This is a genomic window from Streptomyces sp. NPDC005728 (genome assembly GCF_040630895.1).
Lineage (GTDB): Bacteria > Actinomycetota > Actinomycetes > Streptomycetales > Streptomycetaceae > Streptomyces.
Window position 1 is genome coordinate 57,672 of sequence record NZ_JBEXYL010000030.1, and the last position, 42,911, is coordinate 100,582.

Annotated in this window: 39 protein-coding genes and 1 pseudogene (1 of these 40 only partly in view); 25 read left to right on the forward strand and 15 right to left on the reverse strand. The window is 71.6% G+C overall.

The window, feature by feature from the left end; genetic code table 11:
* The 3 genes from ABZ471_RS21445 to ABZ471_RS21455 form a co-directional block, all read right to left on the reverse strand.
* On the reverse strand, positions 1-105 hold the 5' portion of the coding sequence (locus tag ABZ471_RS21445; protein WP_359068364.1) for an SGNH/GDSL hydrolase family protein. Its footprint begins 573 nt before the window's first position; 105 of the gene's 678 nt are visible here — the first part of the coding sequence; the start codon lies at positions 103-105; the stop codon falls past the left edge of the window.
* 124 nt (positions 106-229) lie between these two features.
* Positions 230-424, reverse strand: coding sequence for a hypothetical protein (locus ABZ471_RS21450; RefSeq protein WP_359068365.1), 195 nt, complete (start codon positions 422-424; stop codon positions 230-232).
* A 115-nt stretch (positions 425-539) separates the two neighbouring features.
* Positions 540-1,616 carry a LacI family DNA-binding transcriptional regulator gene (locus ABZ471_RS21455; RefSeq protein ID WP_359068366.1) on the reverse strand — a complete coding sequence of 359 codons (1,077 nt, stop codon included), beginning with the start codon at positions 1,614-1,616 and terminating at the stop codon, positions 540-542.
* Between the two features lie 237 nt (positions 1,617-1,853).
* Between ABZ471_RS21455 and ABZ471_RS21460 the strand changes: the two genes are divergently transcribed.
* From ABZ471_RS21460 to ABZ471_RS21485, 6 genes are read left to right on the forward strand one after another with little or no spacing between them, the layout of a single operon-like run.
* The gene (locus ABZ471_RS21460) at positions 1,854-3,143 is read left to right on the forward strand and encodes a sugar ABC transporter substrate-binding protein (protein ID WP_359068367.1); all 1,290 of its coding nucleotides are present in this window, start codon (positions 1,854-1,856) and stop codon (positions 3,141-3,143) included.
* Between the two features lie 6 nt (positions 3,144-3,149).
* Positions 3,150-4,046 (forward strand): sugar ABC transporter permease, encoded by an 897-nt coding sequence (locus ABZ471_RS21465; RefSeq protein ID WP_359068368.1) that lies wholly within the window; start codon positions 3,150-3,152, stop codon positions 4,044-4,046.
* A complete protein-coding gene (locus ABZ471_RS21470) occupies positions 4,043-4,945 on the forward strand; it encodes a carbohydrate ABC transporter permease (RefSeq protein ID WP_359068369.1) in 903 nt (300 codons plus the stop codon). The genes ABZ471_RS21465 and ABZ471_RS21470 overlap by 4 nt, the downstream gene beginning before the upstream one ends.
* A gap of 56 nt (positions 4,946-5,001) precedes the next feature.
* The gene (locus ABZ471_RS21475; protein WP_359068370.1) at positions 5,002-6,258 is read left to right on the forward strand and encodes a glycosyl hydrolase; all 1,257 of its coding nucleotides are present in this window, start codon (positions 5,002-5,004) and stop codon (positions 6,256-6,258) included.
* A complete protein-coding gene (locus tag ABZ471_RS21480) occupies positions 6,255-8,291 on the forward strand; it encodes an endo-beta-N-acetylglucosaminidase (protein ID WP_359068371.1) in 2,037 nt (678 codons plus the stop codon). The genes ABZ471_RS21475 and ABZ471_RS21480 overlap by 4 nt, the downstream gene beginning before the upstream one ends.
* A 32-nt stretch (positions 8,292-8,323) precedes the next feature.
* The gene (locus tag ABZ471_RS21485; RefSeq protein ID WP_359068372.1) at positions 8,324-11,344 is read left to right on the forward strand and encodes a glycoside hydrolase family 38 C-terminal domain-containing protein; all 3,021 of its coding nucleotides are present in this window, start codon (positions 8,324-8,326) and stop codon (positions 11,342-11,344) included.
* Here ABZ471_RS21485 and ABZ471_RS21490 read toward each other — a convergent pair.
* Positions 11,289-11,744 carry a LysR substrate-binding domain-containing protein gene (locus tag ABZ471_RS21490; protein WP_359068404.1) on the reverse strand — a complete coding sequence of 152 codons (456 nt, stop codon included), beginning with the start codon at positions 11,742-11,744 and terminating at the stop codon, positions 11,289-11,291. The genes ABZ471_RS21485 and ABZ471_RS21490 overlap by 56 nt on opposite strands.
* Here ABZ471_RS21490 and ABZ471_RS21495 point away from each other — a divergent pair.
* Together ABZ471_RS21495 and ABZ471_RS21500 are read left to right on the forward strand one after the other, a co-directional pair.
* Complete coding sequence (locus tag ABZ471_RS21495) at positions 11,674-12,333, forward strand: DMT family transporter (RefSeq protein WP_359068373.1); 660 nt, start codon at positions 11,674-11,676, stop codon at positions 12,331-12,333. The genes ABZ471_RS21490 and ABZ471_RS21495 overlap by 71 nt on opposite strands.
* Positions 12,272-12,706, forward strand: coding sequence for an ankyrin repeat domain-containing protein (locus tag ABZ471_RS21500; RefSeq protein WP_359068374.1), 435 nt, complete (start codon positions 12,272-12,274; stop codon positions 12,704-12,706). Before ABZ471_RS21495 ends, ABZ471_RS21500 begins: the two co-directional genes overlap by 62 nt.
* A 15-nt stretch (positions 12,707-12,721) precedes the next feature.
* Here ABZ471_RS21500 and ABZ471_RS21505 read toward each other — a convergent pair whose 3' ends face one another.
* Entirely contained in the window at positions 12,722-13,183 is a 462-nt protein-coding gene (locus ABZ471_RS21505; protein WP_359068375.1) for a MarR family winged helix-turn-helix transcriptional regulator, read from the reverse strand.
* A gap of 101 nt (positions 13,184-13,284) precedes the next feature.
* Between ABZ471_RS21505 and ABZ471_RS21510 the strand changes: the two genes are divergently transcribed.
* Complete coding sequence (locus tag ABZ471_RS21510; protein WP_359068376.1) at positions 13,285-14,133, forward strand: SDR family oxidoreductase; 849 nt, start codon at positions 13,285-13,287, stop codon at positions 14,131-14,133.
* Between the two features lie 138 nt (positions 14,134-14,271).
* Here the strand turns inward: ABZ471_RS21510 and ABZ471_RS21515 are convergent, their stop codons facing one another.
* Entirely contained in the window at positions 14,272-14,973 is a 702-nt protein-coding gene (locus ABZ471_RS21515; RefSeq protein ID WP_359068377.1) for a FadR/GntR family transcriptional regulator, read from the reverse strand.
* A 164-nt stretch (positions 14,974-15,137) separates the two neighbouring features.
* On the opposite strand from ABZ471_RS21515, the gene ABZ471_RS21520 reads away from it, so the two are divergent.
* From ABZ471_RS21520 to ABZ471_RS21555, 8 genes are read left to right on the forward strand one after another with little or no spacing between them, the layout of a single operon-like run.
* A complete protein-coding gene (locus tag ABZ471_RS21520) occupies positions 15,138-16,211 on the forward strand; it encodes a sugar ABC transporter substrate-binding protein (protein ID WP_359068378.1) in 1,074 nt (357 codons plus the stop codon).
* Positions 16,208-17,701, forward strand: a complete 1,494-nt coding sequence (locus tag ABZ471_RS21525; protein WP_359068379.1) for a sugar ABC transporter ATP-binding protein — start codon at positions 16,208-16,210, stop codon at positions 17,699-17,701. Before ABZ471_RS21520 ends, ABZ471_RS21525 begins: the two co-directional genes overlap by 4 nt.
* A complete protein-coding gene (locus ABZ471_RS21530) occupies positions 17,694-18,719 on the forward strand; it encodes an ABC transporter permease (RefSeq protein ID WP_359068380.1) in 1,026 nt (341 codons plus the stop codon). Before ABZ471_RS21525 ends, ABZ471_RS21530 begins: the two co-directional genes overlap by 8 nt.
* A 39-nt stretch (positions 18,720-18,758) precedes the next feature.
* The gene (locus tag ABZ471_RS21535) at positions 18,759-20,099 is read left to right on the forward strand and encodes an L-fuconate dehydratase (RefSeq protein ID WP_359068381.1); all 1,341 of its coding nucleotides are present in this window, start codon (positions 18,759-18,761) and stop codon (positions 20,097-20,099) included.
* The gene (locus ABZ471_RS21540) at positions 20,096-20,851 is read left to right on the forward strand and encodes an SDR family oxidoreductase (protein ID WP_359068382.1); all 756 of its coding nucleotides are present in this window, start codon (positions 20,096-20,098) and stop codon (positions 20,849-20,851) included. The genes ABZ471_RS21535 and ABZ471_RS21540 overlap by 4 nt, the downstream gene beginning before the upstream one ends.
* Positions 20,848-21,816, forward strand: coding sequence for an aldo/keto reductase (locus ABZ471_RS21545; RefSeq protein WP_359068383.1), 969 nt, complete (start codon positions 20,848-20,850; stop codon positions 21,814-21,816). Before ABZ471_RS21540 ends, ABZ471_RS21545 begins: the two co-directional genes overlap by 4 nt.
* A complete protein-coding gene (locus ABZ471_RS21550; RefSeq protein WP_359068384.1) occupies positions 21,813-22,127 on the forward strand; it encodes an L-rhamnose mutarotase in 315 nt (104 codons plus the stop codon). The genes ABZ471_RS21545 and ABZ471_RS21550 overlap by 4 nt, the downstream gene beginning before the upstream one ends.
* Positions 22,124-22,963 (forward strand): amidohydrolase family protein, encoded by an 840-nt coding sequence (locus tag ABZ471_RS21555; protein ID WP_359068385.1) that lies wholly within the window; start codon positions 22,124-22,126, stop codon positions 22,961-22,963. Before ABZ471_RS21550 ends, ABZ471_RS21555 begins: the two co-directional genes overlap by 4 nt.
* Here the strand turns inward: ABZ471_RS21555 and ABZ471_RS21560 are convergent.
* Positions 22,951-24,372 (reverse strand): lipase maturation factor family protein, encoded by a 1,422-nt coding sequence (locus ABZ471_RS21560; RefSeq protein ID WP_359068386.1) that lies wholly within the window; start codon positions 24,370-24,372, stop codon positions 22,951-22,953. The two genes, ABZ471_RS21555 and ABZ471_RS21560, sit on opposite strands and share 13 nt — an antisense overlap.
* Positions 24,373-24,537: 165 nt before the next feature.
* On the opposite strand from ABZ471_RS21560, the gene ABZ471_RS21565 reads away from it, so the two are divergent.
* Genes ABZ471_RS21565 through ABZ471_RS21575 form a run of 3 tightly spaced genes read left to right on the forward strand, consistent with a single transcriptional unit; the run spans position 24,538 to position 29,075 of the window.
* A complete protein-coding gene (locus ABZ471_RS21565; protein ID WP_359068387.1) occupies positions 24,538-26,034 on the forward strand; it encodes a DUF6777 domain-containing protein in 1,497 nt (498 codons plus the stop codon).
* Between the two features lie 58 nt (positions 26,035-26,092).
* Complete coding sequence (locus ABZ471_RS21570) at positions 26,093-28,180, forward strand: SpoIIE family protein phosphatase (RefSeq protein ID WP_359068388.1); 2,088 nt, start codon at positions 26,093-26,095, stop codon at positions 28,178-28,180.
* Between the two features lie 31 nt (positions 28,181-28,211).
* A complete protein-coding gene (locus tag ABZ471_RS21575; RefSeq protein ID WP_359068389.1) occupies positions 28,212-29,075 on the forward strand; it encodes a DNA-formamidopyrimidine glycosylase family protein in 864 nt (287 codons plus the stop codon).
* A gap of 15 nt (positions 29,076-29,090) precedes the next feature.
* Here ABZ471_RS21575 and ABZ471_RS21580 read toward each other — a convergent pair whose 3' ends face one another.
* The 3 genes from ABZ471_RS21580 to ABZ471_RS21590 form a co-directional block, all read right to left on the reverse strand.
* Positions 29,091-29,744 carry a zf-HC2 domain-containing protein gene (locus ABZ471_RS21580; RefSeq protein WP_359068390.1) on the reverse strand — a complete coding sequence of 218 codons (654 nt, stop codon included), beginning with the start codon at positions 29,742-29,744 and terminating at the stop codon, positions 29,091-29,093.
* A 151-nt stretch (positions 29,745-29,895) separates the two neighbouring features.
* Entirely contained in the window at positions 29,896-30,405 is a 510-nt protein-coding gene (locus ABZ471_RS21585) for a hypothetical protein (protein ID WP_359068391.1), read from the reverse strand.
* A gap of 143 nt (positions 30,406-30,548) precedes the next feature.
* Positions 30,549-31,097 carry a sigma-70 family RNA polymerase sigma factor gene (locus ABZ471_RS21590; RefSeq protein WP_359068392.1) on the reverse strand — a complete coding sequence of 183 codons (549 nt, stop codon included), beginning with the start codon at positions 31,095-31,097 and terminating at the stop codon, positions 30,549-30,551.
* 253 nt (positions 31,098-31,350) lie between these two features.
* Here ABZ471_RS21590 and ABZ471_RS21595 point away from each other — a divergent pair, with 253 nt between their 5' ends.
* Positions 31,351-32,502 carry a CapA family protein gene (locus ABZ471_RS21595; protein ID WP_359068393.1) on the forward strand — a complete coding sequence of 384 codons (1,152 nt, stop codon included), beginning with the start codon at positions 31,351-31,353 and terminating at the stop codon, positions 32,500-32,502.
* Here ABZ471_RS21595 and ABZ471_RS21600 read toward each other — a convergent pair whose 3' ends face one another.
* Positions 32,503-33,927 (reverse strand): amino acid permease, encoded by a 1,425-nt coding sequence (locus ABZ471_RS21600; RefSeq protein ID WP_359068394.1) that lies wholly within the window; start codon positions 33,925-33,927, stop codon positions 32,503-32,505.
* 261 nt (positions 33,928-34,188) lie between these two features.
* Between ABZ471_RS21600 and ABZ471_RS21605 the strand changes: the two are divergent.
* Positions 34,189-34,431, forward strand: a pseudogene (locus ABZ471_RS21605) (hypothetical protein); the annotation flags it as partial.
* Here ABZ471_RS21605 and ABZ471_RS21610 read toward each other — a convergent pair.
* The gene (locus ABZ471_RS21610; protein WP_359068395.1) at positions 34,367-34,837 is read right to left on the reverse strand and encodes a universal stress protein; all 471 of its coding nucleotides are present in this window, start codon (positions 34,835-34,837) and stop codon (positions 34,367-34,369) included. The pseudogene ABZ471_RS21605 and the gene ABZ471_RS21610 overlap by 65 nt on opposite strands.
* Positions 34,838-34,926: 89 nt before the next feature.
* On the opposite strand from ABZ471_RS21610, the gene lysX reads away from it, so the two are divergent.
* Both lysX and ABZ471_RS21620 read left to right on the forward strand, forming a co-directional pair.
* Positions 34,927-38,205 (forward strand): bifunctional lysylphosphatidylglycerol synthetase/lysine--tRNA ligase LysX, encoded by a 3,279-nt coding sequence (lysX, locus tag ABZ471_RS21615; RefSeq protein WP_359068396.1) that lies wholly within the window; start codon positions 34,927-34,929, stop codon positions 38,203-38,205.
* Between the two features lie 169 nt (positions 38,206-38,374).
* Positions 38,375-39,208 carry a polysaccharide deacetylase family protein gene (locus tag ABZ471_RS21620; protein WP_359068397.1) on the forward strand — a complete coding sequence of 278 codons (834 nt, stop codon included), beginning with the start codon at positions 38,375-38,377 and terminating at the stop codon, positions 39,206-39,208.
* 30 nt (positions 39,209-39,238) lie between these two features.
* Here ABZ471_RS21620 and ABZ471_RS21625 read toward each other — a convergent pair whose 3' ends face one another.
* Positions 39,239-39,916: a class F sortase gene (locus tag ABZ471_RS21625; protein WP_359068398.1), complete on the reverse strand. Its 678-nt coding sequence runs from the start codon at positions 39,914-39,916 to the stop codon at positions 39,239-39,241.
* 288 nt (positions 39,917-40,204) lie between these two features.
* On the opposite strand from ABZ471_RS21625, the gene ABZ471_RS21630 reads away from it, so the two are divergent.
* Positions 40,205-40,984, forward strand: coding sequence for a hypothetical protein (locus tag ABZ471_RS21630; RefSeq protein ID WP_359068399.1), 780 nt, complete (start codon positions 40,205-40,207; stop codon positions 40,982-40,984).
* A gap of 146 nt (positions 40,985-41,130) precedes the next feature.
* On the opposite strand, the gene ABZ471_RS21635 is transcribed toward ABZ471_RS21630, so the two are convergent.
* Together ABZ471_RS21635 and ABZ471_RS21640 are read right to left on the reverse strand one after the other, a co-directional pair.
* The gene (locus ABZ471_RS21635; protein WP_359068400.1) at positions 41,131-41,895 is read right to left on the reverse strand and encodes a DUF4239 domain-containing protein; all 765 of its coding nucleotides are present in this window, start codon (positions 41,893-41,895) and stop codon (positions 41,131-41,133) included.
* Between the two features lie 31 nt (positions 41,896-41,926).
* On the reverse strand, positions 41,927-42,055 hold the full coding sequence (locus ABZ471_RS21640) for a hypothetical protein (RefSeq protein WP_359068401.1): 129 nt from the start codon (positions 42,053-42,055) through the stop codon (positions 41,927-41,929).
* Positions 42,056-42,911: the final 856 nt, after the last annotated feature.

Sequence of the window (42,911 nt, forward strand, 5' to 3'; positions counted from 1 at the left end):
CACGGCGTAGCGCTGCCAGGGGGCATCGAACAGCAGCGCCGCAGCATCGACCGGGGCCAGGCAGAACGGGTCGGTCTCCTCGGTGAAGGATGTCGAAGTCACCATTAAAGCATGCGGTCGACCGTATGTAATGTCAACAAGGTCCGGTCGACCGGGTTGGCTCAGGCAGGCATCGCCCTGTCCGTGGGGGAGTTCACGAGCTCCCCCACGGGGATCTGGGCTGTGGCTTTCAGTAGCCGATGGTGAAGCGACGCTGGACGAAGCGAGGCAGCTCCGCTTCGTCGATCAAGGCCATGGCCGCATCCTCCACCGAGATGCGGCTGTGGCCGTCAGCGTCCACAACAGGCTGGTCACGGCCGACCCCGAAACGCCCGGTGTGCTCGCCGGGGGCGATCCACGGATCCCGCCGTCCGGATCGAGACATGGGCCAACGCCTTCCGGGCCTGGGCCCTGGTGAACCCGCAGGGCTTCCGGCTCATCTACGGCGACCCTGTCCCCGGCTACCAGGTTCCCGAACACGTCACGTTCACTCGGCCGGCCTAAGTCGGCTGTCGTCCGGGCGAGTCGGTGCGCGGGAGAGCCGCCGCCCCCGTGCTGCCCCGCCCGGTGAGCCGCGGTACCGGCACCCCCACCGCGCGGGCCGCGGACCCGTCCAGCAGGGACATCAGTTCGCGGGCCGCCGTCCGGCCGAACTCGGCGCTGTCACGGGAGAGCGCGGACAGCCGGGGTGTGACCATGCGGCACAGCGCCGAGTCCTCCCAGGACACGACCGACACGTCCTGTGGGACGCGGAACCCGAGTTCGGCCGCCGCCGCGAGCCCCGCCACGGCCATCACGTCGTTGTCGTAGATCAGCGCGGTCGGGGGAGGGGCGCCGTCGAGCACGCGGCGGGTGACCGCGGCACCCTCCGTGTCGGAGTAGTCGGTGGTCACCGAGCGGACCTCCGTGAGGCCGCGACGCTCCGCCTCCGCGCGCAGCGTGGCGATACGGCGCTGGGTGTGCGCCAGGCCGGGCAGCCCCGCGATGTGCACGATCCGGCGATGGCCGAGGGCCGTCAGCTCGTCCACCACGGACGCCATCGCGCCCGCGTCGTCCGCCCAGACCGTGGACAGACCGGGGTGGCGCACATCGGGTGCGCCGCCGATGACCACGGCCGGCAGGCCGAGTTCGTCCAGCAGGTCGGGGCGCGGGTCCTCGGCGCGCGGGTCGACCACCAGCACGCCGTCCACTCGGTGCTCCGCCCACCAGCGCCGGTAGACCGCGCATTCGTCGGCCACGTCCTCCGCCACCTGGAAGAGGAGGCCCAAGTGGCGTTCGGCGAGCACTTCCTGGATGCCGGAGACGAGTTGCAGGAAGAAGGAGTCGACGCCCAGCGTCTCCGCCGGGCGGGCCAGCACGAAGCCGACCGTGGCCACCCCCTCGCCGGAGAGGGCGCGGGCCGCCGTGCTGGGGCGCCAGCCGAGCTGCTCGGCGACCCGGCGGACCCGGGCGCGGGTCGCCTCGGAGACGCCGGGGCGGCCGTTGAGGGCGAAGGAGACCGCACTCTCGGAGACCCCGGCGCGCCGTGCGATGTCCTTCATCGTCGGTCGGCGCGCGGGTGATCGCTTCTCCGGCAACGCTGGGCTCCCATTCCGTACGGTCCCGTCCCGGCCAACTGCTAATGCGCTTGAGTGTACTTACCCTAAAGCGCATTAGTGATCCATGGCAATAGGGCGCATGTACCGCTGTGAGCAGGGGTTTTGAGTCACTAATGACTTTAGCTGGGTCGAATCCATTGACGCGTCCCGGAAACGGTGTGCACAGTCTGGCCCGGCAGCTTCTGCCACATCCCCCTGCAAAGGAGCCCAGCCGCCGTGCGCATCTCCCGCAGAACCTTCGCCGCCGCTGCCGTCGCCCTCCTCCTGCCGCTGAGCGCCTGCGGCTCGGGCGGGGACGACGGCGGCTCGACCGACGCCTCGGGCAAGGTCGAGGGCGACATCACCTTCCAGACCTGGAACCTGCGCGCCAACTTCAAGCCGTACTTCGAGGGCCTGATCGCGGACTTCGAGAAGAAGTACCCCGGCACCCATGTGAAGTGGCTCGACCAGCCCGCCGAGGGCTACGCCGACAAGATCAGCGCGGACGCGGCCGGCGGCACCCTGCCCGACGTCGTCAACGTCTCCCCTGACCTCGTCGCCCCGCTCGCCAAGGCCGGCCTCGCCCTGGACCTCGACAAGGCCGCGAGCACCTACAAGTCCGAGTATCTGGATGGTGCCTGGGCCAGCCATGAGGTGCCGGGTCTGAGCGGCACGTACGCCTTCCCGTGGTACCTGAACACCGGGCCGCTGTTCTACAACAAGGCCCTGTTCAAAGAAGCCGGACTCGATCCGAGCACCCCGCCGAAGACGTACGACGAGCTCTTCGCCGACGCCGTGCAGCTGGCGAAGAAGAGCGACGGCAGAGTCGCCACGCTCGCCAACGTGCCCACCGTCGAGGACTTCGGACGGTACGGCGTCCAGCTGATGAACAAGGAGGGGACCGGGTTCGCCTTCAACGACGCCAAGGGAGTACAACTCCTCACCAAATACAAGGAGTTGTATGACGCGAAGGCGCTCGACCCGCAGGCGCTGACCGCCACTCCGGAGTCCTCCGGGAAGAAGTTCCTCACCGGGGCCGTCGCCATGAACCCCGGCAGCGCACTCGACCTCGGCAACTTCAAGAAGCAGGCGCCCAACCTGTACCGGAACATCGGGATCACCGACCAGATCACCAGCACCGGGCACGTCAACATGTACGTGATGGGCGTGATGGTCAACTCCCGTACCAGGCACACCCCGGCCGCGGTCGCCTTCGCCCACTTCGTCACCGACGCGCGGAACCAGATGTCCTTCGCCAAGAAGGTCGCCATCTTCCCGAGCACCGCCGGCTCACTCGACGACCCGTACTTCACCAAGGAGGACGGCACCGACGAGACGCGCGTGCGCATCGCCGCCGCCAAGTCCCTGAAGAACGCCGTCAACTACACGCCGGTGCTGTTCAGCGAGCAGATGAAGACCGCGCTGCGCAACGAGGTCGCCAAGGCCCTGCAGGGCAAGGAGAGCCCCGAGGCGGCGCTCGACAACGCTGTCAAGGCCTGCGACCAGCTCCTGAAGCAGCAGGGCTGACCGGTCATGGCCACTCCCACCGCTCCGTCCCGGGTGCGGCGGCAACTGCCCACCAGTCCCTGGCTGTTCGCCGCCCCCGGGCTGCTGATCACCGGCGCCTTCGTGCTGTACCCGTTCGTGTCGACCGTGGTGAACTCCTTCACCGACCGCCGCACCCTGATCCCGGGCCGTTTCGTCGGGCTCGCCAACTTCCGCGAGCTGCTCCACGACGACATGTTCTGGACCGGCCTGCGCAACAGCACGCTGTACATCGCCGGTGTCGTCCCGGCCCTGGTGATCCTGCCGCTGCTGCTCGCACTGCTGGTGCAGAAGAACATCCCCGGCATCACCTTCTTCCGGTCCGCCTTCTACACCCCGGTCGTCGCCTCCATCGTGGTCGTCGGGCTGATCTGGGTGTGGCTGCTGGACGAACGCGGCCTGGTCAACTCCCTGCTGGAGACGGTCGGGATCGGACGCGTCGGGTTCCTCAGCGACCAGTGGCTGCTCCTGCTGAGCGCCATGGCCGTGACGGTGTGGAAGGGTCTCGGCTACTACATGATCATCTATCTGGCCGCGCTGGCGAACGTACCGCGCGAGCTGCACGAGGCCGCGGCCGTGGACGGCGCCGGACCGGTCCGCCGCTTCCTGACGGTCACCGTGCCCGCCGTGCGCTCCACCATGGTGCTCGTCGCCGCGCTGTCCTCGGTCGCCGCCTTCAAGGTGTTCTCCGAGGTGTACCTGATGGCGGGCCCGAACGGCGGCCCGGCCGGCGAGGACACCACGCTCGTCATGCTCGTCCAGCGCACCGGCACCGGCCTGACCGGCCGCGTCGGCTATGCCTCCGCCCTCTCCGTCGTCGTGTTCGTCGTCACCGTCGCGCTGATGCTGCTCGTCCTGCGCGCCGACCGGAGGGAGGAGTCATGAGCGTCCTGGAGAAGGTGCGGCCCCGCCAGGAGCCGGTGGTCCGCCAGCGCCGTGTCACCGACGAGCACGGCCGCCGGATCCGGGCGGGGGAGCTGGTCCTGCGCTATGCGCTGTTGCTCACCGTACTGGCGCTCACCGTCGGCCCGTTCCTGTGGCAGCTGTCCACCTCGCTCAAGGGCCCGACCGAGGACATCTTCAGCTCGCCGCCGGCCTTCCTGCCCAGCCGTCCCACCCTGCACAACTACGAGCGGGTCTCCCGCACCATCCCCGTGTGGGACTACGCCCTGAACTCGCTGAAGGTCGCGAGCGCCAGCGTCGTGACCAACTGCGTGGGGTCGGCACTCGCCGGGTACGCCCTGGCCCGGCTGCGCTACCGCGGCCGGGGTGTGGCCACGCTGGTCTTCGTGCTGGCGATGCTGGTGCCCGTGGAGGGCATCATCATCGCCCAGTTCACGACCATGCGGGAACTCGGCCTGAACAACACCCTCATCGGGGTCGTGCTGCCCGGTTCCATCGGTGCCATGAACGTGCTGCTGATGCGCAACGCCTTCCGGAACCTGCCGTACGAGATCGAGGAGGCCGCCTACGTCGACGGCGCCGACGTCTGGCAGCGGTTCTGGCGCATCGCGCTGCCGTCGGTGAAGGGCACCCTCGCCGTCGTCGCGATCTTCGCCTTCATGGGTGCCTGGGACGACTTCCTGTGGCCACTGATCGTGCTCAGCGACCCCGACAAGTTCACTCTGACCATCGGCCTCAACTATCTGCACGGCACCTTCGCCAACGACGAACGCCTGGTCGCCGCCGGCACCGTCATCGCCGTGGCCCCGCTCATCGCCCTCTTCGCCTGCCTCCAGCGGTACTTCTTCCGCGGGGTCGGCGAGGGCGCCGTCAAGGGCTGAGTCCCCGGTTCCGTACCCCGGCCGAGTCCCGGTCCCCCCGCGCAAGGACACCCCGTATGCCTCCTGCCGTGCGCTTCGGCGTCAACTACACGCCCAGCGAAGGGTGGTTCCACCACTGGCTCGACTTCGACCTCGACTCCGTACGCGCCGACCTCGACGCACTCGCCGCCCTCGGCCTGGACCACATCAGGGTCTTCCCGCTGTGGCCCTACTTCCAGCCGAACCGCACCCTGATCCGCCCGCGCGCCGTCGACCAGCTCGTGGCCCTGGCGGACGCGGCCGCCGAACGCGGTCTGGACGTCAACGTCGACGGCCTGCAAGGTCACTTGAGCAGCTTCGACTTCCTGCCCGCCTGGACCCGCACCTGGCACCGGCGCAACCTCTTCACCGACCCGGACGTGATCGACGGACAGGCCGCCTACCTGCGCACCCTCGCCGCCGCCCTCGCCGACCGGCCGAACTTCATCGGCATGACCATCGGCAACGAGGTCAACCAGTTCGCCGCCGGACCTCACCCCGACCCCGACCGGATCACGGCCGGGGACGCCGAGCGCTGGCTGACTCGGCTGCTCGCGGCCTGCGCCGAGGGCGCCCCGGACCGGCTGCACCTGCACGCCTCGTACGACGCCGCCTGGTACCAGGACGACCAGCCCTTCACCCCCGGCCACTCGGCCCGCCTGGGTGCCGTCACCGCCGTGCACTCCTGGGTGTTCAACGGCACCGCCCAGCGCCACGGCCGCACCTCCGTGCCGGCCGAGCACCACGCCGCCTACCTGGTCGAGCTGAGCAAGGCCTGGGCCGAGGAGCCGCACCGGCCCGTGTGGCTCCAGGAGGTCGGCGCGCCCGCGCCCCTCGTGCCCGCCGAGCACGCGGCGGCCTTCGCCGAGGCGACCGTGGCGAACGTCCGGGACTGCCCCGACCTGTGGGGCATCACGTGGTGGTGCTCGTACGACGTGTCCCGCGAACTGGCCGACTTTCCCGAACTCGAATACGGACTCGGCCTGTTGACCGACGACCGTCGGCCCAAGGACATCGCCCGCGTCCTGGCCGAGGCGGCCCGTACCCGCCAGGAGACCCCCGCCGTACGCGGTACCGCCCTCGTCGTGCCTGCCGATCCCGGCCGCCGCTCCCGCTGTGCCCCCGGCGGGCCCGTCTTCGACGCCTTCTTCCGGCTCGTCGCCGACGGGGCCCGCCCCACCACCGTCCTGGACACCCGCGCGGACGACAAGGATCACCTCGCCGCGCGGGGCATCACCGAGGTCGTCACTTCCGACCAGGTTCTCCCCACCCCACAAGGAGGCACTTGCTCGTGAACCCCACCAGACGCACCGTCCTCGTCGCCGGCGCCGCGGCCGCCCTGTTGCCCACGCCTGCCCTCGCGGTCCCTCGTCCCAAGGCCGCCGCCGCCCCGCCGTACGCCTCGTACTGGTACCCGGACTCCTTCCCCTCCGGCAGCCCGGGCGCCGGCATCACCTGGCGCAGTCTGAAGGCCTGGCGCGCGGCCGACGACGCCGACCTCGCCTTCAACGCCGCATCCGTCCCGCTCGCCGCCCGCTTCACCCCGACCCCGGCCAACACCACCGCCCGCTCGGGCCAGGCCCGCATCCAGTCCCTGGTCTCCTTCGGGCCGACCTCCGCCAACCCCTCCCAGGGATCCGCCACGGCCGACTACTACGCCCTCACCCACTGGGCCTACCTGGACGAGCTGGTGTTCTGGGGCGGCTCGGCGGGCGAGGGGCTGATCCTGGCGCCGAACGCGCCGATCGTGGACGCGGCCCACCGGCACGGCGTCCCCGTCCTCGGCAACATCTTCCTGCCACCCACCGCCTACGGCGGTCAGCTGCAGTGGACCCGTGACCTCGTCCAGAAGGACTCCTCCGGGCACTACCCGCTCGCCGCGCAACTCGTCGCGGTCGCGGCGGCCTACGGCTTCGACGGCTGGTTCGTGAACGCCGAGACGGGCGGCGGGAACACCGCGCTCGGCACCGCCATGCTCGGGTTCATGAAGGAGCTGAAGACGCTCGCCGCGGCCAAGGGGCAGCGGGTGACCTGGTACGACGCGATGACCGTGAACGGCACGGTCAGCTGGCAGGGCGCGCTGAACAGCCAGAACCAGGCCTTCTTCCAGAGTGCCGACGCCATGTTCGTCGACTTCCGCTGGAGTGCGGCCACGCTTGCGTCCTCGGGCACGAGGGCCGGGCAACTGGGGCGCAGCCGCTACGAGTTGTGGGCCGGCGTCGACGTCGAGTCGAACGGGTCCGACTCGTCGGTGAACTGGGACGCGATGGTGCCGACCGGGAAGGCGCACATCACCTCGATCGGCTTCTACCGGCCCGAGTGGACCCGCAACCACCTGCCCTCCGGCGGGCGCACCCCGGGGGACTTCCACGCGGCCGACGATCGGTTCTGGACCGGGCGGTCGCTCGATCCTGCGCGGCCGGACGGGAGTGATCCGTGGCGGGCGCCGGCGGTGTCGGTGGCGGACCGCTCGACGGTTTCCTCGGTGCCGTTCGCGAGCGTGTTCAACACCGGGCACGGACTGCGGTGGTACGAGGACGGGGCCGTCACCTCGGACGCGGCGTGGAACCACCTCGGGCTGCAGGACCGGCTGCCGTCCCGGCGGTGGGTCGTCCGGACGGAGGGGCGGCGGCCGACCGTCTCCTTCGACTTCGCGGACGCGTGGCGGGGCGGCAGCAGCGTGCTGGTCGCCGGTGAACCGGATCAACCCGTGGTGGTGGATCTGTACGCGACCAGGCTGCCGATCACTGTGAACACGGTTGTCGAGCTGACGCACCGGACCGACGCCGGCCCTGTGAACATCGAGCTGGCCGTCGCCACCGCCGAGCCGGGCAGTGCCGGTGCGACACCGCCGTACACCTATCTGCCTGTGAACTCGGTCAACACCGAGGCAGGCCGGGCTGTGAACTCGGTCAACACCTGGCAGATCTCGACGGTTCGACTCACCGGGCTGCCGGGTACGGTCCACGCCCTCGGCGTCCGCCTCACCGCACCCGGCGGCGGACCGGTGCGCTGGCGGCTGGGCGGCCTCGCCGTACGCGACACCGCCACGGCCCCCGCCGTCCCCACCGGCCTGCGGATCACCGCCGCTTCCGGGGGCGACCTGCGCTTCGCCTGGGGCGCCGCTCCCGGCCCCGTGCGCCACTACGAGCTGCACCGCCTCCTGCCCGACGGCACCCGCCGCTTCCTCGGCGGCACCTGCCAGCGCGCGTTCTACGTGGCCGGCCTGCAACCCGCACAGGGAGAGACGGCCGCACGATTCGAACTGCGCTCGGTGGGGGAGCTGTACAACGCCTCGACTCCCGTGACCGTCGCCCACACCTGGTAACCACCCGGAACCCCCAGCAGGGAGCACCCCGCATGCATGACGACCGCAAGCTGGTCGAAGCCCGCCTCAGGCGCGTCCTCGACGAACGCATCCGTCCCGCCGTGTACCCCGAGTCCGTGCCGCTGCGGGTCGCGGTCTGGCACGCGCCGGGGGAGCCGGTGCCGGTCGCGGAGGGACTGGCGGCCGAGCCCGCGCCGATCGAGGTGGGCGCCCGGTGGGGTGCCCCCTGGGGCACCAGCTGGTTCCGCGTGACCGGGACCGTGCCCCGGGCCTGGGCGGGCCGGACCGTGGAGGCCCTGCTCGACCTGGGCTTCGACGAGAACATGCCCGGTTTCCAGTGCGAGGGCCTGGTGTACCGGCCCGACGGCACCCCGGTGAAGGGGCTCAACCCGCGCAACCAGTGGGTGCGCATCGGCGCGCCCGTCGAGGGAGGGGAGGAGGTGCGCCTGCACATCGAGGCCGCCTCCAACCCCGTCATCCTCGACTACCACCCCTTCCGGCCCACCCTGCTCGGCGACAAGGACACCGCCGGGCACGAGCCGCAGTACACGCTCACCCGCATGGACCTGGCCGTGTTCGACGAGTCGGTGTGGCAACTGGTGCTGGACCTGGAGGTGCTGGGCGAGCTGATGGCCGAGCTGCCGGTGGACTCCGCGCGCCGCTGGGACATCGTGCGCGCCGTCGACCGGGCCCTCGACCTGGTCGACCTCCAGGACGTGGGCGGCACGGCGGACCGGGCCCGTGCACAGCTCACCGGCGTGCTGGCTGCCCCGGCCGTGCCGTCCGCGCACCGGATCAGCGCCGTCGGGCACGCGCACATCGACTCGGCCTGGCTCTGGCCGCTGCGCGAGACCGTGCGCAAGGTGGCCCGTACGACGTCCAACATGACCGCGCTCGTCGAGGACGAACCGGAGTTCGTCTTCGCCATGTCGCAGGCGCAGCAGTGGGCCTGGGTGAAGGAGCACCGGCCCGAGGTGTGGGCGCGGGTGAAGAAGGCGGTGGCCGAGGGGCGGTTCGTGCCGGCCGGCGGGATGTGGGTGGAGTCGGACACCAACATGCCGGGGTCGGAGGCGATGGCCCGTCAGTTCGTCCATGGTAAACGGTTCTTCCTGGACGAGTTCGGCATCGAGAACGAGGAGGCGTGGCTGCCCGACACCTTCGGCTTCGCCGCCGGGCTGCCGCAGATCATCAGGGCGGCCGGCTCCAAGTGGCTGCTGACGCAGAAGATCTCGTGGTCGCAGACGAACAGCTTCCCGCACCACACCTTCCGGTGGGAGGGCATCGACGGCACCCGGATCTTCACGCACTTCCCGCCCGTCGACACCTACAACTGCTCGATGAAGGGCAGCGAGATCGCCCACGCGGCCCGGAACTTCAAGGACAAGGGCAGGGCCCGGCACTCCCTCGCGCCCAGCGGCTGGGGCGACGGAGGTGGCGGCACGACCCGGGAGATGGTCGCCAGGGCGGCCCGGCTGCGCGACCTCGAAGGCTCGGCGACGGTCGTCTGGGAGACACCCCGGGCGTTCTTCGAGAAGGCCGAGGCCGACTACCCCGAACCGCCGGTCTGGGTCGGCGAGCTGTACCTGGAGCTGCACCGCGCCACCCTCACCAGCCAGGCCAAGACCAAGCAGGGCAACCGCCGCAGCGAACACCTGCTGCACGAGGCCGAACTGTGGGCGGCCACCGCGGCCGTACGCACCGGATTCCCCTATCCTCACGAAGAGTTGGACCGGATCTGGAAGACGGTCCTGCTGCACCAGTTCCACGACATCCTGCCCGGCTCGTCCATCGCCTGGGTGCACCGGGAGGCGCGGGCGACGTACGAACGGATCGCCGCGGAGCTGACCGGGATCATCGAGGCCGCCCAGCGGGCCCTGGCCGGTGAAGGGGAGACACCCCTCGCCTTCAACGCCGCCCCGCACCCCCGTGCCGGCGTCCCGGCGGGAGGGGCGGCGACGCCGCGGACGGAGGGCGCGACCACGCTCACCGCACGCCCGGACGGCGCGCACGTCCTGGACAACGGTCTGCTGCGGATCGAGATCGACGCCCGGGGCCTGGTCGTCTCCGCCCACGACCTCCGGGCCGACCGCGAGACGATCGCCCCGGGCGCCGCCGCGAACCTCCTCCAGCTCCACCCCGACTTCCCGAACATGTGGGACGCCTGGGACGTGGACGAGTTCTACCGGAACACGGTCACCGACCTCACGGACGCCGACGCGGTGACGGCCGGTGAGGACGGTGCCTCGGTGCGGATCGTACGGTCCTTCGGTGCCTCCCGGGTCACCCAGGTGCTGACGCTGCCGCCGGGGGAGCGGCGCCTGGTGCTCGACACCGAGGTGGACTGGCACGAGACGGAGAAGTTCCTGAAGCTGGCCTTCCCGCTGGACCTGCACGCCGAACGGTACGCCTCGGAAACCCAGTTCGGGCACTTCCACCGGCCCACGCACACCAACACCTCCTGGGAGGCCGCCAAGTTCGAGGCCTGCAACCACCGCTTCGTGCACCTGGCGGAACCCGGCTGGGGCGTCGCCGTCGTCAACGACTCCACCTACGGCCACGACGTGACCCGCACGGTCCGCACCGACGGCGATCGCGGTACGACCACCACGGTCCGGGTGTCCCTGCTGCGCGCCCCGCGCTTCCCCGACCCCGAGACCGACCAGGGCGTCCACCGCTTCCGGCACGCGCTGGTCCCCGGCGCCCGGATCGCCGACGCGGTCCGCGAGGGCTGGCGGATCAACCTGCCCGAGCGCAGCACGACCGGTGCCGGTGAGGTCGCCCCGCTGGTGACGGTCGACAACGAGGCGGTCGTCGTCACGGCCGTGAAGCTCGCCGACGACGGCAGCGGTGACGTGGTGGTCCGCTTCCACGAGGCCCACGGCGGCCGGACCCGGGCGACCCTCACGGCAGGCTTCGCCGTCGGCGACGTCACCGTGACGGACCTGCTGGAGCGGCCGGGCGGCGACGGCGAGCCGCCGGTGCGGGACGGCGAGCGGATCACCGTACGGCTGCGGCCGTTCGAGCTGATGACGCTGCGGTTGCGGCGGGCCTGAGCCCGTCACCCGCTGTCAGGTGCCAGTGCGGCGAGGCGGTCGAGGAAGTGGCGGGTGCCCGGGTGCCCGGGTGCCCGCCCGTCCCGGTCCGGTGGACGGCGTGCACGCTGCGCCGTACCGGCACCGGCAGGGGATGCACGCTCAGGCCCGGCGTGCCGGGGTCGGGCAGGGCGAGCCGGGGGACCAGCGCGACACCGGCGCGGCGGGCCGCCAGCGCGCACAGCACGGCGAAGTCGCCGGCGACCGCGACCGGACGGGGCACGAACCCGGCGGCCCCGCAGGCCCGTTGGGCCGTCTCGTGGCAGGCGGTGCGGAGCAGAGTCGAAGGCGTGAAGCCCGACAGGACACTCCTCGCCCTGGCCGCCGCCGTGCTGCCGTGGGCGTCCGCGTTCCCCGCGATCCGCGTGGCCCTGCGCGGTTACGGCGCCGCCGAGCTGTCCTTCCTGCGCCTCGCTGTCGCTTCGGTCGCCCCGGCGGTCGTGGCCGCCGCCTGCGCCCAGGCCGCCTACCACCTGGGCATCAAGCCGCTGCTGCGCACGTACACCGGCCTGGAGGTCGCCGCCTACGCGATGTGGGCCGGCACGGTACTGCTGCTCCCGCTCGCCCCCACCGCACTCCGGGCAGCCCTGCACGCCCCGACCGGCCCCCTCCTGGCCGCCGTCCACCTGGGCGCCCTGCCCTCCGCCGCCGGCTTCGTCGTCCGGGGCTACGCCGTGGCCCGCCGCACGGTCACGGCTGCCACCGCGGCCCTCAACCTGGTCCCCGCCGCCACGCCGGCCGTCGCCTACGTCTGGCTCGGCGAACGCCCACGGCCGGTGGAGGTGTTGGGGGGCCTGCTGACGATCGCCGGGGTGGCGGTGGCCGGCCGGGGGACGGTGCGGCTACGTCCTGGTCACCCGGCTGAGCCGATCGCTAACCTCTCCCCACATGAACCAGCGGCGACGCAAGAAGCTCTCCCGGCACCTGTTCGCAGCAGCCCTGGTGGGTGACACCGCCCGCGTGAAGACGCTCTTGCGGTCGGGGGTCGACCCGGAGCAAGGTGACAGCGAGGGCACCACCCCCCTCTACCTGGCATCCGTGAACGGAGAAGCCGAGATCGTCCGCCTGCTCCTGGCGGCCGGAGCCTCCCCCGACACCGAGAGCAGTGGAGTCGGCTCCGAGGGGACGCCGTTGTGCGCGGCCGCATGCTGGGGGCACACCGAAACGGTGCGCGAACTGTTGGTGCACGGTGCCGATCCGAACCTCCGGGAAGACCGGGGGACCGGCCGCTCCCCGCTGGACTGGGCACTCGCCGGCCCTCATCCCGAGACCGTCGAACTCCTCACCCGGGCGGGAGTGGTCCTGGGCGGGCGAACCGCGTAGTGCCGTCCGTCGGCCCTACGCGTCCTTGTCGGCCTTCAGCTTCTGCCACACCGTGCTGAGCGCTTGCAGGTCGTCCTGGTCGAGCAGGTCGGTGAAGACGGGGGCGAGGCAGTCGCGGCGGGTGGCGTCGGCCGCCTCGAAGAGCTGGTGGCCCTCGGGGGTGAGCGAGACCTCGACGGAGCGGGCGTCGTGGGGCGAGGGGGTGCGGGTGACCAGGCCGCGACTCTGGAGGGAGTCGACGACGCGTGAGACCTGGCTGCGGCTGAGCATGGTGCTGTTGCCCAGGACCGAGGCCGGAACGGGGTCGGGACTGGAAGCCAGCCAGAGCAGCACCTCGAACCAGGAGACCGGAAGGTCGTGCGCCTTGCTCAGGGCACGGTCCAGGCGGTCCGTCAGGACGGTCCCGGCCCAGACCAGCCCGTAGAAGGCGTGGTCGGCCACCGGCATCTCCGTCTGTGTGAGCTTCTTCTTCGGCATGTCCCCAGTTTAGCGGTTGCGTGTACACACACGCAGATGCAGTATGGTGTGTGTACACGCACCAAAATGTGTGACATCCCCGTGCCACGAAAGGCCCCCTCATGTCTTCCCGGTCCCCCAAGGTCGTCCTCATCACCGGCACCTCCTCCGGCATCGGCCTCGCCGCAGCCGTCTCCGCCGCCCGTGCCGGCTGGACGACGGTCGCCACACTGCGTGACCCCAGTCGCTCCGACGCCCTGCGCCAGGCCGCCGCCGAGGCGGGCGTGGAGCTCGACATCCGCCGGCTCGACGTCACCGACGAGGCCTCGATCACGTCTGCGATCGACGGCGTGCTCGCCGACCACGGACGCCTGGACGCCGTCGTCAACAACGCGGGCGCCGGACATCTCGGCACCCTGGAGAACGAGTCCGTGGCCGAGGTCCGCAAGGTCATGGAGGTCAACTTCTTCGGCGTGCTCAACGTCTCGAAGGCGGCCCTGCCCCACCTGCGTGCCTCCGGAGGCCGTCTGATCACCGTGACCAGCGTCGGCGGGGTCATCGGACAGCCCTTCAACGAGGCCTACTGCGCGGCCAAGTTCGCCGTCGAGGGATACATGGAGAGTCTGGCCCCCGTGGCCGCGGCGCACGGCGTGTCCGTCTCGGTGATCGAGCCCGGCGCCGTGGCCACCGAGTTCGTCGCCAACGTCGGCGTCGACCTGGAAGAGGCGGTCGCCGGTGCCGGGGTGTACGCGCCCCAGCTGAACGCCTACGTGAACCGCACGGTCGCGCAGTTCCTCGACGGCGCGCAGACCGCCGAGGGCGCGGCCGAGTCGGTGATCGAGGCGCTGACCGCGGACGAGCCCGCCTTCCGCCTCCAGACCTCCGACTGGGCCCGCGGCTTCGTGGGCACCAAGCTCACCGACCTGGACGGCTCCGCGGTCCTCGGCATCACCACCGGCTGGGTCGCCTGACCCGCACCCGCCCGGTGACCGCAAACACCGGCCGGCCCTGCTTCTCCGGCCCGGTGACGACCAGGGTGGGGAGATCGCACGCACCGGACGCCGCGGGGCCCGCCCTGCGGGCGGACGACGGGAATGGCCGGACAGGCTCTAGCCGCCCAGTTGAGCCCGCAGCCACTCCTCCACCTCGCCCACGTGTGCGGCCGCCGCGGCCCGGGCCGCCTCCGGGTCGCGGGCCGACAGGGCGCGGTGGATGGCGGCGTGTTCGCGGCGGGTGCGGGTGAAGGCGCCCTCCTCCTGGTAGCCGCGCCAGACGCGGGCCCGGAAGGTGCGGGAGGACAGGCCCTCCAGGATGGCGGCCATCGTCTCGTTGCCCGCGGCCGCAGCGATCTCGCGGTGGAAGGCGAGGTCGTGGGCGAGGATCTCCTCGGGATCGTCGGTGGCGTTCATCGCCGTCAGGTGCCTTTCCACTTCGGCGAGCTGGTCGTCGGTGATGCGGGCCGCGGCGAGCGCGGTCGCCGTGGACTCCAGGATCCGGCGCACCTCCAGGAGTTCCACCAGCCGCGGTCCCCGGGACAGGTCGGCGACCACGCCGAAGGTCTCCAGCAGGTCGCCGGCCTCCAGCGCGGTGACGTAGATGCCGGAACCGTGCCGGGCCTCCAGGACGCCCAGGACCGTCAGCGCGCGAATCGCCTCACGCATCGAGCTGCGGGAGATGCCCAGCTGGGCCGCGAGATCCCGCTCGGTGGGCAGACGCTGACCCGGCTCCAGCGCCCCCTCGGCGATCAACGCCTTGATCCGCTCGATGGCGCGCTGGGTCACCGTGCCCTTCTGCGGGGCTGCCTCGTCCACGCCCGTCCTCCCGTCGCTGGGTGCCTCGCAGTCTAACCAGGGGAGTGGTCCGACCACTATGCGTCGGAGAGCGGAAAATATGGCGTCGGAGGGTGTTCCGGCGCCGGAGTGGTCTGATAAGTATCCAGGCATCTGCTCGAACACGCTCGACGAGGAGCCGCGAGATGCCCGCCAGAACAGCGAGGAAGCAGAACAGGTCACGGATCACCGGCGTGGCGGCCCTGGCCGCCTGCGCCTCGCTGCTGCTCACCGCATGCGGCAGCACCAAGGACACCGGCGCGACCGGCGCCGGAGGCGGAGGCGGCTCCGGCAAGGTCGGGGTGATCCTGCCCCTGCTGACCTCGCCGTTCTGGCAGTCGTACAACGACTATGTGCCCAAGATGGCCACGTCCGAGGGTGTCGACGCGCTGAAGACGGTCAACTCCAACAGCGACCCCTCGCAGCAGATCACCGACATCAACAACGAACTCAACCAGGGTGTGAAGGGACTGGTGGTCGCCCCCCTGGACAGCGCCGCCATCCAGGCCGGACTCGACCAGGCCGAACGCAAGGGCGTGCCGGTCGTCGCCGTGGACGTCGCACCCGACAAGGGCAAGGTCGCCATGGTGGTGCGCGCCGACAACGTCGCGTACGGCGAGAAGGCCTGCGACTACCTCGGTCAGCACGTCACCAGCGGCAAGGTCGTGCAGATCATGGGCGACCTCGCCTCGGTCAACGGCCGCGACCGCTCCGAGGCCTTCCGGGCCTGTGCGAAGAAGAAGTACCCGAAGCTCAAGGTGCTGGAGATCCCGGCGAAATGGGAGTCCGACACCGCGGCGGCCAAGCTCGACACGCTGCTCAACGCCAACCCCGACATCAAGGGCATCTACATGCAGGCCGGTGGCGTCTACCTCGCGCCTACGCTGCAGACCCTGAAGGCGAAGAACATGCTGAAGACGGCGGGGCAGAAGGGCCACATCGCCATCGTCTCCAACGACGGTATCCCGCAGGAGTTCGACGCCATCCGCAAGGGCCAGATCGACGCCACCGTCTCCCAGCCCGCCGACGCCTACGCCCAGTACGGCATGTACTACATCAAGGCGGCGATGGCGGGGAAGACGTTCGAGCCCGGTCCCACCGACCACGGTTCGACCATCGTGAAGCTGCCCAGCGGCATCCTCGAGGACCAGCTGCCCGCGCCCCTGGTCACCAAGGACAACGTCGACGACCCCAAGCTCTGGGGCAACACGGTCAAATGAGCGCACCTCTCGTTGAAGCCGAGGGCATCGTCAAGCGGTACGGCCCCACGGTCGCCCTCGCCGACGGCCGGCTCACCGTCCACCCCGGCGCGTCCCACGCACTGGTCGGCCGTAACGGCGCGGGCAAGTCCACGCTCGTCAACGTGCTCACCGGGCTCCAGGCCCCGGACGAGGGCACCGTACGTTTCGACGGCGAGCCCGCACCCGCGCTCGCCGACCGGGACGCCTGGCGCCGCAGGGTCGCCTGCGTGTACCAGAAGCCCACGGTCGTCCCGGAGCTGACGGTCGCCGAGAACCTGTTCATCAATCGGCAGCCGCTCCGGCGGGGGTTCATCAGCTGGCGCCGGCTCAGGCGTGAGGCCGCCGAGCTGCTCGCCACCTGGGACGTGCACGTCGATCCCGAGGCCCGCACCGCCGACCTCCGGGTCGAGGACCGCCAAATGGTGGAGATCGCCCGGGCGTTGAGCTTCGGTGCGCGGTTCATCGTCCTCGACGAGCCGACCGCCCAGCTCGACAACCGGGAGATCGAGCGACTGTTCGGCCGGATGCGCGCCCTCCAGGACTCCGGGGTGACCTTCCTGTTCATCTCGCACCACCTCCAGGAGGTGTACGAGGTCTGCCAGACGGTGACCGTGCTGCGCGACGCCCGCTGGATCACCACGGCCCCGGTCGCCGAACTGCCCCACACGGCACTGGTGGAGGCCATGGCCGGGGAGACCGTCGCCGAGCAGGCGGTGATCGTGCGGGACACGGTGGCCGACGACGCGCCGGTCGCCCTGGAAGCGCGCGGGCTGTCGTCGGAGTCCTACCGGGACATCGACCTCACCGTCCGCCACGGCGAGGTCGTCGGACTCGCCGGCTCCAGCGGCAGCGGGAAGATCGAGCTGGCCGAGTCACTCGCCGGACTGCGCACCCCGACGAGCGGTACGGCACGGCTCGACGGCAGTCGCCTCCCGTTCGGCAACGTCCAGGCAGCACTGCGGGCCGGTGTCGGCTGCGTACCCCGCGACCGGCACGAACAGGGCCTGGTGACCGGGATGAGCATCGGCGACAACGCCACGCTCAGCGTCCTCGGCCGCCTGGGCCGGTACGGGTTCGTCGGCACCCGGCGCAGACGTGCCGTCGCCGCCGACCTGATCACTCGCCTCGACATCCACGCCGAGGGTCCCGACCAGCCCGTCTCCGACCTCTCCGGCGGCAACGCACAGAAGGTCGTGATGGCCCGCGCCCTGGCCTCCGATCCGCGGCTGCTCGTCCTGATCAACCCCACCGCGGGCGTCGACGTGAAGTCCAAGGAGTCGCTGCTGGCCCGTATGGACAGCGCCCGCGAGGACGGCACCGCCGTGCTGGTCGTCTCCGACGAACTCGACGACCTGCGGCGCTGCGACCGTGTCCTCGTCCTCTTCCACGGCCGGATCGTCGCCGAGCACCCGGCGGGCTGGCACGACCACGAGCTGATCGCCTCCATCGAAGGAGTGGACCATGGCTGACACCAAGGCCCCGCCGCTCACGCCCGTCCGGGTCCCCGACACCCGCTCGGCCAAGGCCGTCCTGCTCCGCCGGGCCCGCGAACTCGCCCTGGTTCCCGCCCTGTTGCTGCTCATGGTGCTGGGTGCGTTCGTCAACGACTCCTTCCTCACCGAGCGCAACATCATCTCGATCCTCGGCGCCTCCGCGGCCCTGGCGATGGTGGTGCTCGCGGAGTCGCTCGTGCTGATCACCGGGAAGTTCGACCTGTCGCTCGAATCGGTGGTCGGTATCGCGCCCGCGGTGGGCGCCCTGCTCGTCCTGCCCGCCGCCCAGTCCGGCTGGGGCACCGAGTGGCCCACCGCGCTCGCCCTGATCGCGATCCTCGCCGTCGGCGCGGTGATCGGCGCCTTCAACGGCATCCTGGTGGTGAAGTTCAAGCTCAACGCCTTCATCGTCACCCTGGCGATGCTGATCGTCCTGCGTGGACTGCTGGTCGGCGCCACCAAGGGCAGAACGCTGTTCGGGATGCCCGACGCGTTCTTCACGCTCGCCACCACTACCTTCCTGCGCGTCCCCATGTCCGTGTGGCTGGCGGCGCTCGCCTTCGCGGTCACCGGTCTCGTTCTGCGCTACCACCGCGTCGGCCGCGCCCTGTACGCCATCGGCGGCAACGCGGACGCGGCCCGCGCGGCCGGCATCCGCGTCGAACGCGTGATGCTCGGGGTGTTCATGGTGGCCGGCGTCCTCGCTTCCGTGGGCGGCCTCCTGCAGACCGGATACGTGGGCGCGATCAGCGCCAACCAGGGCAACAACATGATCTTCACCGTGTTCGCGGCAGCGGTGATCGGCGGCATCAGCCTGGACGGCGGCAAGGGCACCATGTTCGGCGCCCTCACCGGCGTCCTTCTGCTCGGTGTCGTACAGAACCTGCTGACCCTCGCGCAGGTGCCGTCGTTCTGGATCCAGGCCATCTACGGCGGGATCATCCTCGTCGCCCTCATGATCGCCCGCGTGACGACGGGCCGGGCCCAGGACTGAACCCCGGTCCCCGACCGCCCACCGACGGAAAGGACTTCAGTGTCCCAGGCCCCCGCCCGCATCACCGCGGTCGACACCCACGACATCCGTTTCCCCACCTCGCGCGAGCTGGACGGCTCCGACGCGATGAACCCGGACCCCGACTACTCGGCGGCCTACGTCGTCCTGCACACGGACGCCGCCGACGGGCACGAGGGGCACGGGTTCACCTTCACCATCGGGCGGGGCAACGACGTCCAGGTCGCCGCGATCGACGCGCTGCGGGACCATGTGCTCGGCCGCCCGGTCGAGGAGGTCTGCGCCGACCCCGGCTCGCTCTTCCGGGACCTGATCGCCGACAGCCAGCTGCGCTGGCTCGGCCCCGAGAAGGGCGTGATGCACATGGCGATCGGGGCCGTCGTCAACGCGGTCTGGGACCTCGCCGCCCGCCGGGCCGGCAAGCCGCTGTGGCAGCTGCTCGCCGACGCCGAACCCCAGTGGCTGGTCCGCCAGATCGACTTCCGCTACATCACCGACGCGCTCACCCCCGAGGAGGCCCTCGACCTGCTCCGACGCGGCAGGGAAGGAGCGGCGGACCGCCGGGCCCGGCTGCTGGAGCGCGGCTTCCCCGCCTACACCACCTCCCCGGGCTGGCTCGGCTACGACGACGAGAAGCTCACCCGGCTCGCCGCCCAGGCGGTCGCCGACGGCTTCCGGCAGATCAAGCTCAAGGTGGGCGCCGACCTGGACGACGACGTACGACGCTGCCGGGTCGCCCGCGCCGTCGTCGGACCGGACGTCCGTCTCGCCGTCGACGCCAACCAGCGCTGGAACGTGGACGAGGCGATCACCTGGACCAAGGCCCTCGCCGAGTTCGACCCGTACTGGATCGAGGAGCCCACCAGCCCCGACGACGTCCTCGGCCACGCGGCGATCCGCCGCGCGGTGACACCGGTCAAGGTCGCCACCGGCGAACACGTCCACAACCGCATCGTGTTCAAGCAGATGCTCCAGGCGGGCGCACTCGACATCGTGCAGATCGACGCGGCCCGCGTCGGCGGGGTCAACGAGAACCTCGCGATCCTGCTGCTCGCCGCCAAGTTCGGCGTCCCCGTCTGCCCGCACGCCGGCGGGGTCGGCCTGTGCGAACTCGTCCAGCACCTGTCGATGTTCGACTACCTGGCCGTCTCCGGCACCACCGAGGACCGGGTCATCGAGTACGTCGACCACCTCCACGAGCACTTCCTCACCCCCGTGGTGATCCGCGACGGCCACTACACGGCCCCCACCGTGCCCGGCTTCTCGGCCGCCATGCGCCCGGAGTCCATCGCGCGGTACACCTTCCCCGGCGGCACCTTCTGGGCCGCCGACCCCGACACCCGGAAGGGACAGGCGGCATGAGCGACTTCGAGGGCCTCAGGGCCCTGGTCACCGGCGGCGCCTCCGGGATCGGCCGGGCCACCGGCGACCTCCTCGCCGGACGCGGCGCCCAGGTCGCCGTGCTCGACCTGGACCCGTCCTCGGTGCAGAAGCCGCTCCTGGCCTACCGGGCCGACGTCAGCGACGACACCTCGGTGCGTACGGCCGTGGCCGCCGCCGCCGAGGCCCTCGGCGGTCTCGACGTCCTGGTCAACAATGCCGGCATCGGCGCCCGGGGCACCGTCGAGGACAACGACGACGAGGAGTGGCGGCACGTCTTCGACGTCAACGTCCTCGGCATGGTCCGCGCCGCCCGCGCCGCCCTGCCGTACCTGCGCCGCTCCCGGCGTGCGGCCATCGTCAACACTTGCTCGATCGCCGCCACCGCGGGCCTTCCGCAGCGCGCCCTGTACAGCGCGACGAAGGGCGCCGTGTACTCCCTGACCCTGGCCATGGCGGCCGACCACGTCCGCGAGGGTATCCGCGTCAACTGCGTCAACCCCGGTACGGCGGACACCCCGTGGGTCGGCCGGCTGCTGGACGCGGCCCCCGACCCCGCCGCCGAGCGCGCCGCCCTGGAGGCCCGCCAGCCCACCGGCCGTCTCGTCTCGGCGGCCGAGGTGGCGGGCGCCATCGCCTACCTGGCCAGCCCGCTCTCCGGTGCGACGACCGGCACCGCCCTCGCCGTCGACGGCGGTATGCAGGGCCTGAGGCTGCGCCCGGCGGGCCGGTGAACCGGCTGGGCCGCAGCGGCGTCGGGGTCAGCCCGCTGGGCTTCGGCGCCGCGGGGATCGGCAACCTCTACACCCCGCTGGACGACGAGCAGGCGTACGACGCGGTACGGGCCGCCTGGCAGCGGGGCGTCCGCTACTTCGACACCGCACCCCATTACGGCCTCGGCCTGTCCGAACGGCGCCTGGGAGCGGTCCTGCGGGAGTACGACCGCGCCGCCTACACGGTCTCCACGAAGGTCGGCCGCCGCCTGGAGGGCGCCGACGGCACCGGCGACGACCTGGCGAACGGCTTCGCCGTCCCCGCCGCCCTCCGCCGCGTCTGGGACTTCAGCGCCGACGGCGTGCGCCGCACCCTGGAGGCGAGCCTGGAACGGCTCGGCCTCGACCGCGTCGACGTCGTCTACCTCCACGACCCCGACGACCATGCCGAGCAGGCCTTCCGCGAGGGCTACCCGGCCCTGGAGAAGCTCCGCTCGGAGGGCGTCGTCGGCGCGATCGGCGCGGGCATGAACCAGGCCGGGATGCTCACCCGGTTCGTCCGCGACACGGACGTGGACGTGGTGCTCTGCGCCGGCCGGTACACCCTGCTCGACCGGAGCGCGGCGGCCGAGCTGCTGCCGGAGGCCGCCGCACGGGGCGTGGCGGTCGTCATCGGCGGAGCCTTCAACTCGGGTCTGCTGGCGGACCCGACGCCGGACTCGACGTACGACTACGCCCGTGCGCCGAGGGATCTGCTCGACCGCGCCCTGCGTCTGAAGACGGTCGCCGGCCGGCACGGCATCACCCTGCGCGCCGCCGCCCTGGCCTTCTGTGCCGCGCACCCGGCCGTCGCGAGTGTCCTGGCCGGAGCCCGCTCTGCAGCCGAAGTGCACGACTGCGCCGAGCAGTTCGGGGTCCCCGTCCCTGCCGCCTTCTGGCAGGAACTGCGCGACACCGGTCTGCTGCCCCCCGAGGAGTCGTCATGAGAGTCGCCCTGCACACCAGGGTCCGTGCCGACCGGATCGCCGACTACGAGGCGGCCCACCGCGAGGTCCCGAAGGAGCTCACCGACGCCATCCGCGCTGCCGGAGTCACGTCCTGGACCATCTGGCGCAGCGGCACCGACCTGTTCCACCTCCTCGAATGCGAGGACTACGGCCGCCTTCTCGCCGCACTCGAACAGCTGCCGGTCAACGTCTCCTGGCAGGCCCGGATGGCCGAGCTGCTCGACGTCGTGCACGACTACACGCAGGGCGGCGCGGACGCCGGGCTGCCCGTCGTCTGGGAGCTGCCGTGACCGTCGACGCCCACCACCACGTATGGGACCTGTCGGTCCGCGACCAGGACTGGATCAGCGGCCCCGAACTCCAGCCATTGCGACGGAACTTCACCCTCACCGACCTGGAACCCGAGGCTCGGGCAGCCGGAGTGGACCGCACCCTTCTCGTCCAGACGGTCACCGTCCCCGAGGAGACCCCCGAATTCCTGGCCCTGGCGGCCGGCCACGAACTCGTTGCGGGCGTGGTCGGCTGGACCGACCTCACCCGCCCCGACGTCGCCGACGAACTGGCCCGGCTGCGTGCACTCCCCGGCGGCCGCTTCCTGAAGGGCATCCGCCACCAGGTCCAGGGCGAGCCCGACCCGGAATGGCTGCTGCGGGCCGACGTCCGGCGCGGCCTGGCCGCCGTGGCCGATGCCGGCCTGGTGTACGACCTCGTGGTCCTGCCCCACCAGCTCCCGGCCTGCACCGAGGCGGCCGCGCACCTTCCCGGTCTCACCTTCGTCCTCGACCACCTGGGCAAGCCGCCCGTCGCCTCGGGAGAACGCGAACCCTGGGCGACGGCCCTGCGCGCCCTGGCCGCCCTCCCCAACACGGTCGCCAAACTCTCCGGCCTGGTCACCGAAGCCGCCCCCGGCTCCTGGACGACCGACGACCTGCGCCCGTACGCGGACACCGCCCTGGAAGCCTTCGGCCCCGACCGTCTGATGTTCGGCTCCGACTGGCCGGTGTGCACGCTCTCGGCCGCCTATGAGCAAGTGCACGACATCGCAAGGGAGCTGACGTCGGGCCTCGGCGCGGCAGAGCACACCGCCCTGTACGAGGGCACCGCGCAGCGGGTCTACGACCTCTGAGCCACCACCGCCAGCCGCGTCGGCGGCAGGTACTCCCGCACGTACGTCCGCTCCCAGCACGCCCCCGTCTCCCGCAGCTCACGCCAGGTGGTGTAGCGGTAGCGGAAGAGGCGGGCGCGGACGTAGCGGGGCGGGATGTCCGGCGGGAAGGGGGAGCGGCGCAGCAGCTTCAGGGTGTCGCGGTCGTTCTCCAGCAGCCGCTCCACCAGGCCGCCGAACCAGTCCCCGGCGTAGCCGGGGGACAGCGCGGCGAACCACATCAGCCAGTCCAGGCGCAGATGGTAGGGCGCGAACTGGCGTGGCCAGTGCCGGGGATCGCCGGGCTTGCCCTTGAACTCGTACTCCCGCCAGTCCGAGTCCTCCCGCGGTACGTCGTCCAGCGTGCCCTCGACCACGACCTCGTAGCGGATCCGGCTGACGCTGCCGAACGCGCCGTAGGTGTTCACCAGGTGCAGCGGGTCGAAGGAGCGGTTCATGACCTGGCGCCGGGAGATCATGTTCCGCACCGGGTGGTAGCTCAGGCAGACCAGCAGCGCGGCGACAGCGAGCACCACGACCTCGTACCAGAGCGGCGCCGCGGGCACGGACGGTGCCGTGGTGGGCAGCCGGAGCGCGGACACGGCCAGCACGATGGTGATCCAGTTCAGCCAGGAGAAGTTGCCGGACAGCACCAGCCACAGCTGGGTGACGATCATCAGCGCGGCGGCGGCCGAGGCGATCGGCTGCGGGGTGAACAGCAGGACGGGCACGACCAGTTGCGTGAAGTGGTTCGCGGCGACCTCCACCCTGTGCAGCGGTTTCGGCAGATGATGGAAGAACCAGCTCAGCGGGCCGGGCATCGGCTGGGTCTCGTGGTGGTAGTACAGGCACGTCAGCTTCCGCCAGCACGCGTCGCCCCGGAGCTTGATCAGCCCGGCGCCGAACTCGACCCGGAACAGGATCCAGCGCAGCAGGAACAGCACCACGAGGGGCGGTGCGACCTGGTCGTTTCCCAGGAAGGCGGCCAGGAAGCCGGCCTCGAGCAGCAGCGACTCCCAGCCGAAGGCGTACCAGGTCTGTCCCACGTTGACGATCGACAGGTACAGAGCCCACGGCACCAGCCACAGCAGGATGCCGGCCCACAACGGCAGCAGTGAGTCCGCTCCGGCGAGCAGGGCCGCCGACACCGCGCAGCCCGTCCAGGCGCAGACCGCGAAGAAGCGGTCCGAGTAGTGCAGATGGAACAGGCTGGGGGTCCGTCTGAAGGGCGCCCGCGCCGTGAAGCGGGGGATCGGCAGCATGCCGCGCTCGCCGAGCAGGGCCCGGAACTGCAGCACGGCCACCAGGAACGCGAAGAGGTACAGACCGGCCAGAGCCCGCTGGAAGACCAGCCGGCTCAGCCAGTAGTCGGGTGCGGTGAACCAGTCCACGGCTGTGCGCTCCTGCCTCCATTGTGGCCGCCGTGTCGATGTGCCCCCTGGGCACCGGAGAGACCTCGTCGCTGTGCGTATCGAGCTGTTCCGTTTGCGTGATCCCGGCGGGCGAAGCAGACAATAGCGGATGAACCGAACGCCGAGATGATGCGGGAGAACGCGGTGCGAAGACCCCGACGGATACCCGCCGGAGCCATCGTCATGGCCTGCGCGCTCTCGGCGGTGCTCGTCGTCGCCGCCTGCGTCGGCAACACGGTGCGGGAGGTCCACCCCCACCCGGAGGTCGTCCTGCTGCCCATGGCGGCCCCGGGCCCGGACCCCTTCACCGGCTCCACGGGCACCACGGCGCCGGCCACCCGGTCGGCTCCGTCGGGACAGTCCGTCGGCCGGGCCCCAGCGCCACCGCCCCCGCCTTCGCTGCGCACCCTCTCCGGCGCGACCCCCGGTCTGTACGGCGGCACCGCGCGCGTCTCCGGCTGCGACGTCCAGCGGCAGATCGGCCGCCTGGCCGCCGAGCCGGCCAAGGGGGACGCCTTCGCCCGGGTCGCGGGTGTCTCCAGCGCGTCGCTCCCCGGCTATCTGCGCGGCCTGACCCCGGTCGTACTCCGCGTCGACACCAGCGTCACCAGCCACGCCTACCGGGAACGGCAGGCGGCCCGCTTCCCGTCCGTCCTCCAGGCCGGCACCGCCGTCCTCGTCGACAACCGGGGCGTGCCCCGCGTCCGCTGCGCCTGCGGCAACCCGCTGACACCGCCCGAGTCGGTCCCCGGCTCCTTCGGCACCCGAGGCGCCGCCTGGTCCGGATACCGGCCGGGCGAGGTGATCGTGGTGACCGCGGCGCCCCGGGCCGTCACCGGCATCACGATCGTCGACGCGGCGACCCAGACCTGGATCGAACGCCGGATCGGTGACGACGTCCGGCGCGACCGAGTCGTCCCGGCGCCCGTCTGGGCGACCTCGCCCCCTACCGGTACCGCGCCTCCGCCCCCTGCCGGCACCGCGTCCCCACATCCTGACGGTACGGCGCCTGCGCCCCCCGCCGGAATCGCGTCTCCGCCTCCTGCCGGTACCGCGTTTCCGCCTCCGTTCGGTACGGCGCCTGCGCCTCCCGTCGGCACTGCGACTCTGCCCCCTGCCGGTACCGCGTTTCCGCCTCCTGCCGGTATCGCGCCTCCGCCTCCGTTCGGTACGGCGCCTGCGCCTCCCGTCGGCACCGCGTCTCTGCCCCCTGCCGGTACCGCGTCCCCGCCCGTCACCGGACCCGCGAACACCGGGCAGCCCAGCCCGGACGGCGCCCGGGTGAACGGCTCCCCGGACGGGCGCGACCCGGCGCTGAGCGGGGACGCTCCGTCCGCCGCGGGCCGGACCGGCACCGGCTGTGCAGCCCTGTCGGCGGGCGGGCTCGCCGGCTGTCTCCCGCAACAGCCCTTCGTCCCCGGGCCGCCGACGCTCCCGGACATCGCCGACGAGATCGGACCGCCCACCGTCCCGGAGATCCCCGACCTGTCCGACGGGGGCGGCCTGATCCCCGACGACCCGCCGGACCTCCTCGACGGCACGGCCGATGTCGACGCCCTCGACCTGCTCGACGTCGGCGGCATCGACATGCTGGAGGGCGACGCCCTGTTCGACGGCCCCGTCGACGCCTTCGGTGGCTGACCCCGGCCCGCCGCTCGCCCCAGTCGAAAAATCGGACAAACACTGACAAGGTGGCTCCATGGCTGATCGGGGAGCGAGTGCCCTGTCACTCCCGGGGGACTGGCCCGCCCACCCGGATCCGATCCTGGCGCTCAACCGTATGGGCAGCTTCGACTGGGACCTGGACACCGGTCTGTTCAGCATGGACGCCCAGGCGCACGAGGTTTTCGACCTGCGCCCGGACGAATACGACGGCCGACCCGAGAGTCTGACCGTACGGGTGCCCCGCGCGGAGGGCCACCGCCTCGACGCCCTCGTGGCCCGGGCCATCAAGGACGGCCGGGAGAACTACGGCGCGTACTTCCGCGTCCGCCGCCGCGACGGCACCCTGCACTGGGCCCACACCCAGGGCTACATACGGCGCGACGAGACGGGGCGCCCGCGCCGGATCATCGGGATCGTCCGGGACGCCACCGAGGAGCTGAGCGAGAGCGAGGCCCGCCGGGACGCGGCCGCCCAGGACGCCGCCCGGCGCGAGCAGACCAACGTCGTCCAGATCGCCACGGCCGCCCTCGCCCACGCCCGCACGGTCCAGGACGTCATCGACGTCGTCACCGACACCCACGGCCTGACCCTCCTCGGCTCCACCAGCCTCGTCCTCGGCCTGCTGGAGGCCGGGCGGATCCGGCTGGTGGCCGAGGGCCCCAAAGGCAGCTTCGTACCCGGCACCCGCATCACCCGGATCGACGAGCCCTACCCGATGAGCGAGGCCGTGCGCACCCTCAGCCCGTGCTTCATCGAGTCCCCGGACGATTTCGCCGAACGCTTCCCCATCCTGTGGCCGCACATCACGGACCTGCACATCACCTCCGCCGCCTATCTGCCGCTGATCGCCCAGGCCCGCCCGATCGGCGCCATGGGCCTGCTCTACAGCGACCGGCGCGGCTTCGCGCCGGAGGAGCGCAACGTGCTCGTCGCCCTCGGCAGCAGCATCGCGCAGAGCCTGCAGCGGGCCATGCTCTACGAGGAGGAGAAGGACCTCGCCCAGGGCCTCCAGCAGGCGATGCTGCCGCGCACCATCCCGAGCGTCCGCGGCGCCGACATCGCCGTCCGCTACCGCGCCGCCACCGCCGGGGGCGCCCTCGGCCGGGACATCGGCGGCGACTGGTACGACGTGATCCCGCTGCCCGGCGGCCGGGTCGGCGCGGTGATCGGCGACGTACAGGGCCACGACACGCACGCGGCGGCCGTGATGGGCCAGCTGCGCATCGTGCTGCGCGCCTACGCCGCCGAGGGACACACCCCGGCCACCGTGATGGCCCGCGCCTCCGTGTTCCTGCACGAACTCGACACCGACCGCTTCGCCACCTGCCTGTACGCGGAGGCCGACCTGTCCACCGGGGTCGTCCAGGTGGTCCGCGCCGGGCACATAGACCCGCTGATCCGGCACGCCGACGGCACCTGCGTCCGGGTCCCGGTCGAGGGCGGGCTGCCGCTCGGTCTCTCCGCCGAGTTCGGCCGGCTGGAGTACCCCGTCACCACCCTGGAACTCGATCCCGGCCACACCCTGCTGCTGTGCACGGACGGGCTGGTCGAACAGCCCGGCACCGACCTCGACGACGGGATGCGGGCCCTCGCCACCCTGATCGCCAAGGGCCCGGACGAGGTGCGCGACCTGGCCGCACAGCTGATCGAGGCGGCCGAGGAGCGCGGCGGTGACGACGACGTGGCGCTGCTCCTGCTGCGTCGCCGCGCCCCGGAGGCCCCGCGGCCCCGCGGCCGGCTCCAGCAGCATGTGGCCCCCGGCGACCCCGAGGCCCTCACCCATGCCCGGCACATGATCCGTGCCGCGGTCCGCTCCTGGGGTGCACGCGACCGGGTGGACGAGATCGAGCTGGTCGCGGACGAACTCATCACCAACGCCCTGATGCACACCGAGGGCGCCGCGATCGTCACCCTGCGGGTCCTCGAAGGCGGCTGCCGCAGGCTGCGGGTCGAGGTCGAGGACTCCTCCAGCGCCCTGCCGCGCCGCCGCGATGCCGGGGAGGACTGCGTCTCCGGGCGCGGACTGCTCCTCGTCGACAGGCTCGCCGACGTGTGGGGGGTGGAGGCGCGCGGCGGCGGCAAGGCCGTGTGGTGCGAGTTCCGGGCGTCCCCGCGCACCTGACCACAGGGGCCCCGGATGGCACTCTGGACGTATGCCGGAACTCCCCGAGGTGGAAGCCCTCAAGGACTTCCTCACCGAGAACCTGATCGGCCATGAGGTCGTACGGGTACTCCCCGTCGCGATCAGCGTCCTGAAGACGTACGACCCTCCGGTCGGTGCGTTCGAGGGCAGCGAGGTCACCGCCGTGCGCCGGCACGGGAAGTTCCTCGACATCGAGGGGGACAACGGCCTGCACGTCGTCACCCACCTGGCCCGCGCGGGCTGGCTGCAGTGGAAGGACCGGCTTCCGGACGGCCCGGCACGTCCCGGAAAGGGCCCGCTCGCCCTGCGCGTGGCCCTGGAGACCGGCGCGGGCTTCGACCTCACGGAGGCCGGCACGCAGAAGAAGCTCGCCGTGTACATCGTCCACGACCCCCAGGACGTGCCCGGCGTGGCCCGCCTGGGCCCCGACCCGCTCGCCGCGGACTTCGACGAGAACCGTTTCGCCGCCCTGCTGAAGGACGAGCGGCGCCGGATCAAGGGCGCCCTGCGCGACCAGAGCCTGATCGCCGGCGTCGGCAACGCCTACAGCGACGAGATCCTGCACGCCGCGAAGATGTCCCCGTTCAAACTCGCCGCGTCCCTGACCGCCGAGGAGACCGAGCGGCTCTACGCGGCGCTGCGCACCACCCTCACCGAGGCGGTCGAACGCTCCCGGGGCCTTGCCGCCGGACGCCTGAAGGCGGAGAAGAAGAGCGGCCTGCGTGTCCACGGCCGCACCGGCGAACCCTGCCCGGTCTGCGGCGACACCATCCGCGAGGTCTCCTTCAGCGACTCCTCGCTCCAGTACTGCCCCACCTGCCAGACCGGCGGCAAGCCGCTGGCCGATCGCCGGATGTCGCGGCTGCTGAAGTAGCCGGGCCGCGAGAATTCAGCCGGCGTCGAGCGTCACCAGCCGCTGTCCGTCCGCGGTACGCACCTCGTAGCGGGCGATCTGGTCCGGGTGCATCGTGGAGCCCGCCATGGTCGTGGTCGTCGCGGTGTCATGGCCGTCCGCGGTCCAGCCGGAGACGATCTGCTCCGAGCCGTCCTGGCCGACGACGACGAGCCGGCAGGAGTGGGATCCGGTGCCGTCCTTCACCTCCAGGCGCATCACGCTGCCGTTCTCCCCGTCCTCGGTGGTGACCTGCGCCCACACCCCTGTGCCCGGGTCGGTCGCTGCGGTGACGTGGGCGGACGGCCCGTCGTGCCCGGCGTAGACCATGATCCCCGGTCCGGCCACGGCCAGTACCACGGAGGCGGCCAGGCCGTACAGGAAGCGGCGGCGCCGGGCCCGGTGCCGGTGGGCGAGTTCGCCCAGGAGCCGGTCCAGCAATCGGGGACCGGGCTGGGCCATGGGGTGCACGAAGCGCGGCGTGGCCCGCCGGTACAGCATCAACTGCCGTGCCGTGGGGCCGAATTCGGTCACCTTTGCCGCGCACTGAGGGCACTCCATGAGGTGGTCCTCGAAGCGGAAGGCCTCCGCCTCGTCCAGCACGCCGAGCGCGTACGCGCCGACGTCGCGATGCCTTTCCAGGGACCTCATGCCGAATCCTCGTGCCTATGGGTGTGGGTGGGGTTACTCCTTGCTCCCATCCGTACGCAGCGGACAACCGAATCACTCAAGGCCCACACCGAATCGTGACCAAGAGATTCGGAGCCGCCCGGCCCGCGGATTGGTCGGATTTCCGGTCGGCTCAAAAAAGGTGGATGGCCAGATGCCCGAGGGGCAGTCCGAGCCGCCAGGCCGGGGTCCACACCTTCGGCCCGTCGTCCTCGCCGAACACCGCACCGCCGCCCGGCACCGCGTCCAGGTCGGGCGCGAGCAGCTCGGTCTCGTCCAGCCAGCGCCAGGCCTCGGCCGCCAGGGCCAGGTCGGGCGAGGGCGTGCCGGACTCGGCCTCCTCGCGGGCCAGCTCGGCCATCCGTTCGCCCACCCACTCCTGCCACGGTTGGTCGTACGCCGTGAGCGACAGCCAGGTCTCCAGCTGCGAGACCACCCGGATGCCGGAGAGCTCGCCCTCGGTGTCGGAGAGGAAGACGGTCAGCGCCAGCGCATCCCGGCCGGCCCGGAACTCGAAGGACGTCGGCGGCATCAGATCGCCGGTGCGCAGCAGCTCGTCGGCGATGTACTCGGCGTACAACCAGGCCATGGGGACGGCGAGTTCACCGCTGCCGTCCGTACTCTCGTGACCTCTGTGCAACATCCCTTCCTGCCTTCCTCCGGTGCGTGCGCGTCGCCCGAACTCCCCGGACCGGGCCCCCGTCCGGAACACGGATGAGGACAGCTGATGGCCCGAACGAGGGTCACGGCAAGGCGCTTTACCGAGGTTTGACCCGGCCCCCGGTTTCACCGCAGGTCGGTTGCGTAACCCGGAAGGACCCGGCGCAGGGCGCGCAGCGCGTAGTACGCGCGGGACTTCACGGTACCGGGTGGAATTCCAAGGGTTTGCGCGGCCTCCGCCACACTCGCCCCTCGGAAGTACACGAGTACCAGGACGTCACGGTGTTCCGGCGTGAGTGTCTTCACAGCCTCCCGGACATCGAGCATCGCAGCGGCCCGCTCGGCGTGGTCGGCGGTCACCCGCGCGCTCTCGGGCACCTCGTCGCCGACCTCGGGCGGCCGCGCCTGCCGGGCGCGCCGTGCGTCGATCGCGAGCCGCCGGGCGACGGTCAGCAGCCAGGGCCGTACGGATTCGAAGGTGTCGGCGTGCAGGGCCTCGGGGTGCTGCCAGGCGCGCACCAGGGTCTCCTGCACCAGGTCCTCGGCGCGCTGCCGGTCTCCGTCGCTCAACCGCAGCAGCAGTGCGAAGAGGGAGCCGCCGTGCTCGCGCTGGAGTTCCGCCAGCTCGTGCTCGGCGGTCGTCGTCCCTGGGGGAAATGAGGTTCCGGCCGTCATGGGCCGTATGCCAGCGCAGGGCGCCGCCGGAGGACAGGGGGTGCGCACGGCTCTGCGACGGACGGTCGATCGTGTCGGCGAACGGTCGCGCGAGCGGCCCGCGACCGCGCCGGGCGGTACCGGATGGGTTAATTCGGGCACCCGAATAGTTTGCACGAAGTGCCGGATTCATACCCATATGCCCATAAAGCTTTGTCTGTAAATAGGACGTCCACACATAGCACGTCTGTAGATACGACCCCGGGATGAGCTGATGATCGCACGCAGGCATCAGGTGGCCCTGGCCCTGACCGCCCTCCTCGCTGCCGCGGCCACCTGTCAGAACCAGGAGCGGCAGGAGTCCGCCGCCCCGGGCCGCCCGGGGCCGGCCGTCGCCCGCGACTTCACCCTCGTCGCCTCCGGCGACGTGCTGCCGCACACCTCCGTCATCGAGCGGGCGGGCTTCGACGCCGGCGGCTCCGGCTACGACTTCCGCCCGATGCTCTCCGGCGTACAGCCCATCGTCAGCCGCGCCGATCTGGCGCTGTGTCACATGGAGACCGTCTACGGCGCCGACGGCGACTACACCGGCTCCCCGGTCTTCAAGTCCCCGCCGCAGATCGCCGAGGGCCTCGCCGCGACCGGCTACGACGGCTGCTCCACCGCCTCCGACCACGCCCTGGACGACGGCGCAGCCGGCATCCGGCGCACCCTGGACGCCATGGACCGGACCGGCCTGCGGCACGCCGGAACCGCCCGCACCGAGGCGGAGGCCCGCTCGGTCACGTTGTTCCAGGCGGGCCTGGCCAAGGTCGCGCACCTGTCGTACACGTACGGCACCAACGGCGCCCCGCTCCCGCCCGGACAGCCGTGGGCGGTCCAGCCGGTCGACGCGAACCGGATGATCTCCGACGCCCGCGCCGCCCGGCTGGCGGGCGCCGACGTGGTCGTCGTCTCCGTGCACTGGGGCACCGACTGGCAGGACGCCCCCGACGGGCTGCAGCTCGCCCTCGCCGAGCGCCTGACCGCCTCGCAGACCAACGGCCGACCCGACATCGACCTGATCCTCGGCACCCACGCCCATGTCCCGCAGGCGTACGAGAAGGTCAACGGCACCTGGGTGGTCTACGGCCTGGGCGACCAGATCGCCGGCGAGACGTACAACGACAGGGGCGTGCAGGACTCGCGCGGCAACGAGTCCACGATCGGCCGCTTCACCTTCGCGCCGCCCGCCCGTCCCGGCGACCGCTGGCGGGTCACCAAGGCCGAGTACATCCCTCAGATGTACGACATCGACGCCGGCCGGGTCCTCGACCTCAACCGGGCGATCGCCGACGGCGCAGAGCTGGAGGGGGTGCGCGACCGCATCAGGGACGTCGTCCTCAGCCGCGGGGCAGCCGCCGACGGGCTGGTCATGGTCGAGTGATCAGGCCGCGGGAGGCTGCTCGGCCAGTACGGAACGGCGGTAGGAGTAGCCGAAGTAGATCACGCAGCCGATCGCGAACCACACGGCGAACCGCACCCAGGTCTGCCACTGCAGGAACGTGATCAGCCAGATCGAGAAGACCACGCCCAGCGCGGGCACGAACGGCATCCACGGGGTGCGGAAGGAGCGCGGCAGCTCCGGCTGCCGGTAGCGCAGCACGATCACCGCCGCACACACCACGACGAACGCCAGCAGGATGCCGATGTTGGTCAGCTCGGCCGCCTCGCCGATCGGCAGGAACCCGGCGATGAGGGCCGAGGCCGCCCCGACGATCCAGGTCACACGGGTCGGCACGTGCCGGGTCGGGTGCGTCTTGGCGAACCACCTGGGCAGCAGCCCGTCACGGGACATCGAGAACCACACCCGGGTCACGCCCAGCATGAACGTGAACATCACCGTGAGGATGCCGATGATCGCGCCCACCGCGATCACGTCCGCGAGCCCGGTCAGACCCACCGACTTGAACGCAGAGGAGAAGCCGCTCTCCGGGTCGATGTCCTTGTAGTTCTGCATGCCCGTCAGGACCAGGCAGGCCGCCACGTACAGCACCATCGAGATCGCCAGCGAGTAGATGATCGCCTTCGGCATGTGGCGCTGGGCGTCCTTCGACTCCTCGGCCGCGGTCGACATCGCGTCGTAGCCGAACACGGCGAAGAACACGGTCGCCGCGCCGGTGAACGCCCCGCCTACGCCGAACGGGAAGAACGGGTGGTAGTTCGCCGTGTTGATGTGGAACACGCCCACCCCGATCACCAGCAGCACCACCAGCACCTTCAGTGCGACCACTACCGTCTCGAACCGGGCCGCGCTGCGGATGCCCTGGTTGAGCAGCCAGGCGATCAGCACGCACAGCACGGCCGCGAACAGGTCGACCCGGTGACCGTGCCCGGAGCCGGGCGCGCCCAGCATCCACTGCGGCAGGTTCGCACCCATCTCCTCGACCAGGAAGCCGAAGTAGCCGGAGATCCCGATCGCCACCACGGCCACGATCGCCGTGTACTCCAGCAGCAGGTCCCAGCCGATGAACCAGCCCGCGAACTCGCCGAGCACCGCGTAGCCGTACGTGTACGCCGACCCCGCCTTCGGGATCAGCCCCGCGAACTCGGCGTACGACAGCGCGGCGCAGGCGCTCGCGACACCGGCGACGAGGAACGACACCAGCACCGCCGGCCCGGCCGTTTCGTGGGCTACCGTGCCGGCCAGCGTGAAGATGCCCGCGCCGATGATGCCACCGACGCCGATCGCGGTGAGCTGCCACAGCCCGAGCGACTTGTCCAGCCGGGGGCCCTCGCCGTGTTCGGTCTCCTCGATGTGCTCGATGGGTTTGCGGCGGAGAATTCCTTCACCCATACGGAGCCTGGCCATGCGCCTCACCTCTTCGCCGGTGGCAAACGGCTGACGGCGGATCATGATGGCTCAGGGGAGCCCCGGACGGAAGACGCCACGCACGGGTGAGACGGGCTCGCTCCGGTCCGGCGTCCAGGCCTGGCACCGGGGCAGATGGGCGGTCGGTCGGTGAGGTGGGTACGGAGGGCGGCGGGGCCCGGTGGGCGTCGGCGGTGGCCCGGACGAGCGAGTCCGGGCAGACCGGTGTCGGCCCGGCGAGCGGGAAGCGCCGCAGGCCGGCTGACGGCGGGCGTGCTGTGGGCCTGCCGGCCGGTGGGGCCGGCCCTGATCCGCCCCGGCGTGCCCGGACTGCTGCTGGTGACGGCGGTCGAACCGGGCGCCGCCCCGACGGGCCCGCGGACGGCGATCGTGGTCGCCGGAGTCCTGCTCCTGGCGACCCCGCTGCTGCTGTGGCGCCCTACGGAACGACCGTCACCGGCCACCGCCCCGCCTTCACCAGCCGGACCGCCACCGAGCCGATGATGCGGTGCCCGGCCTGCTCCGAGGCGCCCACCACCACTGCGTCCGCCTTGAGGTCGTCGGCCGCCTTCACCAGGCCGTTGTAGGCGTCACCGCGGAAGGTGTGGAACTCCCAGCGCACCTCGAATATCCCCTTGAGCCGCTCGGCGGCCTCCCGGATCTGCGCGATCAGGTCCTCGGCGATCTCGTCGGTCGTCTCCGCCACCGGCGCCCCGAGCGCGGCCCCGGCCGCGAGCACCGGCTGCACGTACACCACGGCCAGCAGTGCGTGCTGCCGCCGGGCCAGACCGCCCGCATAGGCGGCCGCGCGCAGCGAGGAGTCCGAGCCGTCCACCCCGACCACGATGACCTTCGGCCCGTCCGTGCCCCGCTCGAACTGGTGCGCGTGCTGTTCGTGCTGCTCCGTCACATCCCGAGGCTATCGGAACCGGAGCTTCCGGCCGAGGCCCGGCCCCGCTCGACGGGCGAGCCGCGCGCGCCCTTCCTACAGTCGGAACCATGACTGCCACCGCCGAGCCGGCCGCCCGGAGGGGTGCCACGGGCCCGATACGCCCGCCCTCCGGCGGACGGCTCGGCTGGGTGCCCGAGGCGTTCGCGACCTTCTTCGCCGCGCTCGGCCTGCTGTGCGTCCTGCTCGCGTTCAGCGCCCCGCTGCGCCGTCTCCTGCGCCCGGTGGTCCGCGCCCTCGACCTGCTCCTCGTCCCCATCAGCGCCAACCTCGCCTACGCCGTGTTCCTGTTCCTGCTGGCCGGCGCCATCGCCGCCCGCAAGAAGGTCGCCTGGTGGCTGGTCGTCGTCTATCTGGGCCTGCTGGTCCTCACCGATGTCCTGGGCCTGCTCCTCGGCCAGTACGCGCAGTCGCTGCCCTCCCTCGTGCTGTGCGGCCTCCTGCTGCTCCTGCTGGTGGTGGCCCGCAAGGAGTTCTACGCCGCCTCCCGCCGCGCTGCCGTCTGGCGTGCGCTGGCGGTGCTGGTGGCCGGCCTCGCCGTGGCGGTCCTGGCCGGCTGGGGCCTGGTCGCGCTGTTCCCGGGCACCCTCCCGCAGAGCCAGCACCTGGCCTGGGCGGCCGACCGGGTGTGCGGCGGGCTGGTGGCCAACAGCTCCTTCGACGGCCGCCCCCCGCGCCGGGTCACCTTCCTGCTCGGCCTGTTCGGCGCGCTCGCCCTGCTGAACGCGGCCGCCACGCTGTTCCGCTCGCAGCGCCTGGAGGCGGCCCTGCACGACGACGAGGAGCCCCGCATCCGCGCCCTGCTGGCGGCCTACGGCGAACGGGACTCGCTCGGCTACTTCGCCACCCGCCGTGACAAGGCCGTCGTGTTCTCCTCCAGCGGCAAGGCCGCCGTCACCTACCGCGTCGAGGCCGGCGTGTGCCTGGCCAGCGGCGACCCCGTCGGCGACCCCGAGGCCTGGCCGCACGCCATCGCCGTCTGGCTGGACGTGGCCCGCCGGCACGCCTGGGCGCCCGCCGTCATGGGCGCCTCCGAGGACGGCGCCCGCGCCTACGCCCGCGCCGGACTCGGCGCCCTCCAGCTCGGCGACGAGGCGATCCTGCACCTGCCCGGATTCGACCTGGACGGCCGCGACATGCGTGTCACCCGGCAGGCCGTGCACCGTGTCCGCCGCACCGGCGCCACCTGCCGCATCCGCCGCCACGCCACTCTCACCGACCGGGAGATGGAGGAGGTCGTCGACAAGGCCGACGCCTGGCGGGACACCGAGACCGAACGCGGCTTCTCCATGGCCCTGGACCGGCTGGGCGATCCGGCGGACGGGGACTGTCTGCTCGTGGAGGCCCTCGGCGACGACGGCCGGCTTCTCGCGCTGCTCTCCTTCGTGCCCTGGGGCCGCGACGGCGTCTCCCTGGACCTGATGCGCCGTGACCGCACGGCCCCCAACGGAGTCATGGAGTTCATGGTCGCCGACCTGTGCGCGGCCGCCCCCAAACTGGGGGTGCGCAGGATCTCCCTGAACTTCGCGGTCTTCCGGTCCGTCTTCGAGGAGGGCGCCCGGATCGGCGCCGGACCCGTCCTCAGACTCTGGCGCCGGCTGCTGCTGTTCTTCTCCCGCTGGTGGCAGCTGGAGGCCCTGTACCGGTCCAACGCCAAATACCGCCCGGAGTGGTACCCGCGCTTCATCTGCTACGGCGAGACCGCCTCGCTCGCCCGGATCGGCCTCGCCTCCGGCATCGCCGAGGGATTCGTCTCCGTACCGTCCCTGCGCAAACTCTGGGGAAAGGGGCACCCGAAGACGGGACAGCGGCCCGCCACCACCGAGGGCCTGCCCTCCCTGGCGGCGCTCGGCCTCGACGGAGGGGACGAGGCCGGGCCCGCGGCCCCGGAGGCGGGCCTGCCCGACCAGGTCCGCGTCCGGCACCGCACGCTCGACCGCCTGCGCGCCACCGGCACCGACCCGTACCCGGTCGGCGTGCCCGCCCCCACATACGCCCTCGCCGACGTCCCGCAGGGCCGGGACGTCACCGTGGCCGGGCGCATCATGCTGGTCCGCGACTTCGGCGGCATCGTCTTCGTCGTCCTGCGCGACTGGACGGGTGACCACCAGCTGGCCCTCACCCGCGACGGTTCCGGCCCCGCCCTCGACCGCTTCCGGGCCGGCACCGACATCGGCGACCACATCACCGCCACCGGCCGCGCGGGACGCAGCGACAAGGGGGAGCCCACCGTCTTCGTCACGTCCTGGCAGCTGACCGGCAAGTGCCTGCGCCCGCTGCCCGACAAGCGCCGCGGCCTGGCCGACCCGGAGGCCAGGGTCCGCCGCCGCTACCTCGACCTGGTCACCAGCCCCGCCGCCCGACAGGTGGTCCGGGCCCGCTCCAGCGCCGTACAGGCCCTGCGCCAGGGCCTGCTGGACCGCGGTTTCCTGGAGGTTGAGACCCCGATGCTCCAGCAGATCCACGGCGGTGCCAACGCCCGCCCCTTCACCACCCACATCAACGCCTACGACCTCGACATGTATCTGCGCATCGCCCCCGAGCTTTACCTGAAACGGCTGTGCGTCGGCGGCCTGGAGAAGGTCTTCGAGCTGGGCCGCACCTTCCGCAACGAAGGCGTCTCCTACAAGCACAACCCCGAGTTCACGATGCTGGAGGCCTACCAGGCGTACGCCGACTACGACGTGATGCTCGACCTGACCCGCGAGCTGATCCAGGGCGCCGCGACCGCCGCCTTCGGCTCCCCGGTCGCCCGCAAGGACGGCCAGGAGTACGACATCTCGGGACAGTGGCCGGTGAAGACCGTCTACGGGGCACTCTCCGAGGCACTGGACGAGGAGATCGGTCCCGGCACCGAGCTGCTCCGGCTGCACCGGCTGTGCGACCGGACCGGGGTGCCGTACACCGCCGACGACGGCCCCGGCGACGTGGTCCTGGAGATGTACGAGCGAATTATCGAGGAGCGCACCCAGCTGCCCACCTTCTACAAGGACTTCCCGACCGACGTCTCCCCGCTCACCCGGCAGCACCGCACCGACCCGAGGCTCGCCGAACGCTGGGACCTCGTCGCCTTCGGCACCGAACTGGGCACCGCCTACTCCGAGCTGACCGACCCCGTCGAACAGCGCCGCCGGCTCACCGCACAGTCCCTGCTGGCCGCCGGCGGCGACCCCGAGGCCATGGAACTCGACGAGGACTTCCTCGACGCCCTCGAATACGCGATGCCGCCGACCGGCGGGCTCGGCGTCGGCGTCGACCGTCTCGTCATGTTCCTGACGGGCCTGACGATCCGGGAGACCCTGCCGTTCCCACTGGTGCGCCGCCGCTAGGGCCTGTCCGGCGAAGCAGGCCGGAATCGCTGATGAGGCGTTGTTGCGGGCCATCGACACCGGTCAGCGGCGTACCCGTGTGCCCGGTGCTGAGCCGACCGGGTGCATTCGCGCCGCCGCACCGGTGCCGGTGTGGTGCGCCGCAGGCCGGGCGGGCGACTGATGAGTCATGCAGAAGGATCAGTTGTTCACGCGGCGCCGGATGTTGCTCGCCTCGGTCGGCGCCCTGGCGGCCGCAGGCACCGCGGGCATCGTCATGGCGGGCGACGAGGACCCGGCCCGCACCACCGCACCCCTCGCCGGCCCCCAGGCACGCCAGGCGCTCAAGCCGTCCGCCTTCCGGCTCCAGCCGCTCACCGGGTACGGTTCGCCGCGCGCCGCACCGCGCAGGCTGAAGGTGCGTCACGAACCCGTCCTGCGGATCTCCGCACGCGGCCGGCAGATGATGCTGACGTTCGACGACGGCCCCCACCCGGTCTACACCCCGCACATTCTGGACACCCTCGCCCAGTACGGCGTGCGGGCGATGTTCTTCGTGTGCGGCGAGTGCGTCGTCGAGAACAGGGAGCTGCTCGCCCGGATGGCCGAAGAGGGGCACGTGGTCGGCAACCACACCTGGACGCACCCGCTGCTTACCACCCTCGACCGCCGGGAGATCCGCTCCGAGATGGAGCGGACCAGCGACGCCATCGAGGACACCTACGGGGAGCGCCCCCAGTGGTTCCGCGCGCCCTACGGCGCCTGGAACCGCGCGGCCTTCCAGCTCGGCGCCGAGATGGGCATGGAGCCGATGGCCTGGACCCTCGACACCACCGACTGGGACACGCCCGGCACGCGCACCATCGTCGACCGGGTGAGGAGCGGCGCCGCCCCCGGCGTCGTGGTGCTCTCGCACGACGCCGGGGGCGACCGTTCGCAGAGCGTCCGCGCGATCCGCGAGTACCTGCCCCGTCTCCTCGACTCCGGCTACCACCTCACCGTGCCGCCCCGCCGTCTCGGCTGACGGGGTTCCCGCCCGCCCGGTGACGGCAGCTCAGCTGACCGCGACCAGGCGGGCGAAGACGACGACGTTCCCGTCGTAGCCGTTCTGCTTCGAGAAACCGCCGCCGCAGGTGATCACCCGGAGTTCCGGTGTGCCCTTCGCGCCGTACACCCGGTCGCTCGGGAAGCTGCTCTTGGCGAACACCTCGACGCCGTAGATCTCGAACACCGCGGTCTTTCCGTCCTTGCGCAGGACGTCGACGCGGCTGCCCTTCTGCAGGGACCCGAGGCCGTAGAACACGGCGGGACCCTTCTTGTTGTCGACATGGCCGACGATGACCGCGGTGCCCTTCTCGCCGGGGGAGACCGCACCGGTGAACCAGCCCGCCAGATTGGGGTTGTCCGGCGGCGGAGCGCCGACCCAGCCACGCTCGTCCATGCCGACGGGCATGACGGGCGCGTCGACCTGGATCGCGGGGATCCGGACCCGGTCGGCCGCGGAGAACGGCAGCGCAGTGGGGGTGTCCGTGAACGTGCTCGGGGCGGCGCCGGTGTCCGCGGCAGCCGCCGACGCGGGCTGCGGCGGCCCGACGTCGAACTCTCCCGACCCGTTGCGGATGAGCGCCAGGCCGGTCAGCAGAACAAGCGCTATCACGCCCCAAGGGGCGCGCTTCCTCCGCCGCTCCTCCTCTTCGGCCAGCTCGGCTGACCCGGACGTAGACAATCGCATGGGAAAAAGCTAATTCCCGAGAAAGCGGCGAGCGACGGGGCGACGGGCGAACGGGTGGTCCGTCACCCCGTCGGTGAGCCATCCGAGTTGCAGCCGAAAGGATTTTTCTGACGGTCCGTGACCTGCAGCAATATCCGATTGTGTGGTTTTCCGGCGGCGTGTCCGCTCACCAGGACGGACCATTCTCGACATGCGGGCGTGTTCCGGGCGCCCGAGGGTTCTGTCGGGAGGTGCTTTCTCGCCGATAGACCGGGTACGGGACCCGGGGTGCCTCCCGCGGAGGTTCACATGCGAAACCAACGTGCCCTGGCGGCCGCGTGCGCAGCGGTCGCCGCCGTGCTGGGGCCGACCGCCCCCGTGGCCGTCGCGGACGGCATGGGCAACGGAGGCGGCTCGGACACCGTCGTCACCATCCCCGGCACCGGCAACATCGGGAACGGGTTCGGTCTCGGGAACGGGTTCGGTCTCGGGAACGGGTTCGGGAACGGCAACTTCTGCCCGGGAAACAACTTCGGCCCGGGAAACAACAACGGCCAGGGAAACAACTTCGGCAACAACAACGGCAACAACAACGGCAACAACAACGGCCGGTGCGACAACTTCGGTCGGGGCAACAACAACGGCCGGGGCAACGAACACGGCCGGGGTGATGACTTCGGAGCCCGCGGCGACGGGAGCCCGCGCAACATCGTCGCCTCGCCCAGCGTGGTCCCCGCCGGCGGCCGCCTCGCCATCACCGTGTTCGGCTGCCGCAACGCCATCGCGTCCTCACCCGCCTTCCGCACCATCCAGCTGTTTCCGGTCGGCAACGACACCGCGCGAGGCGTCGCCACGGTCAGCCGCGGCACCAGTCCCGGCCGCTACGACGTCACGGTCGACTGCAACGGGCCCACCCTGACCCGCCCGGGCGTCTTCACCGTGCTCGGCGGCGTCCAGGGCGGTCTCGGCGGCAGCATCACCAGCGGCGCCACGCCGACCGACACGGCCATCGGCGGAGGGCTGGTGGGCTCGGCGCTCATCGGGGGCGGTGCGGTCTGGCTGCGCCGCCGGAACGAGAACCGGATCTGACCAGGGCCCCGGATCCCTCTCGCCGGACCGCATCGCACGTGGACAGACAGGCCTTCGCCCCGATTCCCCTCCGGGAACCGGGGCGAAGGCCTGCGGGCTGCGTGCGGCCGGAGAAGGCCTGCGGGCTGCGTGCGGCCGGACAGGCCCTAGCCCTTGATGTTCGGGAACAGGTTGAGGAACGGTGCGGCGGTCGCCGTGATGCCCCGGCTGTAGGGGGCGTCGAAGTCCCAGATCAGGAAGAGCATGAAGGCGATGGTCGCGGAGAACAGGCCCGCCAGGACCAACTCGCGCCGGGTGCGCCGGATCTGCAGTGCGAACACCATGCCGATGGTGACGACCGCCCCGGAGAGCAGCCCCCACCAGACCACGGGCGGCATCGTCGCCCCGGCCGAGTCGGCGCGCGCGTTGCGTGCCTGGTCGGCGGCGGCGATCTGGTCCAGCAGCGGCTGGTAGGCCTGCGCCTCGAAGTCGTTCTTCGGCTGGTAGTCCGTCACGTCGTGGCGGAGCTGCGCCAGTTGTTCGGCACCGCGGTCGGTGACCTGCTCATGCTCCTTCATCGCCTTCCACTCGGTGGTCACGACGTGTCCGACATAGGCGTTGACGTCGTCCCGAATGCGGTCACGGACGTCCGGCGGATAGACCCGCACCCGCTCGGAGATCTCGTGCAGCGCCTGGGCCTCGGCCTGCACATGGTCCTGGGCGGAGCTGCGCGCCTCCCACACGCCCGCGATGGCCAGGCCCAGGACGATGGCGTACACGACGCCGATCCACATCGTCATGTACTCGATGACGTCCGGGGTCTCGCTGGGATCCTCGTCGTCGGGTGCCCGCTTGTGCCGTACGAGGGTGATGACCACCACCACGGCACAGGCCGCCAGCATCGCGAGGACGAGAACAAGCCAATCCGACAACAGGTGCCTCCAGAAGTGAGGGGCCGGCGCGTCAGCGCGGGCGGAGCGCCGCGATGGCGACGATCGCGGGAATGGTGATGAGCAGGACGTAGACGACCGGTGGGGTGTGGTCGGGCGCGGGGTGGTTGGTGGCCCGGGGGTGGTACGCCGGGTAGCTCACGGGGGCCACGGAGTGCCGCGGGAGGGACCTGGGCGACGGGGCGGGCTTGGGCCTCGGCGCGGGGGCGGGCGGGGGAGCCGGGGCCGGCGGAGGCGCGGGCGTCGCCGGGGCGGGCTGCACGGGCGGCTGCGGTGCCGGTCTCGGCGGAGCCTTCGGTGTGTGCGTCGGCCGCGGTCTGGGTGTCGGCTTGGGCGTCGGCTTCGGAGTGGGGGTGGGGGTCGGCGTGGGTGTGGGCGTCGGGGTGGGTGTGGGCGGGCACGGTGGCGGTGTGGGCTTCGGGCACGGCGGGGGAGTCGGCCAGCGGTCGCTGCCTCCCGCCACGGCCACCGCCACCGTGCCGTCCGGGCCCGTCGAGGCGGACGCGCAGGCGTCGGCCGACGCACTCCCGACCGGGCAGCCCACCAGGGCCCAGGTCAGTGTCAACAGGGCCAGCACCCGTGTGGCGGGCGCACATCGGGTCACTTCGGGTCCATGCACGACGGAGATCATGAGGCCCGGAGCGCGGTCCCACTCCGGAGTGCGCCGGGATTGATCCGAAGGGGTGACAAAACGCGATCAATGGTTTGACGCGCCGAAGTATCCCAACTAGCCGATATGTGTGCCCGTATGACTCCCCGGACCCGGGACGTGTCACAGGTTCCCGAAAGAAATTCTCGCCCCGGTTGAACGCTCCGGCCCCTTCACTGCGTACCCATGGCCGTGCGGCGGCGCAGCAGGGCGCTGCAATATCCAGGCGAATTTGGGGAGTTGAGGATGAAGACCTCCTGGCGGACCGCCTCGCTGGTGGCCACGGCAGCTTCGGTGCTGGCGCTGACGACGGCGTGCGGTCAGGACAACAGCACCACCCCGGCATCGG

What these genes read in the sequence shown, in the direction of transcription:
- ABZ471_RS21450 (WP_359068365.1), bottom strand. Translation starts at nt 424, where the DNA reads ATGTCTCGATCCGGACGGCGGGATCCGTGGATCGCCCCCGGCGAGCAC.
- ABZ471_RS21465 (WP_359068368.1), top strand. Translation starts at nt 3,150, where the DNA reads ATGGCCACTCCCACCGCTCCGTCCCGGGTGCGGCGGCAACTGCCCACC.
- ABZ471_RS21470 (WP_359068369.1), top strand. Translation starts at nt 4,043, where the DNA reads ATGAGCGTCCTGGAGAAGGTGCGGCCCCGCCAGGAGCCGGTGGTCCGC.
- ABZ471_RS21475 (WP_359068370.1), top strand. Translation starts at nt 5,002, where the DNA reads ATGCCTCCTGCCGTGCGCTTCGGCGTCAACTACACGCCCAGCGAAGGG.
- ABZ471_RS21485 (WP_359068372.1), top strand. Translation starts at nt 8,324, where the DNA reads ATGCATGACGACCGCAAGCTGGTCGAAGCCCGCCTCAGGCGCGTCCTC.
- ABZ471_RS21500 (WP_359068374.1), top strand. Translation starts at nt 12,272, where the DNA reads ATGAACCAGCGGCGACGCAAGAAGCTCTCCCGGCACCTGTTCGCAGCA.
- ABZ471_RS21505 (WP_359068375.1), bottom strand. Translation starts at nt 13,183, where the DNA reads ATGCCGAAGAAGAAGCTCACACAGACGGAGATGCCGGTGGCCGACCAC.
- ABZ471_RS21510 (WP_359068376.1), top strand. Translation starts at nt 13,285, where the DNA reads ATGTCTTCCCGGTCCCCCAAGGTCGTCCTCATCACCGGCACCTCCTCC.
- ABZ471_RS21520 (WP_359068378.1), top strand. Translation starts at nt 15,138, where the DNA reads ATGCCCGCCAGAACAGCGAGGAAGCAGAACAGGTCACGGATCACCGGC.
- ABZ471_RS21525 (WP_359068379.1), top strand. Translation starts at nt 16,208, where the DNA reads ATGAGCGCACCTCTCGTTGAAGCCGAGGGCATCGTCAAGCGGTACGGC.
- ABZ471_RS21530 (WP_359068380.1), top strand. Translation starts at nt 17,694, where the DNA reads ATGGCTGACACCAAGGCCCCGCCGCTCACGCCCGTCCGGGTCCCCGAC.
- ABZ471_RS21540 (WP_359068382.1), top strand. Translation starts at nt 20,096, where the DNA reads ATGAGCGACTTCGAGGGCCTCAGGGCCCTGGTCACCGGCGGCGCCTCC.
- ABZ471_RS21550 (WP_359068384.1), top strand. Translation starts at nt 21,813, where the DNA reads ATGAGAGTCGCCCTGCACACCAGGGTCCGTGCCGACCGGATCGCCGAC.
- ABZ471_RS21570 (WP_359068388.1), top strand. Translation starts at nt 26,093, where the DNA reads ATGGCTGATCGGGGAGCGAGTGCCCTGTCACTCCCGGGGGACTGGCCC.
- ABZ471_RS21575 (WP_359068389.1), top strand. Translation starts at nt 28,212, where the DNA reads ATGCCGGAACTCCCCGAGGTGGAAGCCCTCAAGGACTTCCTCACCGAG.
- ABZ471_RS21580 (WP_359068390.1), bottom strand. Translation starts at nt 29,744, where the DNA reads ATGAGGTCCCTGGAAAGGCATCGCGACGTCGGCGCGTACGCGCTCGGC.
- ABZ471_RS21585 (WP_359068391.1), bottom strand. Translation starts at nt 30,405, where the DNA reads ATGTTGCACAGAGGTCACGAGAGTACGGACGGCAGCGGTGAACTCGCC.
- ABZ471_RS21590 (WP_359068392.1), bottom strand. Translation starts at nt 31,097, where the DNA reads ATGACGGCCGGAACCTCATTTCCCCCAGGGACGACGACCGCCGAGCAC.
- ABZ471_RS21595 (WP_359068393.1), top strand. Translation starts at nt 31,351, where the DNA reads ATGATCGCACGCAGGCATCAGGTGGCCCTGGCCCTGACCGCCCTCCTC.
- ABZ471_RS21600 (WP_359068394.1), bottom strand. Translation starts at nt 33,927, where the DNA reads ATGGCCAGGCTCCGTATGGGTGAAGGAATTCTCCGCCGCAAACCCATC.
- lysX (WP_359068396.1), top strand. Translation starts at nt 34,927, where the DNA reads ATGACTGCCACCGCCGAGCCGGCCGCCCGGAGGGGTGCCACGGGCCCG.
- ABZ471_RS21620 (WP_359068397.1), top strand. Translation starts at nt 38,375, where the DNA reads ATGCAGAAGGATCAGTTGTTCACGCGGCGCCGGATGTTGCTCGCCTCG.
- ABZ471_RS21625 (WP_359068398.1), bottom strand. Translation starts at nt 39,916, where the DNA reads ATGCGATTGTCTACGTCCGGGTCAGCCGAGCTGGCCGAAGAGGAGGAG.
- ABZ471_RS21630 (WP_359068399.1), top strand. Translation starts at nt 40,205, where the DNA reads ATGCGAAACCAACGTGCCCTGGCGGCCGCGTGCGCAGCGGTCGCCGCC.